The organism is Desertivirga brevis (assembly GCF_017355835.1).
The window spans coordinates 115344-173014 of the sequence record NZ_JAFEWF010000013.1; the positions used below are offsets into that span (position 1 = coordinate 115344).

General features: G+C 39.9%; 48 protein-coding genes and 1 tRNA gene (2 of these 49 cut by a window edge). 20 read left to right on the top strand and 29 right to left on the bottom strand.

The annotated features are described in order from the left end of the window. From J4N25_RS24500 to J4N25_RS24510, 3 genes are all read right to left on the bottom strand, one after another. On the bottom strand, window positions 1-1883 hold the 5' portion of the coding sequence (locus J4N25_RS24500; RefSeq protein ID WP_207424532.1) for a PD-(D/E)XK nuclease family protein. Its footprint begins 997 nt before the window's first position; only the first 1883 of its 2880 coding nucleotides appear in the window; the start codon lies at window positions 1881-1883; its stop codon lies beyond the left edge, outside the window. A 42-nt stretch (window positions 1884-1925) separates the two neighbouring features. Beyond that, on the bottom strand, window positions 1926-5186 hold the full coding sequence (locus J4N25_RS24505; RefSeq protein ID WP_207424533.1) for a UvrD-helicase domain-containing protein: 3261 nt from the start codon (window positions 5184-5186) through the stop codon (window positions 1926-1928). A 125-nt stretch (window positions 5187-5311) separates the two neighbouring features. Continuing rightward, window positions 5312-6322 (bottom strand): dipeptide epimerase, encoded by a 1011-nt coding sequence (locus J4N25_RS24510; RefSeq protein WP_207424534.1) that lies wholly within the window; start codon window positions 6320-6322, stop codon window positions 5312-5314. 104 nt (window positions 6323-6426) lie between these two features. On the opposite strand from J4N25_RS24510, the gene J4N25_RS24515 reads away from it, so the two are divergent. Continuing rightward, window positions 6427-7404, top strand: coding sequence for a hypothetical protein (locus J4N25_RS24515; protein WP_207424535.1), 978 nt, complete (start codon window positions 6427-6429; stop codon window positions 7402-7404). Window positions 7405-7441: 37 nt separating this feature from the next. Here J4N25_RS24515 and J4N25_RS24520 read toward each other — a convergent pair whose 3' ends face one another. Together J4N25_RS24520 and J4N25_RS24525 are read right to left on the bottom strand one after the other, a co-directional pair. Then, window positions 7442-8050 carry a rhomboid family intramembrane serine protease gene (locus tag J4N25_RS24520; RefSeq protein WP_207424536.1) on the bottom strand — a complete coding sequence of 203 codons (609 nt, stop codon included), beginning with the start codon at window positions 8048-8050 and terminating at the stop codon, window positions 7442-7444. A 58-nt stretch (window positions 8051-8108) separates the two neighbouring features. Next, the gene (locus tag J4N25_RS24525) at window positions 8109-8801 is read right to left on the bottom strand and encodes a hypothetical protein (RefSeq protein WP_207424537.1); all 693 of its coding nucleotides are present in this window, start codon (window positions 8799-8801) and stop codon (window positions 8109-8111) included. 74 nt (window positions 8802-8875) lie between these two features. Here J4N25_RS24525 and pepT point away from each other — a divergent pair, with 74 nt between their 5' ends. The 4 genes from pepT to J4N25_RS24545 all read left to right on the top strand — a co-directional run bounded on the left by pepT (window position 8876) and on the right by J4N25_RS24545 (window position 15013). Next, complete coding sequence (gene pepT / locus J4N25_RS24530; RefSeq protein ID WP_207424538.1) at window positions 8876-10147, top strand: peptidase T; 1272 nt, start codon at window positions 8876-8878, stop codon at window positions 10145-10147. 94 nt (window positions 10148-10241) lie between these two features. Continuing rightward, window positions 10242-11339, top strand: coding sequence for a sensor histidine kinase (locus J4N25_RS24535; protein WP_207424539.1), 1098 nt, complete (start codon window positions 10242-10244; stop codon window positions 11337-11339). Further along, entirely contained in the window at window positions 11336-12046 is a 711-nt protein-coding gene (locus J4N25_RS24540; protein WP_207424540.1) for a LytR/AlgR family response regulator transcription factor, read from the top strand. Before J4N25_RS24535 ends, J4N25_RS24540 begins: the two co-directional genes overlap by 4 nt. A gap of 135 nt (window positions 12047-12181) precedes the next feature. After that, window positions 12182-15013: a TonB-dependent receptor gene (locus J4N25_RS24545; protein ID WP_207424541.1), complete on the top strand. Its 2832-nt coding sequence runs from the start codon at window positions 12182-12184 to the stop codon at window positions 15011-15013. A 41-nt stretch (window positions 15014-15054) separates the two neighbouring features. Here the strand turns inward: J4N25_RS24545 and J4N25_RS24550 are convergent, their stop codons facing one another. After that, window positions 15055-16800 (bottom strand): glycoside hydrolase family 3 protein, encoded by a 1746-nt coding sequence (locus J4N25_RS24550; protein WP_207424542.1) that lies wholly within the window; start codon window positions 16798-16800, stop codon window positions 15055-15057. A gap of 149 nt (window positions 16801-16949) precedes the next feature. On the opposite strand from J4N25_RS24550, the gene J4N25_RS24555 reads away from it, so the two are divergent. Then, complete coding sequence (locus tag J4N25_RS24555) at window positions 16950-17558, top strand: porin family protein (RefSeq protein WP_207424543.1); 609 nt, start codon at window positions 16950-16952, stop codon at window positions 17556-17558. Between the two features lie 67 nt (window positions 17559-17625). Here J4N25_RS24555 and J4N25_RS24560 read toward each other — a convergent pair whose 3' ends face one another. Then, entirely contained in the window at window positions 17626-18102 is a 477-nt protein-coding gene (locus tag J4N25_RS24560) for an Lrp/AsnC ligand binding domain-containing protein (protein WP_207424544.1), read from the bottom strand. Window positions 18103-18247: 145 nt separating this feature from the next. Between J4N25_RS24560 and J4N25_RS24565 the strand changes: the two genes are divergently transcribed. Then, a tRNA-Asp gene (locus tag J4N25_RS24565) sits at window positions 18248-18357 on the top strand. A gap of 200 nt (window positions 18358-18557) precedes the next feature. Here the strand turns inward: J4N25_RS24565 and J4N25_RS24570 are convergent. From J4N25_RS24570 to rimP, 5 genes are all read right to left on the bottom strand, one after another. Continuing rightward, window positions 18558-19193: a thiamine phosphate synthase gene (locus tag J4N25_RS24570; protein ID WP_207424545.1), complete on the bottom strand. Its 636-nt coding sequence runs from the start codon at window positions 19191-19193 to the stop codon at window positions 18558-18560. Then, window positions 19190-20860, bottom strand: coding sequence for an alkaline phosphatase PafA (gene pafA, locus J4N25_RS24575; RefSeq protein ID WP_207424546.1), 1671 nt, complete (start codon window positions 20858-20860; stop codon window positions 19190-19192). Before pafA ends, J4N25_RS24570 begins: the two co-directional genes overlap by 4 nt. Window positions 20861-21055: 195 nt before the next feature. Next, entirely contained in the window at window positions 21056-24229 is a 3174-nt protein-coding gene (gene infB / locus J4N25_RS24580) for a translation initiation factor IF-2 (RefSeq protein WP_207424547.1), read from the bottom strand. Between the two features lie 90 nt (window positions 24230-24319). After that, window positions 24320-25555 carry a transcription termination factor NusA gene (nusA, locus tag J4N25_RS24585; protein WP_207424548.1) on the bottom strand — a complete coding sequence of 412 codons (1236 nt, stop codon included), beginning with the start codon at window positions 25553-25555 and terminating at the stop codon, window positions 24320-24322. A 1-nt stretch (window position 25556) separates the two neighbouring features. After that, the gene (gene rimP / locus J4N25_RS24590) at window positions 25557-26021 is read right to left on the bottom strand and encodes a ribosome assembly cofactor RimP (RefSeq protein WP_207424549.1); all 465 of its coding nucleotides are present in this window, start codon (window positions 26019-26021) and stop codon (window positions 25557-25559) included. Window positions 26022-26463: 442 nt separating this feature from the next. Between rimP and J4N25_RS24595 the strand changes: the two genes are divergently transcribed. Continuing rightward, the gene (locus J4N25_RS24595; protein WP_207424550.1) at window positions 26464-26796 is read left to right on the top strand and encodes a phage holin family protein; all 333 of its coding nucleotides are present in this window, start codon (window positions 26464-26466) and stop codon (window positions 26794-26796) included. 17 nt (window positions 26797-26813) lie between these two features. On the opposite strand, the gene J4N25_RS24600 is transcribed toward J4N25_RS24595, so the two are convergent. The 4 genes from J4N25_RS24600 to panC all read right to left on the bottom strand — a co-directional run bounded on the left by J4N25_RS24600 (window position 26814) and on the right by panC (window position 30784). Continuing rightward, window positions 26814-28916, bottom strand: a complete 2103-nt coding sequence (locus J4N25_RS24600) for a M1 family metallopeptidase (protein ID WP_207424551.1) — start codon at window positions 28914-28916, stop codon at window positions 26814-26816. Window positions 28917-29027: 111 nt separating this feature from the next. Next, on the bottom strand, window positions 29028-29519 hold the full coding sequence (gene rfaE2, locus J4N25_RS24605; RefSeq protein WP_207424552.1) for a D-glycero-beta-D-manno-heptose 1-phosphate adenylyltransferase: 492 nt from the start codon (window positions 29517-29519) through the stop codon (window positions 29028-29030). A gap of 13 nt (window positions 29520-29532) precedes the next feature. Continuing rightward, window positions 29533-29883, bottom strand: a complete 351-nt coding sequence (gene panD, locus J4N25_RS24610) for an aspartate 1-decarboxylase (RefSeq protein ID WP_207424553.1) — start codon at window positions 29881-29883, stop codon at window positions 29533-29535. Between the two features lie 61 nt (window positions 29884-29944). Continuing rightward, window positions 29945-30784, bottom strand: a complete 840-nt coding sequence (panC, locus tag J4N25_RS24615; RefSeq protein WP_207424554.1) for a pantoate--beta-alanine ligase — start codon at window positions 30782-30784, stop codon at window positions 29945-29947. 144 nt (window positions 30785-30928) lie between these two features. On the opposite strand from panC, the gene J4N25_RS24620 reads away from it, so the two are divergent. Continuing rightward, complete coding sequence (locus tag J4N25_RS24620) at window positions 30929-31753, top strand: glycogen/starch synthase (protein ID WP_207424555.1); 825 nt, start codon at window positions 30929-30931, stop codon at window positions 31751-31753. A gap of 263 nt (window positions 31754-32016) precedes the next feature. Here the strand turns inward: J4N25_RS24620 and J4N25_RS24625 are convergent, their stop codons facing one another. Together J4N25_RS24625 and J4N25_RS24630 are read right to left on the bottom strand one after the other, a co-directional pair. Next, a complete protein-coding gene (locus tag J4N25_RS24625) occupies window positions 32017-33054 on the bottom strand; it encodes a Kelch repeat-containing protein (protein WP_207424556.1) in 1038 nt (345 codons plus the stop codon). Window positions 33055-33056: 2 nt separating this feature from the next. Beyond that, window positions 33057-34406: a DUF4270 family protein gene (locus J4N25_RS24630; RefSeq protein ID WP_207424557.1), complete on the bottom strand. Its 1350-nt coding sequence runs from the start codon at window positions 34404-34406 to the stop codon at window positions 33057-33059. A gap of 315 nt (window positions 34407-34721) precedes the next feature. On the opposite strand from J4N25_RS24630, the gene J4N25_RS24635 reads away from it, so the two are divergent. The 3 genes from J4N25_RS24635 (at window position 34722) to J4N25_RS24645 (ending at window position 39321) form a co-directional block, all read left to right on the top strand. Continuing rightward, window positions 34722-36152: a DUF4270 family protein gene (locus J4N25_RS24635; RefSeq protein ID WP_207424558.1), complete on the top strand. Its 1431-nt coding sequence runs from the start codon at window positions 34722-34724 to the stop codon at window positions 36150-36152. A 46-nt stretch (window positions 36153-36198) separates the two neighbouring features. Further along, a complete protein-coding gene (gene glmS / locus J4N25_RS24640; protein WP_207424559.1) occupies window positions 36199-38040 on the top strand; it encodes a glutamine--fructose-6-phosphate transaminase (isomerizing) in 1842 nt (613 codons plus the stop codon). Window positions 38041-38382: 342 nt separating this feature from the next. Beyond that, a complete protein-coding gene (locus tag J4N25_RS24645; protein ID WP_207424560.1) occupies window positions 38383-39321 on the top strand; it encodes a hydrogen peroxide-inducible genes activator in 939 nt (312 codons plus the stop codon). Between the two features lie 239 nt (window positions 39322-39560). Here J4N25_RS24645 and J4N25_RS24650 read toward each other — a convergent pair whose 3' ends face one another. Together J4N25_RS24650 and J4N25_RS24655 are read right to left on the bottom strand one after the other, a co-directional pair. Then, window positions 39561-40169: a superoxide dismutase gene (locus J4N25_RS24650; RefSeq protein ID WP_207424561.1), complete on the bottom strand. Its 609-nt coding sequence runs from the start codon at window positions 40167-40169 to the stop codon at window positions 39561-39563. A 75-nt stretch (window positions 40170-40244) separates the two neighbouring features. Next, window positions 40245-40721: a nucleoside deaminase gene (locus J4N25_RS24655; protein WP_207424562.1), complete on the bottom strand. Its 477-nt coding sequence runs from the start codon at window positions 40719-40721 to the stop codon at window positions 40245-40247. Window positions 40722-40783: 62 nt separating this feature from the next. On the opposite strand from J4N25_RS24655, the gene J4N25_RS24660 reads away from it, so the two are divergent. The 5 genes from J4N25_RS24660 (at window position 40784) to J4N25_RS24680 (ending at window position 43948) form a co-directional block, all read left to right on the top strand. Further along, window positions 40784-41659, top strand: coding sequence for a YicC/YloC family endoribonuclease (locus J4N25_RS24660; RefSeq protein WP_242696018.1), 876 nt, complete (start codon window positions 40784-40786; stop codon window positions 41657-41659). 61 nt (window positions 41660-41720) lie between these two features. Further along, the gene (gene gmk, locus J4N25_RS24665) at window positions 41721-42290 is read left to right on the top strand and encodes a guanylate kinase (protein WP_207424563.1); all 570 of its coding nucleotides are present in this window, start codon (window positions 41721-41723) and stop codon (window positions 42288-42290) included. 85 nt (window positions 42291-42375) lie between these two features. Continuing rightward, complete coding sequence (gene nadD, locus J4N25_RS24670) at window positions 42376-42948, top strand: nicotinate (nicotinamide) nucleotide adenylyltransferase (protein WP_207424564.1); 573 nt, start codon at window positions 42376-42378, stop codon at window positions 42946-42948. Window positions 42949-43027: 79 nt separating this feature from the next. Further along, window positions 43028-43630: a MiaE family protein gene (locus tag J4N25_RS24675; RefSeq protein WP_369410883.1), complete on the top strand. Its 603-nt coding sequence runs from the start codon at window positions 43028-43030 to the stop codon at window positions 43628-43630. Between the two features lie 78 nt (window positions 43631-43708). Continuing rightward, a complete protein-coding gene (locus J4N25_RS24680; protein ID WP_207424565.1) occupies window positions 43709-43948 on the top strand; it encodes a hypothetical protein in 240 nt (79 codons plus the stop codon). On the opposite strand, the gene J4N25_RS24685 is transcribed toward J4N25_RS24680, so the two are convergent. The 8 genes from J4N25_RS24685 to J4N25_RS24720 form a co-directional block, all read right to left on the bottom strand. Next, window positions 43949-45544: an FAD-dependent monooxygenase gene (locus tag J4N25_RS24685; protein ID WP_207424566.1), complete on the bottom strand. Its 1596-nt coding sequence runs from the start codon at window positions 45542-45544 to the stop codon at window positions 43949-43951. 28 nt (window positions 45545-45572) lie between these two features. Then, the gene (locus J4N25_RS24690; RefSeq protein ID WP_207424567.1) at window positions 45573-46370 is read right to left on the bottom strand and encodes a TerC family protein; all 798 of its coding nucleotides are present in this window, start codon (window positions 46368-46370) and stop codon (window positions 45573-45575) included. Window positions 46371-46474: 104 nt separating this feature from the next. Continuing rightward, window positions 46475-47737, bottom strand: coding sequence for a hypothetical protein (locus J4N25_RS24695; RefSeq protein ID WP_207424568.1), 1263 nt, complete (start codon window positions 47735-47737; stop codon window positions 46475-46477). After that, on the bottom strand, window positions 47718-48281 hold the full coding sequence (locus J4N25_RS24700; RefSeq protein ID WP_207424569.1) for a hypothetical protein: 564 nt from the start codon (window positions 48279-48281) through the stop codon (window positions 47718-47720). Before J4N25_RS24700 ends, J4N25_RS24695 begins: the two co-directional genes overlap by 20 nt. A gap of 7 nt (window positions 48282-48288) precedes the next feature. Then, complete coding sequence (locus J4N25_RS24705) at window positions 48289-48852, bottom strand: RNA polymerase sigma factor (protein ID WP_242696019.1); 564 nt, start codon at window positions 48850-48852, stop codon at window positions 48289-48291. 378 nt (window positions 48853-49230) lie between these two features. After that, a complete protein-coding gene (locus J4N25_RS24710; protein WP_242696020.1) occupies window positions 49231-49764 on the bottom strand; it encodes an AAA family ATPase in 534 nt (177 codons plus the stop codon). Continuing rightward, a complete protein-coding gene (pnuC, locus tag J4N25_RS24715) occupies window positions 49746-50354 on the bottom strand; it encodes a nicotinamide riboside transporter PnuC (protein ID WP_207424572.1) in 609 nt (202 codons plus the stop codon). Before pnuC ends, J4N25_RS24710 begins: the two co-directional genes overlap by 19 nt. Window positions 50355-50474: 120 nt before the next feature. Next, complete coding sequence (locus J4N25_RS24720) at window positions 50475-50990, bottom strand: hypothetical protein (protein ID WP_207424573.1); 516 nt, start codon at window positions 50988-50990, stop codon at window positions 50475-50477. 118 nt (window positions 50991-51108) lie between these two features. On the opposite strand from J4N25_RS24720, the gene J4N25_RS24725 reads away from it, so the two are divergent. The 3 genes from J4N25_RS24725 (at window position 51109) to J4N25_RS24735 (ending at window position 56067) form a co-directional block, all read left to right on the top strand. Continuing rightward, window positions 51109-52059, top strand: a complete 951-nt coding sequence (locus tag J4N25_RS24725) for an energy transducer TonB (RefSeq protein ID WP_207424574.1) — start codon at window positions 51109-51111, stop codon at window positions 52057-52059. Between the two features lie 306 nt (window positions 52060-52365). Then, window positions 52366-55182, top strand: coding sequence for a carbamoyl-phosphate synthase large subunit (gene carB / locus J4N25_RS24730; protein ID WP_207424575.1), 2817 nt, complete (start codon window positions 52366-52368; stop codon window positions 55180-55182). A gap of 153 nt (window positions 55183-55335) precedes the next feature. Continuing rightward, the gene (locus tag J4N25_RS24735) at window positions 55336-56067 is read left to right on the top strand and encodes an acyl-CoA desaturase (protein WP_207424576.1); all 732 of its coding nucleotides are present in this window, start codon (window positions 55336-55338) and stop codon (window positions 56065-56067) included. A 74-nt stretch (window positions 56068-56141) separates the two neighbouring features. On the opposite strand, the gene J4N25_RS24740 is transcribed toward J4N25_RS24735, so the two are convergent. Then, window positions 56142-57671 carry the end of an error-prone DNA polymerase gene (locus J4N25_RS24740; protein ID WP_207424577.1) on the bottom strand. It continues 1695 nt past the right edge of the window, so 1530 of the gene's 3225 nt are visible here — the last part of the coding sequence; the start codon falls outside the window, past its right edge; its stop codon occupies window positions 56142-56144.

A 57671-nucleotide genomic window follows, 5' to 3' on the forward strand; every position in this document is an offset into this window, starting at 1 on the left:
TTCTGGAGGTAGTATTCGAAAGTAAAACCGCTCTCAAATTCAAGTTGCCGTAAAAACCGGCTTGACTCGCCACTGTTACTTTCGTCAATAAGACTGTTGTACACCAGGCTGATGTTACCCGGCCTTTGCAATAAGCGATAAAATAAGTAGGCGGCAATAGCATCCTGGTTTTCAAGAACAGGAAGGCCATGAACCCTGCGTATAGTATCCGGAATAAAAGATGGTGAGGTACTTAGCTTCGGCAGCGTTCCCTCGTTAACTCCTAAAATAATAACGTTCTCGAAGTCAAGACAGCGGCTTTCAAGTAATCCCATTACCTGAATACCGCGCAAGGGCTCTCCCTCTAAGGGTACAGAAAGCCCTTGCAAGGCTTTTCTGATTAGAGACAGTGCGAAGCTTAATGGCAAATTCTCCTGATAGGTACTTAAGCCATCATATAATAGATTGAGTTCTTTACTCACAGCCATCAACAAATTTGCCTCAAGCTGTTGCAATTGGCCTTGCTTCTGCCTTTGCTCCAACACCGCTGTTAACAGAACATAAAGAGCATCGATAGTTTGAAGTCCAGCGTGCTTAACAGTAAAAAAATTGGGGGCCAACAATGAAGAGAAATGCAGCTCGGTCAATGGCACTTCTACCCATTGATTTTCCAACATCCTTTTTTGAAGAATTTCCTTTTCCCGCTCCTGAACACCAGTCAGCGGATGCGACAAGAATGCAAGGACGTCTTTATAATAAATAGAATCTTTTCGTTCGCGATGCACCTGCTCCTGGATACTTAGCCATAAGTCAATCAATCCAAAAACGGTAGACTGCGCTAAGGGGAAACCCATTGTAACGTTAACCTTAGCTGTATCAGCGGGGATAGTTTGCAAGACCGGAAGCAATAAGCTCTCATCAGCAATAATTATAGCTGTTTTTTCAGGATCGTTGGCTTCTGCCAGATATTCCTTAATATTCTCAAACTGACTTATCGCCTTAGCTTGAGCTGCGTGTCCATGTACTTGAATTACCTGAACCCTCTTTCCTTCTCTCTTAATGAAGGATGGAGATTCGCCAAGGGCATTGACAAGACCGGTAACAGCAAGATTTCGCCGGATGAAAAGGCCTGCTTCTTGCAATTGATCGTCGAGGTAGTATGAATCCGCATCAAAGTAAAAAACGGCTTTCTCTATCTCCTGCCAGTGCTTGAACAACTTAGCTTCAGCACGATTCAACGCGTTAAAACCAATGAATACAACCTGCCTGAATTGGTTTACGAATTCTGAACTTTCATTCTCAGCTAGGCTTCTATATAAAGCAGGAATGGTAGAATATCCGGCATTCTTCAACTCCTCGTGGAAGGCATTATATAAAGAGGGCATCCTTCTCCACAGATCAATAAACTTCTGTTGGAAACTCTGTTGCTTCTCCTTTGAAAACGACGACCAAAACCGCTCCAGGAATTGATACTGCTCAGGATTGAAGTGAGGAAACTGTTGCTGAATAACAGCAATATCTTCCAACTCACAGAATAGTTCTTGCGCATTGACCAGGTCGTAATCTATTTGTGAAAAATCACCTAAAATAATTTCCGCCATCGAATAGAACTTATCAGGACTAATTTCCTCTTTACCCTCTTCTCTTAGTATCCTGTTATATTCACGATGCAGCACAAAAAATTGCGTAAATTGATCCGCGACGATGAGATTTGAAGATTTGGCAAAAAACTCTCCTACAGTAAAAAATGCGGGGCTCCATAAGGATTTACCGTATAACTCTCCCAGGTGCTTCTTTAAAAACAAACCGGGACGTTTATTATTAAAAACGATAGCAATGTCCTGCAGGTCGCCGTTAAAACGAGTTAAAAGATCTGCTGCTACTTCCTGTAAAAATGATTTCATTTCCATAACTGCTTACTCCACTGGCATAAGCATCTCCTTTGTCTAAACTTCTTTTAGTTCCTTTAAGTATCCGTAATACAAATAGGCATTAATATTCGTATATCCCATTTCGGATAACAACTCTTTATAGGCCTCTACCTGTTTATAGTGCTGGGGCTTTGGCTCTTCAGTAAACTTGAAATCGATAAGAACTACCTCATTTGCTCCCACTAAAACTTTATCTGGCCTATAACTCGCACCCTTTCCACTTATAATTGTCTGCTCATTAAGACTTTGATAGGGCTTTTCAAGTAAGGCTTTCAGATCCGGTTGGAGTAGTACGCTCTCCGCCAAAGTTCTGATCTCCGGTTCGTCAGCTTTCCGAAAAATCCCTTCCTTCTGCATATCTCTTATGATTACAGGAAGGTCCTCTACTACTGTTACCCTCGATAAAATTTCGTGAAGGATCAGACCTCTTCTCCGCGCTGTATTGCCGCTTAAAAGATCAAGTTGTTCAAAAACCTTGTCGTTTGATAAAGCCTCCTCTAATCTGTCGGAGGTTGGATAAGATGAAAAATGCCAATCGGTACGATTAATTGCCGTATGTCTGTCTCCCGACTTTTTAACCTGTGATTCAACAGGTCCTTCAATTAATAAATTCTGCTCATCAAATTCTCCACCCAGTTCTGATGAATGTAGTTTTAGGGGATGAAAAATAAGGTCACCAATTAAACTAAACTGGTCGTCCTTACCGGAAACTTGCCCCGGAGCAGTGATATAAAGATGCTTACGTGTACGGGTAGTAGCAACATAAAGCATATTTATAGCATCCATGTAATTGAAAAGCAGTTCCTCAAAGTAGGCCTTACTAAAGGCAGATTGTCCTAAACTCTTCTTATAATGAACAGGGACGCTGCTTAACATAGAATAGGGTGTATGACCAGCGTCTACCCAAAAAATACTGTTAGTCATCCCATCCAGGTTCCAACAGCAGAAAGGTAGCATTACAACATCAAATGCCAAACCTTTAGACTTATGTATAGTCATCACTTGTACCGCATCGCTTTGCTCAGATGAAGGCAGAGCTTTACGTTCTCCTTCTTCTTCCCACCAGGTTAGAAAAGACGAGATGCCTTTTTCCCCTTGCTTTGCAAAGCTACTCACCATATCACGGAAGGCCAGAAGATAAGGTAAATGAACCTGAGAGTGATTAAGACCGTAAGCTTCAATCAGCTTCTCGACAAGCTCAAAAAGTGGAAGTTGTTGCCAAGAAAGCCAATGATCACAAAGCATTGACGGAAGGAAGCCCTTTAAATTCGGTAACTCCGTTTTATTGATCTTTAACCAAACTTCCGTTGGTACAACCTTGCCAGCTTCAAGGTTATATAAATGAACACAGTTGGCTTTATATAAGGTGCTATCATCCTTTTTTGCAATCATAGCATAAAAAGTATTGATGATTAGCTTCACAGCCGAGTTATTGGCAACCAGTAGCGCTTCACCAGAGATCACAGGGATGTTTAGCGCCATCAAGTGTTCTACCACACTTCTGGCTTCCGTATTACTTCTAACAAGTACACATATTTCTCCAGCCTTATAGCGCGGTTGGTCACTTAACAACCAATCAGATAAAGTTTCCGAAAGCTTGGCCAATGCTGGCTCCTTGCTATCTGATGCCCGTGTCCTGTTATCTCTTACCTCTAAAAAATCTATTTGAATGGTACCTCCCTGTGGTGTTGAGGGAGCCTTCTGCTGATAACTTTGCTCATAGGCACTCTGGATAATCGAGTTATGTCCTTCTGCCACCCACCATGTTTCAAACAGCGCGGTTCCCCCATCTTCTATAACCTTATTGTTAATGTGAGATTGAAGAAGCTGTGGTGCGTGCTTGAACATGAAATTATTAAAATCTATGATATTAGCGGCACTACGATAGTTTTCTTTCAAAATATCATCAACAACCCTTAGCTCTCCTATATGCCTCTTTGCATGACTATGCAGAATCCTCCAATCGCCATTACGCCAACGATAAATGGATTGCTTAACGTCTCCAACAATTAAATGGTCTGTTAGCTTGCCATTTGCTTCTGCAATTGCATTTTTCAGCAAGGGGAGGAAATTAGTCCACTGAAATGAACTCGTGTCCTGAAATTCATCAAAAAGGAAATGCCTGAAGCGATTGCCTACCTTCTCCCAGATAAATGAAGGGTTATCAACTTGTTCTGCAGTAATTCCCTTCAATAAATTCTGGGCATCGCTAATCAACAATGATGAGTTCTCTTCACGATACTCTTTCATCAGGCCAGCCATTTCTTGCATCAGCCGTAAATAGTATAAGTTGGCATCCAGGGCTTTTGCCATCTGATATCTCGGCAATTCCTCATGGTAAAACTGATAGAGCTTGCTCAGCAGAGGATTCAGGCTGGAGTAAAGAAGACTAATATTTCCATCCATTCCTCCTTTTTGCCATTCCTCAGGTTCGTTAAGCATCTTTTCAAGGCTGCTTATTTTAGCAAAATCTCCATCAGCTATCTTTGTAAGATTATTCAGAGGAGATCTTGATTTTCCCTTCAGCTGGTCTATCAATACTCCCGATGTGCGAAATATTTGTACTGCTTCTTTTGCAAGGTCGGTCACGGCACTCTCAAAAAAATTAATAAGGGTTTTCGTTAACTCCTGCAGATCCTTAAATAAAACATCAGGTTCTAAGTTTCGGATAGCATTTTCAAAAGGCTGGTAACGCTCCTTAAATATCTCATCTGCTAGGCCGAGTAAAGTTTCCCGATAGTTCCAACTTTTATTATCTCTGATCCGTTCAAGTGCTAAATTTATGATCCATTGCAACAACTCTGGCTTTCGTTCCAGCTGTTCGTTCAACTTCACTGCCAATTCCCGCTTCACTTTATCCAGGTTCATTTCCAGGCGGTACCCAGCATCCAAACCTAATTCAAAAGAAAAACTTCGTATAACCTTTTGAACAAAACCATCAATGGTATTTACAGAAAATCGACTGTAATCGTGAAGAATACGACGATATATGCCGTATGCTTTTAGCTTAAGCTCTTCAATCGCCAAATCGGGATGAGCCTTAAGAATAATACTTCTGTAGGTTTCTACACCCGGATCACCTGTGGCAAGGCCTCTTAATGTATCAAGGATCCGACTCTTCATCTCTTCGGTCGCCTTATTGGTAAAAGTTACAGCAAGAATCTCTCTATACTTTGTTTCCGAAGAGAATAACAGTGTAAGGTAGTGAGCTGTAAGACTAAAAGTTTTTCCAGAACCGGCAGAAGCCTGAAGTATTTTTATAGGTTTAACTTGCATTTAACTATCAGCAATCTCGCCTTCTTAAATTGCGGATTAAAACAAATTTACTAATAAAAATAGCAAGACTCCCTTTTTTTCTCCACAAACGAAAAGTGCAAGACCTATAGGAGGAGGACCAAGTCCTACATGACAAGGCCAAGGCCGGGAGTATCTGACAGAATCCAACGGCCATTCTGGAAAGCGGGCGTATTAAAGGGATTATTCGATGTAAGAAAGGGCCCGTCAAGGTCTGCCCAATCACAGAGAGGAGCTAAAGCGGCCCCGGCCAGGGTAGGGATACTTGTCTCACTCATACAGCCGATTAAAATTTTCATATCCAGCTCTCGAGCGCGCCTAATCATCTTAAACGCCTCATGCATTCCGGCACTTTTCATCAATTTCACATTGATTCCATGGTAAGCACCCTTAATTCTCTCGAGATCCCCTAGGCGCTGAAAAGATTCATCCGCAAGAATAGGGAGCGGACTTCGCTCTGTTATCCAGGCATTTTCTTCAAGTTTGCCTTTCTCCATTGGCTGCTCAACAACCCTCACCCCCTGTTCTTTCAACCAGTGCAACATGTCTAGTGCTTTAAACTTATCCTTCCAACCCTGATTTGCATCGGCAAAAAGAGGTTTGTTCGAGATGCTGCGAATTGTTCTCACTAATTCCTGATCATCATCTGATCCTAATTTCACTTTTAACACATGCGCCGCCTCTGCTTCCTCTACCTTTTTCACAACCATTTCCGGGGTATCTATACCAATGGTAATAGTCGTTACGGGCATACGATCGGGATTAGAATTAAACATTGAATAACAGGGGATACATCGTATTTTCCCTTCAAGGTCATGAAGGGCGATGTCAATGGCAGCCTTTATAGCAGGGTTTCCGGGATTAAGAGCATCCAAATACTCTACTACTTCATCAAAATCAATAGGTATCTTAAATCTCCGAAGGTCGACTTTGTTCAGAAAGGCAGTCGCAGTTCCGGGACTTTCACCCATATAAGGGACCATTGAAGCTTCACCATACCCCACCTGGCCATCATGCTCTACTTTAAGAAGAATAAGAGGCGTAGATGATCTCGAATATCCGGAGATACCAAAGGGATACCTTAATTTCAGTTCAAAGGGCTCAAAGGAAAGTTTCATGAAAAAGAATTTGCGACCGATTTCTAAATATACTCATATCATACAAGTGTTAATTGTTTTTGTTGCTGAAGCTAAATGAACCCTGGCTTTGTACCTTTGTTGTGATGAGCAAAGCTATATTCCGCCCTTTTGATCGCTATACATTTGGTGAAGATATCTGTTTTTTAACTGGTGTTCCTGCAGTTCTCCAGCAAACTGTTTTCCCTCAATGGTTATTGAAACAGTTCGATCTCGAAGATAAGCCTTTCAAAATGATGGATGAGCGAATCGCTACCTATGGAGATATAAAAGTTCCGGTTTCCGCCGCAGCAATAAGCGCAATCCATGATCTGGATGAGGAAATTGAAAAGGCATTCAACGAAGGGTTCGAAACCGTAAGATCTCTGCCTGAACTGAAATTATTTCAATGGATAACCAAACAAGTTTATGGAATTATCCACTGGGAGGTTAGGGCAGGCATACGCCAACAAAGAGCTATTGGCGAAGACTTCAATTTTTCTCAGTCCATTGCTCATAAGTTTGGCAATCTCCATATCATGCTTCAATCATTAACACGCGAAGTTGAATTCGAAGGAGTGCTGCCGTGGAGTATAAAAGTGTTTCCTGTAAATAACAGCCCGGAGACTTTTGGGTACCGGGATGAGATGAACACCCTTGTATTCTCGCTTCGGATGAAAGATTTTGGAGTAATAGCCTGTTTACAGGATAATGGAGAAAGCTTAAATTATCACCGGGAAGTGCTTGAGAAAGTTGAAGGCAAAACTCTTCATCCCATACAATTGGAAGAGCTGAGTGCCCGGTTCTTTTATTCCGCTTACCTCTTCAATCGCTTACCCGAATATACCATCTTACCCACAGAAGAAGCTATCTACATTGAATCCATGCCGCTTCGTATAAGCAGTAGAGCAGTTTATGATAACTGGCAGGTAAAAACATACGGACAGGTGTTGGAGGCCTTTTGGAAAACATGGGGCTTTTCCTTATTCGAGATCATCAAAAATCCGGAACAGCCCATGAGTTTTTTAGAGAACGAAAATGGGGAGTTTATCAATGCAGAAGAGATTCAATTGCCGGTTCAGTAAAGCATAATGTTTTACTGCTATAGCTGTTAACAGAAAATCAATTTAACAACTGGCTGAAAAAACTGCTTAATACACCAGGGTTAAAAATAATGGTAATGATAATACCGGCAAGGGCTCCAAAGAAGTGGGCGTCATGATTGATGTTGCCTGACTGCTTAGATGCGTAAGCACTGTAAATAAGATAAAGAATACCAAAAACTACCGAGTTAATTGGAATTGGAATGAACATTAGATAAAAGGAAGCCTCCGGAAAGAATAAGATATAACTAAACACAACCGCTGAGATTGCACCAGATGCTCCAAGACTATTATACCAAAAATGGTCTTTATGTTTTACTATCGTGCTCATATCACTAAGGGCCAAACTAGCTATATAGAGAATAGCAAACTTCACCGACCCTATTTGCCTTTCGAGAGTAAAAGCAAACATATAATAGGAGAACATATTAAAAAACAAATGGCCCCAATCTTTATGGATCAAGCCACTGGTAAAAATCGAATAAACTCGCTCTCCTCTACTAACACTATAAGGATGGAGCATAAATTTCCCATACACCTGAGGATTAGAAAAAGCGTATAAGCTTGTTACAATGGTTAGCAGAAATATAATTCCCGCTACGGGTGTATCGTTAAATAATGACTCCATTTATTTTTCAGCGTTCAAGAACGAAACATATTCTTTTTGCTGATGTTTGATTTAAATATTAGTATAAACCTTCAGGGCCGAAACAGAATCTAAGACCAACGGAAAAGACACCGTACATGTCAGGAATATTACTGAAGGCTCCACCTTTAGATGCATCATTGTATCCATCCAAGCCTTCTCCCGTTGTTATATTAAACTGATAACCAGCATTAAAAATATAACGTGTATATCCCCATCTATCCAAAATATTGAAGTTCATACCCGCGCTAACAGGAACAACAACGCCTGTACTTTTATCCTTTCCAGGAAATTCGTAAGTATAGGTTGGCGGTTGAAAACGAACAACATCCTTCACGTTATTTTTTATCATACCTACTCCCAATCCCATATAGAGACCACGAATAGCATAAAGAAAATTATTGCTTTCAAAGTCCACAACCTGCCCAAGCTGCACTTGTCCACCTAAGGTAAACGTAGAATAGCTATTTTTAAAATATCTTAGATGTGGGTCTTTTTCTCGATCGCCTCCAGCTAAGCTTCCGTTCTGATACTCAAAACCCAACGTAGTAAACGGAGTTAAGTGATAATTAAGATTTGCCGCCAGTGTTTGTGCAGGACGCTTTTTTTGAAGGTCTGCAAATGCCATATTTGAGCCAACATTAACGCCTGCGGATAGACGATAGTAGTTATATTGGCCGAAGCTTTTAACAAAAAAGAAACACGTTATTAGAACAAGTAGGTACCTTCTCAAAGCAATACATTTAAAAGTCGAGGTAAAATAAGCTAAAAAATATAAAATTTCAAATACTTAAATATTAAATCACTATGAAACAAAGCCGTTTAATAGAAAATTTAAAATCTTATCAATATATCAGCGTAAGCAAATTTCTTAATTATGTTACCATTGATACACAATCTGATCCTCATTCCACTAGCTTTCCTTCTACCGAGAAACAGAAAAATTTAGGAAGAAAACTTGTAGAAGATCTGCTCTCCATTGGAATTGAAGACGCATACCTTGACGAATATGGATACGTTTATGCTACAATTCCTTCAAATTCCGAAAAGGCAGTACCCGTAATTTGCTTCTGCTCCCATATGGACACTTCCCCAGATGCAAGTGGAGAGAATGTCAAGCCTATCATCCATAAAAATTATGCAGGAGAAGATCTGCTGCTTCCGGATGACCCTACCCAGGTGATTCGTCTTAAAGATCATCCCAAGCTAAGGTCTCAAATAGGAAATGATATTATAACGGCAAGCGGTACTACTTTATTAGGTGCCGATAATAAAGCTGGACTGGCAGAAATAGTCGATGCTGCAAACTTCTTTATTACTCACCCCGAAGTAAAGCATGGCGAAATAAAAATTTTATTCACCCCTGATGAAGAAGTTGGACGAGGAGTGGAACACGTAGACCTTAAGAAGCTGAATGCTGATTTTGGATATACTGTAGACGGTGAGGCTAGGGGGACTATTGAGAATGAAACATTTTCAGCCAATTCTGCAATAATTCGTATCAAGGGAGTAAGCGCCCACCCTGGGTTCGCAAAGGGATCAATGGAAAGCGCTATCAAAATAGCCTCAGAAATTGTAGCAGCGTTGCCAAAGGATCGATATTCACCTGAATGTACATCCGGTAAAGAAGGATTTATACATCCCGTGTCTATCAGCGGAACCGTTGAAGAAGCCACTATTGAATTTATTCTGAGAGACTTTGCCGATGAAGAGTTAACAAGCCATGCAAGGTTACTGGAAGCAATTGCCAACGAAGTTATGGAAGGCTATCCAAATTCTTCCTTTACCCTCGAAGTTAAAGAGCAATACCGGAACATGAAAATTGTACTCGACCAATATCCCCAGGTTATTGAATATGCAAGAGAAGCTATTGAAAGAGCAGGAATGGAGCCTAAGCTTCAAAGCATTCGTGGAGGAACCGATGGCTCAAGACTTTCATTCATGGGCCTTCCATGTCCTAATATTTTCGCTGGGGAGCATGCATTTCATAGCAAACACGAATGGATTTCGGTTCAAGATATGCAAAAAGCAGTTGATACAATCATACACCTGGCAGTGCTGTGGGAAGAGAAGAGCTAGTTATAAAGTCGCATTTTATTTGTCGTTCGTCTTCAATTTCAGCTTATTGGGCTCTATTTAAAATTTGAGTTAAACCAGCTGTTATTTTTGTAGGATGGCTATTAAAAACCAGCAGTTCAACAAATATCTTACGCCTTTGGGGCATATCCTTTTCTGGATGCTGTTACTATTCCTGCCTCATATGGTAAGGATCTCCAGTACAGGCGTAAGATTTTCAGATTCAGTACAGAACAGGCTAATCATAGGCAATCTCTTCCTGATTGCATTCTTTTACATCAATGTCTATATCTTCTATCCTTTAATATATAAAAGAAAAGGATTGATTCTTTATGTTGTTGTTCTAGCTGTTACAGTGTTCCTTTTTGTCAGGACATCTTTCATGATCGAGCGTACATATTTCCGGGTGAAACCCACGGAGATAGAGAACCTCACAAATAAAAAACCTGCACCTCCAAACCAGGAAAAAGCCAGGAAGAGACGTCATAAGGAAGGATACTTCTATTTTCTACTATTCCCCTATATATTCATCATTGGGGTTAGCATTAGCTACCGGATCATTCGGGATTCGTCAAGGGCAGAAAAAAGCCTGAAAGAAAAAGAAAATGAAAATCTAAAGACTGAACTTTCCTTTCTTAGGTCGCAAGTTAGTCCCCACTTCATGTTCAATGTCCTAAACACCCTAGTGGCAATGGCGAGGAAGAAATCGGACCTGATGGAACCCTCGCTAATAAAACTATCCCACATGATGCGATACATGCTTTATGAAAGCAATGACGAAAAGATATCGCTCGATAAAGAAGTAGAGTATTTAAGGAATTATATTGATCTGCAACTTTTAAGATTTGGAGACGACCTCCTTCTGGAACTCGATATCGCTGATTCTTACGATGATTACGAGATCGAACCTATGCTGCTTATATCATTTATTGAAAATGCATTTAAACATGGAATAGGAATGGTCGATGATCCATTTATAAAGATCAAACTGGCAGTAAATCAAGCCACGAACTGGCTCGAGTTTAAAGTTGAAAACTCTGTTTCTCCACAAGACAGTGCCAGAGACAAAGCGTCGGGCATCGGTCTAAATAATATGCGCAGAAGGTTGGAGCTTCTGTATAAAGACCGTTACAAGCTGGAAACAGTTTTAAACGGAACTACCTTTGTTTCAAAACTAAACATCCAATTGAAATGATCCGATGCCTGGTAGTTGACGACGAAAAGTTTGCTGCAGAACTAATGGAAGATAATATCTCGCAGGTTCCATTTCTGCAGCTGGAAGCAACTTGCAGGAACGCTATGGATGCAATGAAAGTTCTCAGTGAAAAAACTATAGATCTTATCTTCCTTGACGTTCAAATGCCTGGGTTAACCGGTCTTCAATTGTTAAAAAGCCTTAATAATCCACCTATGGTGATTCTGGTGACGGCTTACGAGAAATATGCGTTGGATGGATTTAACCTTGATGTATTGGATTACCTGGTGAAGCCATTTGCTTTCGAGCGATTTATGAAAGCGGCGAACAAGGCTTTGGAATTGTATAATTTAAAAAATCCACAGCAATTAAGTCCTGCAAGCCCTGCACCAGACAGCCTTTTTGTTAACGCTGATTACTCGCTTGTGAGGATCAACTTGCAAGATATTTTATACATCGAGGGCCTGAAAGATTACATTAAAATTTATCTTACGGATTCAGACAAGCCTGTTATTACCAGGCTTAGCATGCGATTCATGGAAGAGAAATTACCCGCAGAAAGGTTTATGCGAGTCCATAAGTCGTTCATTATCTCACTTAACAAACTTTCTGCCTTTAAAAAGAACAGAGTAGTTATTCAAGACACCGAAGTGCCGGTTAGCGATAACTACAAAGAAGCTTTGCTGCAATACATGGGTCAGCAATAGATATAGACGTGTTTAAGGCTTTCGTCTCTTTATTCTTAGCCTAAGTATCATTTAGTTTATCGTTAGGCCTGAAGGTACTTTATTTGCAGCGTTATAAACTCGAAAATTCAATCAAAATCTGAAATAAAACCACACATGAAAAAAATAATACTAATACTATTCTTACTGATTTCGACACACCTGTTCGCTCAAACAGGACGACAAATTAGCGGAATTGTAAGAGATTCTACAGGAACAAGTGTAATCGCAGGATCGGTAAAACTGGTCTCTGCAAAAGATACTTTATCTACTGTAACTGATGTAAATGGAAACTTCACCTTTCGAAATGTTAAATCATCTCAATTTCTAATTACTGTAGCTGCGTTGGGATATCAAACGTTGAATAAAAGGTTCCTTTATAAAGACGAGGCTAGTCCGTTAAAGCTCGATCCTATCGTTATTCGTTCTGAAAGCAAGCTTCTTAATGCAGTTGTCGTTTCAGGGACAAAAGGAGTTGTTGTAAAGCAGGATACGGTAGAATATCGTGCTAGCGATTATCCGGTCAGGGAAAATTCAGTAGCAGAAGACATCATTAAAAAACTTCCCGGAGTAGAAGTTGATAAGGATGGAAATGTTACTACCCAGGGAAAAAGCGTAACCCGCATTAGGGTTAATGGACGGGATTATTTCGAGGGAGATTTAAAAACGGCCACACAAAACCTTCCAGCGGAAATAATTGAGAAAATTCAAATTGTTGACGATTACGGTGACCAAGCCAGAATAACCGGAATAAGAGAAGGCGAGGCCGATAAGATCATAAACATCCAAATTCGCCCTGATAAAAACAAAGGGATGATCCTTAATGGTAATGCAGGGATAGGTAACAAAGGAAGATATCAATTTCTGGGAAACGGGCAATTCTTAAATAATGACCTTCAGATAGCCACGATCCTCAACTTTAACAACACAAACGCTAACGTATTTCAATTCTTGGGTGGAGGTACTCGTGGATTTGGAGGAGGCGGACGCCGTGGCGGAAATTTCGGAGGAGGAGGTGGCTTTGGTGGCTTTAACCAAAATGGTATCACCAATACTATGGGTGGTGGTTTAAACTATCGGGACGAATGGAGCAAGAAGATAAGTGTTTATGGAAGTTACAGGTTTACCTACAGAAATAACGATATTATCAGCCAGACAGACACCTGGAACAATTTCGGAATAGATCCGAATACAAACACTGAACGGGTTCTTAATGCATTCAGAAATTCAAATACCGAGACTAAGACCCTCTTCAACAACTTCAACTTCAATTTTGAATATAAAATTGACAGTCTTAATTATCTACTATTATCCCCTTCCTTTAGTATTTCTTCCAATGATGCGGCTACCAACTATTTAGAAAATCAATTTGGTACAGGATTTACGACGGTTAACAGGGATAATACGTCCTCTACAGATGCAACCTCCCCGTTCTTTGGTGGCAATATTATTTACAACCATAGATTTAAGAAGCCAGGGAGGAATATATCAATTGCTGGATCCTTAGGGAGATCAGACAATACAAGTTATCAGGAGGCAAGGGACGAATTCGACTATTTAGATCGTCAGGACAGTCTTTCAACCCGTCGGGTAGATATCAATAACCAAAGTATTAACACAAATATTAATCTTACCTATAGCGAATCAATAGGGAAGTACGCCAGACTTGACTTTGGGTATAATTTCACTAGAGCATCTTACGATAATAGCCGTAATACAGATACGTTGAACCTGGCCACAGGTGATTTTGACTATTCTCAAAACTTAAGTAATCTTTTCGATTACTCATTTACTACTCAACGATATAGCTTAAATTATCGTTTTGACAGACAGAGGCTGTACAACTTTACTATTGGTGTTACAGCTCAGCCAACTTTGCTGGAAGGACAATCCAGAACAGCAGGCGTTAATGCAAACCCTCATAGAACCGGTTTCAATGTATTCCCGACAGCACGGTTCGCTTACTTTTTCGCCAGATCAAAGTCTTTAAACATCAACTACTCGGGTCGTAGCACCGAACCAAGCTTTAGTCAAATTCAGCCTGGACGTGATATTTCAGATGCACAGCGTCCTGTAATAGGTAATCCTGATTTAAAATCAGCTTTTACTCAAAGCCTTAATGTCAACTATAATAATAATAATGCTGTTTCCGGAGTATTTTTAAACCTCGGTCTGGATGGTAATATTATCAATAACCGCATAACAAGAAATGTAGTTGTTAACCGGGAAAACAATGTTCAGGAGACGTATTTTTTAAACGCGGATGGATATTTTTCCACTAATGCAAATTACAGTGTTGGGAAGCCTTTCTTTGAAAGAAAACTCCGGTTATCTCTATTCGGAAATGTCAACTACAGTAATGATATAACCTTCCAGGATAACAGGAAAAACACTGGAAAAAACTGGGGAATTACGCAAGGTGCAAGAGTACAGATCAATCCGAACCAAAATATTGAGATCTACCCGGCAGTTCGTTATAGCACTAACTGGGTAAATTATAGCCTCACTCCAGATCGTAAAACATCTGCGCAGAGCTGGAATCTGGACTTGAATGGCCGGGTGTACTTTTTTAAGACCTTCATTATCGGCTTCGATTTAACTCAATCCCTTAATAGCGGTTATGGAAATATAGCAGCAAATCCCCTGATCATCAACACCTATCTAGAAAAGCAGTTCTTTAACAGACGTGGCACATTCAGAATTCAGGGTTTTGATGTAATGAAAGAAGCCACCAATGTTTCCAGAACTCAGACTGATAACTATATAAGCAATAGCTTAAATAACCGACTGACCCGCTACGTAATGGCAACGTTCAGCTATAGGTTGTCTAAGTTTCCCGGAAGCAGTCAGCAAGGCGATAATTTTCAACGTAACAGAGAAGGAGGTCAGTTTCCTGGAGGCGGTGGTTTCCCTGGAGGAGGCGGCTTCCCTGGGCGCGGAGGTAACTAGAAATAATAAAGGCTGTTCGCTAACGAACAGCCTTTATTATTTTACTCCACTTGCCCTGATACAGCAGGAGGAATGGGGAAGTATTGAATTCCATCTCCCGTTTTAAGTGTCGGACTTACCGTTACCGGTAGCCTTCCCGAGGCCGGCATCTTGCCCGTTACCACTTTCGCTACCGCCCTCTGCATCTCATCGTTATTCTGATAATTAACAATTAAAGTTGAGGCCCTTTCTACGGCAGGCAGACCACTTATAGTGTAAGGATTGGCAAAAAGACAAACCATAGGATTAAGCGAAACGACATCACTTATAAATCTCTTTAACGTATTATTATAATCTAGTGAGCTTGAGGGCCTCTTTCTGTAATCGTGTATTGCCAGAATGATCTGCTTGTAGTTTTTTAGTTCCTTTTTCACCCTGTCAACGTCCACCTGAGAAGCAATTTTCGAAAGGATATAATTGTTTGAATTAGGAAAACTTGCAGCAACCTCTCGTTGGAACACCGTTAAATCAGTTACTCCAACGCTCACAATGGCTGTATTCTCAGATGGCGTGATAATTTTCAACAGACTGTCGCCTTTCAGCACAGTCACAGAAGCATCTGCTAGCTTCTGATTGAGGGCTAAAGCTTCAGGCCTATTTAAAAAGTTGACAATAGCTGAGCTATCTGCATCCGCTTCCTGATAAACTTTTGCCCAATACTTAGCTGCTAATATCTTTTTCACACTCTCGATAACCTGAGATTTTTCAAGGCGCTTAGCTTTTATAGCTTCCCTGACCAGCCCGATAGCCCGCTCTGTATTCTCCGAAAGCTCAATAACATCATTGCCAGCAATAACAGCCCTTACATCCGCTTCACCGTTAGGGAAATACTTTGTAACTCCCTTCATTTCCATTGCATCAGAAATAGCCAGACCTTTAAAGCCGAGGTCCTCTTTTAAAAGACCGGTTACTATTGGCCTGGACAATGTGGAAGGCAAATTTACGGTACTGTCCAAAGCCGGAATATTCATATGAGCAATCATCACGCCCGAAGCTCCTTTTGCAATCAAGTCCCTGAAAGGGTATAACTCAAGGGAATCAAGTCTTTCCCTTGTGAAATTTAACTTTGGAAGATCTCCATGAGAATCTACGTCTGTATCTCCATGCCCAGGGAAATGCTTAATACTTACCAATATACCTTCGTCCTGCAATCCCTTCATGTAAGCCGCAGCTTTAAGAGCTACATTGTATTTATTGTCGCCGAACGAACGATAGTTAATTACAGGATTACGTGGATTGTTATTTATATCCGAAACAGGGGCGAAGTTGAGGTGCATCCCTAACCGTTTAAAATCGCGGGCAATTTCCCTTCCCATTGCGTAAATAAGGCTATTGTCCTGAATAGCACCTAGAGTCATTTGATAAGGGTAAGAAATAGTGCTATCCAGACGCATGCCCAAACCCCATTCTGCATCCATCGCAACTAACAATGGCACTTCTGATATAGACTGGTAGGCTTTAGTAAGATTGGCCTGCCTTCCTGGCCCTCCCTGAAAAAAAACAAGGCCCCCTACTTTATTAGTCTTTATTAACCTGGCAACCGAATCTTCATATGCCTTACCAAGATTAGTGTGGGCCCTTAAAAAAAACATCTGTCCGATTCTTTCCTTTCTTTTCATTTTCTTGAAAACGGAATCGACCCAGTGCTGCTGCTGCTCATCTGGCTCCATAAAAGGCTTCAGTGACTGTGCGAAAAGATCGACAGACGAACATAAAGCAAGGACAAAAACAAAAGATCTCAAAAGCATAATTCACCTATTCTGTACAAAAAAGCATACAAGATTAAAAAAAAAGCAATCAAATAATTACAAAATTTGTTATAACCTTGTTTTTTATTACGAAGAAATAATTGGCATTATTATTTCTATGATGAGTTAACACAAAAACACTTAGAATTATGAAATATCTATTTACCATTGCTGCTGCAGCTTTATTGACTGTAGGAGCTAAGGCACAATCAGTGTCTGTAAGAGCAGGAGCGAACTTCTCGAACATCATTAAAACTGGTGACAGTAATTTTTCTACAGATTTTAAACCTGGATTCCATGCAGGACTTGGTATCGACATTCCAATTGTGCCCGCGTTTTCTTTCGCCCCAGAGATCCTTTATTCACAAAAAGGATATAAGGTTGATTATTCCAGCGCACTTGTAGGAGAAACAAAGTATTCAGTAACTACAAATTTTATTGACGTGCCTATTTTAGCGAAATTCAAATCTGGCGGCTTTAACCTTCATTTAGGGCCTCAGGTTTCTTTCCTAACTTCTACTACCGAAAGCTGGGATAGTGGTAGTCAGCAATACCGCGAAACAATTAAGGAGGACAATTCCAACCTTAAGAAAAGTATAATAAGCGGAGTTGTAGGCCTAGGCATAGATGTAAGTCCAAAGGTATCCTTTATTGGACGGTATGCCCTTGATTTCCAGAAAAACAATGAAAACGGCGATTCAGAAACGCCTGAATATAAAAATCAGGTTATCCAGGTAGGATTAGGAATCCGATTATAAAAAAGATAGAAGAGCCGGCTAAAAACCGGCCTTTCTAATTTATGGAAAGGCTGAATTAGTTTAAACCTTAGGTGTCTAAACTGATCTGGCGCTTAATACTTTCCTCAAGGGAAATGAAAGTTTCCGTTCTCTGGATACCCTCAACAGATTGAATGTGGTCATTTAGCACAATCCTCAAATGATTCGTATCTCTGCAAATAATCTTCGCAAACATACTCCACGCTCCTGTAGTATAATGTAATTCTACAATTTCCTTTATGTTTCTAAGTTGCTCAACAGCATCTTTATACGTTGAACCTTTTTCAAGATAGATTCCTAAATAGGCACAAATATCATAACCAATCTTCTGAGGATCAATCAATAGATTTGAGCCCTTGATTATTCCAAGATCCTGCATTTTCTTCATCCGAACATGGATGGTACCTCCGGATACAATCAGTCTTTTGGCGATTTCTGTATATGGGATTGTTGCATCCTCCATAAGCAGAGAAAGGATCTGCATATCGAGATTATCAATTTCTAAATTTGCGCCTTTTTTTTCCATATGATTTTTGAAGAACATTAATTATTAAACGAAGTAAATAAAAAGTTCACAAAAATTAAAATAATTCCTTAGAATATTTGCAAGAAATCTGCTTTTTGTTTTAAATTTGTATCAAGCAAATAAGCAATAGCGGTTGCTTAAACACTGTAGGGTGGTGAAATTGGCAGACACACCTCCTTGTCTCGGTGGCGGAGATCTTGGGAAAACCGGTAACGGCTTAACCACTCCTTGAAGGTTCGACTCCTTCCCCTACAGCTCCTTTCGTTTAATTTAGGTTTATAATTGGTTAGTTTGAGCAGGTGCCCATCACCTGCTTTTTTTATTTGCAAATATGAGAGGGACTCTCGGAAAATCGCCTGTAGCTAAAAACAAAACAGCCGGCTCTGTAATGAACAAAAACCGGCTGGAAAATATGATCCTACTATCGCGCTAATACAAATACTTTACTCTGATATTTAATAAAGCTGTTTGTAGATCTCCTTCAAAGCCCTTGCAGGGTCTTCGCTTAAATTAACTGCTGCAGAAACCGCTACACCGTAAACTCCTGCTTCGAGCAAGGAGCCTACATCAGAAATAGAAACTCCTCCAACGGCTATAAGAGGAATATCTATTCCTTCATCATTCATCACCTTTACGACTTCCTTATATCCATCTAATCCCAGGAGAGGATAATCATTGGGTTTAGTATGTGTAATCCTAAGCGGACCACAACCAATATAATCTACTACTCCCGAGGCCCAAATTCTTCTGATGTCAGCTATTGTATTGGCGGAAGCGCCTAAGGTTTTTTCTTCGCCAATTTCACGGCGTAGCGCAACAAAGTCGGCACTCATATCCTCAATATGTACCCCTTGTAAATCTGCCGAGTGGAGAAGATGAACATGATCGGTTACAATCAACGTCGCACCCCAATCATCACAAATACCTGAAATAATATTGATCTCGTTGAGTAACTCTTCATCGCTTTTACTTAAGCATCTGTATTGTATCCAATTTGCACCAGCTGCACAGGCAGTTTGAACCTGTGTAACATGGCTTTTATCATTCAGGTCCTGCGTTAAATAATGGAATCTCGATATATACTTTCTCATGGTAGCATTACTTCCTCAATTGAATTTCCAATATTTCCATTAGGCTCCTGAATCCTAAGTAAGGCGGCAATAGTCGGCGCGATGTCGGTCATGAAATACTGATGGGAAGACCGCCCTTGTTTTATTCCCCAACCCATAAATACAAGAGGGATATGGGTATCGTAAGGATTCCAGCTACCATGTGTAGTACCTGTACCACTTGTACCTGCTCCCTGATACCAACCTGGATTTAATATAAGCTGAATTTCGCCGCTCCTTTTTTCATTATAACCATTAATGATCCTGGTCTTTATCGGCTCGGGCACAGCAGCATTACCAATATTTTTGAGATCAACTACATAGGAGATTCCATCCTGGTTCTTGTAGTACCTGATAAGGTCCTTCTTAATATCATCGATATTAAGGTTATTCTTGTCGATCACATCATAATTAAGATTGATCTGATAGTTGAAAATGCTCCTAACAATTTTACCTGCTTTGTACTTTTTCTCAAGAATAGTATTGATCTCGTTAATATCCGTTTTCACACCACTCATCCCTGGCCAAAAACCAGCAGGAACCTTGTTATCACGAAGGAACATTGGATTATGAGCCACGCCATGGTCTGCAGACAAGAAGAGGGTATACTGCCCTTTACCTACCGCTTGATCAAGGTAAGTTAAGAATGCTGCAATATCTTGATCAAGACGCAGGTATGCATCTTCTATTTCGACTGAATTTGGTCCGAACTGGTGACCTAGATAGTCAGTAGACGAAATACTCACTGCAAGGAAATCTGTTGCCGAACCCTTTCCCATTCCCTCATTTTGAACAATTGCCTTCGCAAAATCCAGGGTAAGGGTATTAGCAAAAGGAGTGCTTCTTATCGCCGAGTAATCTGCAGTCTTGTTTGCAGCAATGTCATGAGGAAATACAGGAGCTTGCTCCTTCTTATATTTACCTTCATAAGCAGGAGAGTTATCAGGAGAACTTTGTGTGTAAGACTCGACCGGATAAAGCGTATTCCAGCTTTGTGTAAGATACTTATCGATCGTGCGCTGACTATTATAACTCTTAACCCAGGAAGGTAGATCATTCATGTAATAGGTACTGGAAATCCAATTTCCAGTAAGGTCATCAAACCAATAAGCTGCATTTGCCGTGTGACCAGCAGGCAAAATCCCACCACGGTCTTTCAATGCCACACCTATCACCTTCGACCGGAAATTAGTTGCTAGCTTTAATTCATCTGTAACAGTCGTAACTAACAGATTTCTTGGTGACATTTCCCCTGCTCTTGAACTGGTTCCTACAGATTTTACAGAAGAATCCTCCGTGCAGTAGGTTTGTTTCCCAGTCACCTGATTAAACCAATCATTTCCAGCAATACCATGAATAGACGGAACTGAACCCGTATAAATAGTCGAATGGCCGATCGCTGTAACAGAAGGGACATAGGGGATATAAGTATTCTCGCAGGAGAAACCCTCTCGGAGTAGACGTTTAAAACCATTATTGTTATACCTCTCGTAATAGCGATAGAGGAAATCCCAGCGCATTTGGTCTACAACCAAACCAACAACAAGCTTAGGCCGAGGAACAGTTGCAGACTCCTTTGACCGCTGCGCCCGGACATTAACAGTGAGAACACTTACAAAAAGTAAAAGCAGAAGATTTTTGAATTTCATTTCTTAAGAATAATAAGCAAAAGTGTGTATTCAAGATTAAATGAACGTTAAGACACCGCTGAAATAAAGGTGTGTCTCAACATATCTTACAAATAATAGATGTTTTGTGTATGCTTCGATGAGCAATAAAAAACAATGCCTATAAAAAAAGGCGAGCCATATGGTTCGCCTTTTAAATATTTCTGGTTGATTATATTATAATTTACGCTTCACCTCTACATTTTCGTAGGCTTCTACAATATCTCCAACTCTGATATCATTAAAGTTGTTGATATTCAAACCACATTCGTAGCCTGTTGCAACTTCTTTAACATCATCTTTGAAGCGTTTAAGGGAAGCAAGCTCGCCTGTGTAAACAACAACTCCATCTCTCACGATACGGATCTTACTGTTACGGTTAATCTTGCCGTCAAGTACCATACATCCTGCAATAGTTCCCACTTTACTGATCTTGAAGGTTTCACGGATCTCAACGTTAGCGATGATCTTCTCTTCAAATTCAGGAGCAAGCATACCTTCCATTGCAGCTTTTACTTCATTGATAGCATCGTAGATGATCGAGTACAAGCGGATGTCGATTTCCTCTTGCTCGGCAAGCTTACGGGCACCTCCTGAAGGACGAACCTGGAATCCTATGATGATCGCATCTGAAGCACTTGCTAACAGTACGTCGGATTCAGAAATCTGACCTACCGATTTGTGGATGATATTAACCTGAATCTCTTCAGTTGACAGCTTTAATAATGAGTCAGAAAGAGCCTCGATAGAACCGTCCACGTCACCTTTAACGATGATGTTAAGCTCCTTGAAGTTACCGATAGCTAAACGACGGCCGATCTCATCAAGCGTGATATGTTTCTGAGTACGCAGACCTTGTTCGCGTTGTAATTGCAGACGCTTGTTGGCAATCTCACGTGCTTCTGGTTCGCTTTCCATTGCATTGAACTTATCTCCTGCTGTAGGTGCTCCAGACATACCAAGAACCTGAACTGGCGTAGAAGGACCTGCCTTGTCTACCTTCTGCCCGCGTTCGTTAGTAAGAGCCTTAACACGACCGCTATAACTTCCTGCAAGAATAGGATCTCCTACCCTGAGCGTTCCAGCCTGAATTAATACCGTTGTCACGATACCACGTCCTTTATCTAATGCAGCTTCCAAAACTGTACCTACAGCGCGCTTATTTGCATTAGCTTTCAGGTCTAATAACTCTGCTTCAAGTAATACTTTCTCTAACAGTAAGTCTACATTCAAACCTGTCTTAGCTGAAATTTCCTGAGACTGATACTTACCACCCCAATCTTCAACAAGGATATTCATACCAGCTAATTGCTCACGGATCTTATCTGTGTTAGCGCCTGGCTTATCAATTTTAGTAAATGCAAATACTAAAGGTACACCTGCAGCTTGAGCATGGTTGATAGCCTCACGAGTTTGAGGCATCACGCTATCGTCTGCAGCGATAACAATAATTGCAATATCAGTTACTTTAGCTCCACGGGCACGCATCGCCGTAAACGCCTCGTGACCCGGAGTATCAAGGAAAGTAATTCTCTTACCATTCTCCAACTTCACCTCGTAAGCTCCAATGTGCTGAGTAATACCACCAGCTTCACCTGCTATAACGTTAGTCTTACGAACAAAGTCAAGTAATGAAGTTTTACCGTGGTCAACGTGACCCATTACAGTCACAATCGGCGCACGAGGTAATAAGTCTTCCTCGTTATCTTCTTCCTCAAGGATAGTTTCCTCATCCTCAGGTTTAACAAAGTCTACAGCATAACCAAATTCGTCTGCTACGATTGTTAAGGTTTCAGCATCCAAACGCTGGTTGATAGATACGAACATTCCGAGGCTCATACAGGTTGAAATAACCTGGGTAACCGGAACATCCATCATACTGGCAAGCTCGTTCGCCGTAACAAACTCTGTTACTTTCAGAACTTTTGCCTGCATTTCTTGCTCTAATGCTGCCTCTTCTGCTGATTGAGCTATATCGTCACGTTTTTGGCGGCGAAGTTTTGCTCTTTGGGCAAATTTACCAGATTTACCAGCTCCACTTAAACGAGCAAGTGTTGCTTTAATCTGATCTTGTATTTCCTTATCTGAAGGCTCTTCTTTTTGAAGAGATGCTGGTCTGTTTTTAAAATCAGGCCTACCTGGATGATTTCCTCTTGGTGGCTGGTTCTGAGCACCGCCTCCAACGAAGTTAGGACGGTTCTGACCTGCTCCCTGCGGAGGACGGTTCTGACCTCCCTGGGTATTTCCTTGTCCCTGACCTTGCTGACCTTGACCTTGCTGCTGTTGCCCTGCAGGTCTCACTCCTTCGTTGCTGTCTTTACGCTTGCGCTTACGCTTGTGATCCTGTCCAGCTACATTTGAAGATGATGCTACAGGCTGATCTTTCTTGCGAGGAAACTGACTTGACAAGTCAATTTTACCAATCACATTCGGACCAGTAAGGCGCTGCGCTTTAGCTCTGATAACTTCATCGTCTGAAGATTCATCCGGCGTAGCAGCAGGTGCCACTGGGGCCTCTGCTTTCACCTCAGCAACTGGCTCTTCTACAACAGGTGCAGGAGCTGGCTCAGGCTTAACTGGTTCTGGCTTCACTTCAGGCTTTGGAGCTTCAACTACTGGCTCAGCTTTAGGAGGTTCGGGAACCTCAACAGGTTTTTCAACAACTTCAGGAGCTTTCTCCGGAGTTGGTTCTACTGGAGGTTCCACTTTTATTTCTGGTTCTTTTACAGGCTCAGGAGCAACTGCCTCAATCTTCGGCTGTTCAACAGCAGGGGGCTGAGGTGACTCTACATTAGGAGCATCTGCTTTAGGCGCTTCTACCTTAGGAGTTTCCACCTTAGGCGCTTCAACTTTAGGTGCTTCCGCTTCTTTCGGAGCCTCATTGCGACCTCTCCTGTTAAGAGAATCAAGATCTATTTTTCCAACTACTTTAACTCCAGGAACACTTGGTTCCTCCTGAACGGGCTGCTTCGGAGCCTCAGGTTCTTCCTCTTGTACAACAGCCTTTGGCTTTTCAACAGGAGGAGCGCTAAAAGTACTTGCGTTCTTTATTAAAATCTCTTTTTGTTCAAAATCAGAGCGACGAGGTTCTTGCCTTTCAGGTGCAGGAGCTGGGGCAGGTGCATCATCACGACGTATTTTTCCAATTACAATTTGCCGTGCTTCCTCACGGACTATCTTATCCCCCTGATACTCTTTTAAAAGAGCATTATACATTTCTTCGGTAAGCTTCGTAGTAGGTTTAGCTTCAACTTTGAAGCCTTTCTTGTTTAATGATTCTACCGCGGTGCCAATACCGATATTCAGCTCTTTTGCAGCTTTTAGTAAATTTATATTTTTACCTTCTGACATTTAAAATTTATTACCTCTCGCTAATATTTAAACAAAAGTACGTTTTTTATATCGTTTATTAATAGCGAAACCTGAACAGTCTTTAATTACTTATTCAAATTCTGCTCTTAATATATCCATAACCTCTCTAACCGTGCTCTCTTCTAAATCTGTACGTCTAACAAGCTCATCAGTAGAAAGTTCCAGTACTGATTTTGCTGTGTCTAAACCTATACGTTTAAACTCATCAATAATCCAGCCATCAATTTCATCTGAGAATTCTTCAAGATCCACATCCTCATCATCCTCCTCAGTTTCACGATACACATCTATTTCATAACCAGTTAGTTTACCAGCTAATTTAATATTGTGACCGCCTCTACCAATTGCTAATGATACCTGATCTGGTTTTAGATAAACAGCAGCACGTTTTTCAACATCATCCAGCTTTATTGTAGTGATTTTAGCCGGACTTAATGCACGTTGTATATATAGAGAACTATTATTTGTATAGTTTATTACGTCGATATTCTCATTCTTTAATTCACGTACTATTCCATGAATACGAGAACCTTTCATACCAACACAAGCTCCAACAGGATCTATACGATCGTCGTATGATTCTACAGCTACTTTAGCACGTTCTCCCGGTTCACGAACAATTTTCTTGATGGTGATCAAACCGTCAAAAATCTCAGGAACCTCAAGTTCGAACAGGCGTTGCAGGAATTCAGGAGCTGTACGTGAAATGATGATCTTAGGATTAGCGTTCATCATATCCACTTTCAATACTACTGCTCTTACAGAATCACCTTTCTTAAAATAATCCGCCGGAATTTGTTCTGTTTTAGGTAAGATCAACTCGTTACCTTCGTCGTCTAAAACAAGTGTTTCTTTTTTCCACACCTGATAAACCTCACCAGTAACAATTTCACCAACCCTGTCTTTATATTTTTTAAAGATCTCATCCTTCTCGAGTTCCAAAATCTTAGAAACCAAAGTTTGGCGTGCAGCGAGAATAGCACGTCGGCCAAAACTTTCTAAGGTAATTTGCTCGATAAAATCGTCTCCAACTTCTAAATCAGGATCAATTTGACGCGCTTCAGCAAGTTCGATTTCCAAATCATCATCCTCCGAGAATCCGTCCTCCATAACCCTTCTGGTTCTCCAGATCTCTAAGTCACCATTATCAGGGTTAACAATAACGTCACAATTTTCATCAGTACCGTATTTTTTACGAATCATACTGCGAAACACCTCTTCCAACACACTAATTACCGTAGGACGGTCGATGTTTTTAAAATCTTTGAATTCCTGAAAGGAATCAATCAAATTAATACTGCTCATTTTATTTAAATGAAATTAACACCTTTGTTTCTGCTATCTGATCAAAAGAAATAAAGCTTTCTACCAGCTCAGCTTTCTTACCTTTTTCTTTAATTTTCTCTTCAATTGTTATACCTTCATCACTTACGCTTAGCAATTTCCCTTCGCGTTTTACACCTTCTGAAAGTTTAATCTGTAAATTTCTGCCAACATTTTTATCATACTGCCTTTTCAACTTCAAAGGAGTATCAATACCTGGCGAAGAAACCTCAAGATTATAGGCATGTTCGATGGTATTTTCTTCTTCGAGATGAAAACCAACGTGTCTGCTTATTGCAACACAATCAGAAATATCCAGTCCGTTATCTCCATCAACCAGAATAATTAACGTCCCGGTTCCATGCATCTTTACATCTACCAGAAAAAGATCCGGCCTGTCGGCTATCTTTTGTTCAACTAATTCACTTATCTTTTGCTCAATAGTCATAATCTGTTGCAAAATAAAAGAGGGGACAAATTGCCCCCTCTTTTCAGAATAAATGCAAAGATAAATATTTTTTGGAAAGATGGAAATAGTATATTGCTGTTATTTAGAAATGACTTCTGAATTTACCTAAACGCCCAGAGCTTGCTCCAGTCTATACTCAGTCTATAGTGAGTCCATAATGAGTCTATACAATAATAGAAATCTATGGACTTGTTATTGAATTACTATTAGGTCATTTTGCTCTGGGGAAAGGCCTGATATAGGATGTGGTAGCTAAATCTAACACAAGATGTTCAATCTAATAGGTTCCTACTACTACTCAATGACAATCGATGGGTCCTTTCCATGGTAAACCTTTCAATTTCCGACGATACAATTTAAGTTCTTCGGTAAGTATTTTAGAACTAATATTGTATCGAATTGTAGTTCTTATTTTTACCAAATGAAGTTTATAATTGAAATATTACTTATTGGCGTTGCTGTATCAATCGCAGCATTTTTTATTCCGGGAGTGCAGGTAAATGGATTCGGTTCGGCGATCATCGCAGGAATATTAATAGGGTTAGCTAATGCGACCATTGGCACAATACTTCGACTTCTGACATTCCCAATCAACCTGATGACACTGGGATTAATGTCGTTTATCATCACTGTGTTGATGGTATTACTGGTAGATCACTATATGGCAGGCTTTAATACATCAGGCTTTATTGCCGCTCTTATCTTTGCAGTAGTGCTATCTGTCGTTAAAATGATTATTGGCATTTTTAAATAGCCCTTTAGCTCTTGCTGCTATTTTACAGCACCAGCAAGAGCTTTTTGTACGCTTGGAGCTTTATCAGAAAAGGCTTTCTGGAACGTTTCCTGATTATCCTGGCTGGCAAAAGTTTTTGATAATGCCGTAATAGCAGCAGCTCGAACATAAGAACGAGCGTCTGAAATTGCCATATTCTTTACTATCTCGTAAACTTGTGCTTTCTCCTCATCTTTCAATTGATCAACAGCATTCACAGCAGCTAAACGTATATGCCAGCTTTTATCGGCTAATGCTTTGATCAAAACTTCCCTTGCCTGCTTTTCTTGAGGTAATTTCTGAGAAAGAGCTTGAAGCGCTTCTAAACGGTCGAGAAATAATGGAGCATTAGAATACTGGAAAACATATTGCGGCACACTTTTCTTCTCGATCTTCTCTCCCAATAAGGACTTCTCAGCATCAACATTGACCAGGGAAGGTTGCGATTCTACATCGAATACAAAACTTTGATTTTGTCTTTCCAGTAAAATAGCTTTTCTCTCTATTTTCCCTTCTACATACACATCTACCGCGAAAGGTAAACGATACAGGGGATACTTATTCAAATCCTGTTGCTGACTAATGTTTACTGTCACCTGTTTAGTATTTGTATCATAGGAGTTTTCTATGGCCAAAACGGGATGTCCCGGAGAAAGGAACCATTGGTTAAAGAACCAGTTTAAATCCTGACCTGTTACCTCCTCAAAGATCAAACGAAGATCATGCACCTCAGCTGTTTTAAATGAGTACCGCTTGAGAAAAATATTCAGGGCCTTAAAAAAGGCTTCATCCCCAACTACTTTCCTAAGCATATGCAAAATGCGACCACCTTTCTGATAGCTTACTTCATCAAACATTTGCTCCTTATCTGCATAGTCAAAGCGGATAAGGGTTCTATCTTTATGGTCACTATTCAGATAGGTTTGCTGATCTTTCCAGCCATATAAATCGGCATAATCCCGGCCATATTTGTACTCATTCCATAAATACTCGCCATAGGTAGCAAAAGATTCATTCAGGGGAAGGTTTGCCCAGGATTCGGCAGTAACTAAATCACCAAACCAATGGTGAAAAAGCTCATGGGAGATGATGCTCTCATAGTTCTCATCCTGGTACTGGGCATCTGTCATGTTCATTCCTTCAAAAAAGACAGTTGCCGAAGTATTTTCCATGGCTCCATCGGTAAAGTCGTGGACAACTATTTGAGAATACTTCTCCCAGGGATACTCAACCCCTAACTTCTTAGAAAAGAAAGTCATCATTTCAGGAGTTTTTCCAAAGACTAGTTTGGCATACTTGGCAAAAGGCGGATCTACATAATAATTAACCTCTTTATCTTGCCATTTATCCTTGATCACAGAAAAATTACCTCCTGCCACCATGGTTAAATAAGTTGAATGAGGTTGCTCTTGTCGCCAGGAATCGGTTCTTGTACCGTCGCCATTATCTGTAGAGAAATCAAGATCCCCGTTTGACAAGGTCACCATTTGTTTTGGGACCGTTAAATTGATCTCCTGCGTCATTTTCTCCTGGGGACCATTTATCGTAGGGAACCATGCAGAATTCGACTCGGTTTCTCCCTGTGTCCAAAACTGACGGGGCTTGTCGTTTTCCTTACCTGTCGGGTTTATAAAATGAAATCCGCGGTCACCGGCAGCTGCAATACCTTGCCCTTTTGAGGGCATTGCAGTGTAATCAATATATAGCGTGAATTTTTGTTCCGAGCTATAGGTTTTGTTAAGGTCTATCTTGAGTGACTTACCGTCGTAAGAATACTTGAGTGGCAGCAAATCATCTTTATTGACCAAGGATACCTGGTGGATTCGAAATCCACGACTGTCAAGCACAACCTGATTAATAGGATAAAAATAAGGCTTAGCAGTAATCCATGCCTTACCTATAACGAAACTACTATCAAAATCAAACTTAAGATCAAGTTTGGTATGGAGGATATCTGTAATTTTTGGATAACTTCCCCTATAAATATTAGAGCCTGGCGCATTTCCTTTAACCGTTATAGGATCAAGAACTACTCTTTTGGCAGAACAGGCTGTTATTAAAAGTATAAGAAAGCTAAAAGAGTAGAATCGGTATAATTTCATTGTATAGTTCAATCCTTTTGCATTGCCATGATTGTCGCCGCAAATGTTACATAATAAGATTATAATAACTACAGGATTGAAAAAAAGATTTCCAAGAATACCATTAAAGAACTAAGAGTTCTTGATTCTCTGTTCAATAGCCGTGGTTGAGTATCCCTCAATAAACTCAATAGTCTTAACTTCTCCACCGTTTGCAAGCACTACATCGGCGCCTACGATCCTATCTAAAGTGTAATCAGCTCCTTTCACTAATACATCCGGCTTTACTGCCGAGATCAGATCGAAAGGTGTAGGTTCGTCGAACAATACAACTGCATCAACAAAAAATAAAGCAGCCAGCAAAGTTGCTCTGGATTTTTCATCTGTAATAGGTCTGTTAGGCCCTTTTAAGTTTGATGTGGATTGATCAGAATTAAGACCGATCACCAGCCTTTCTCCTAAATCGGCTGCTTTTGACAGGTAATCAACATGACCTAAATGTAAAAGATCAAAACAGCCATTGGTGAACACGATCTTTTGACCTTGCAACCGCCACATGTTTAAATATTTCTGTAATTGATCAGGGCTTACCACCTTTCGCTCGACGGTTCGTAATTTAGTCATGTTTTAAATAGGATTATTTTATAAGTAGATTGTTATCGTCGGGAAATACCAGGATGGGTTCGTATTTTCTGGCCTCATCCATAGGCAGGGAACCATAGGACATAATGATAATAATATCACCAACAGCTGCGAGGCGGGCACAAGAACCGTTCAAACAAACAACACCAGAGCCTCTTTCCCCTCTTATAACGTATGTTTCGAAGCGTGCCCCATTGTTATTATTCACAATCTGCACTTTTTCATTAGGAATAATATTCGCTGCTTCGATTAAGTCTTCGTCTATGGTTATACTCCCTACATAATTCAACTCCGCCTGCGTAACCTTCACCCGGTGTATCTTAGACTTCAAAACCTGAATAATCATGTGTGCAAAATTATGAAAACTTTATTTGCTTACCTAAAATGCATTTAACAGTAAAGAGAGATTACTTAATTATGATATTGTCTATCAGCCTTGTACGCCCTACTTTTGCTGCCACCAATGCTACCAGGCCAGCCTCGTCTTTTGATTCTGCAGGCATAAGTGTTTCGGCGTTGCATATCTCAAAATACTCTAATTCAACCCCTTCCGAATTTTGCAGAAAACTCTCTGCATCCTGCTGAAGCTGACTAATAGGTTTTATGGCAAAATTTTCCCTGGTGCTGTTAAGCGTTTTTGATAGCGCTAAAGCCTCAACCCTTTCTGATGGTGAAAGATGGATATTTCTTGAGCTCATTGCCAGGCCATCTTCTTCTCGCAAAATTGGACACATCACTATCTCAACTGGCATACTGTATAGCTCTACCATCTTCATGATCACCTTTACCTGTTGAAAATCCTTTTGTCCAAAAAAGGCCTTATTAGGTTGAACAACATCAAAAAGCTTCTTGACAATTTGTGTTACCCCCTGGTAATGCCCGGGCCTGAACCTGCCTTCCAGAATGCGTTCTAAATAGCCCAGATCAATGCTCCACTGCTCATCTCCTGAATACATCTCCTGAACAGCGGGAAGAAAAAGAACATCGCAGTTTACCTGTTCCAGCATGGCAATATCCGCATCGATAGGACGGGGGTATTTGGCAAGATCTTCCGGATCGTTAAATTGAGTTGGGTTTACAAAAATACTGCAGACTACACAATCAGTATTTCGGGCTGCAATTTCAATAAGAGATAAATGCCCTTGATGAAGTGCCCCCATTGTTGGTACAAATCCAATGATTTTTCCCTTTTCTTTTAGAGTGTCCAGATACCCTGATAACTCATGCTTTGATGTAAAAACTTTCAACGGTGCGCTGATTCTGTATTTGGGGCAAAGGTGTGCATTAATGAAAAAATATCAAAGGGATTTGCATAAATCGTTGATATATCATAAGATAATGCTTATATTTGCAGTCCCAAATTCTATTTTTTCAAAACTTTATAATTGGAGATGGCAAAAACGAAGTTACTGTTTATTACCCACGAGATGTCGCCTTTCCTCGAGTTAAGTAAAATTTCTGAAATCACACGGCAGCTACCTCAAGCGATGCAAGATAAAGGATTTGAAATCAGAATCCTAATGCCTCGTTTTGGAAATATTAACGAGCGCCGTAATCGCCTTCATGAGGTAATCCGACTTTCAGGAATGAACATTATCATTGACGATAATGATAACCCGTTGATCATCAAAGTTGCATCTATACCTTCAGCGAGAATGCAGGTATATTTCTTAGACAATGAAGAATACTTTCAGCGGAAGCATGTTTTCAGAGACGGTAATAACAACTTCTTTGCGGACAACGACGAGAGAGCGATTTTCTTCTGTAAGGGAGCGTTGGAAACGGTTAAGAAATTAGGATGGTCTCCTGAAGTAGTACATTGCCACGGAAGAATGACTTCTCTGGTGCCTGTATATCTTAAAACTACCTATAAAGACGACCCAACTTTTAAAAATGCTAAAGTGGTTTATTCAGTTTACAACGATGAATTTTCTGAAACACTTAATGCAGATTTCTCCCGTAAAGCTATTATGGGTGGAATGACTTCAGAACACACTGAAGTATTTAAAGATGCTGACAGCAATGCTTTACACAAAGGAGCCATCACTTATTCTGATGCGGTAGTGTTTGGCGACACAGAAGCGAGTGATGAAGTTGTAAAGTTTGTTAAAGAAAGCCAGAAGCCTACATTAGCTTATGAGGACACTTCTGACTACGAAAATTATTACAATCTTTACGAAGAGATCTCTACTGAAGACCTGGTATCTCTTGCGTAATTCTAATTAAGGAACGACATCCTGAAAAAGGGGAAGATTTTTTGAAGTCTTCCCCTTTTTTTATCTTCGAAAGCCTAATTGTTTATTGAGATTCAGTTTGTTTTAAAAGTCTCAATGAGATCGTCTCGTTAAATTTCCCGCATGTCAAGACGTGGGTACTTCATCCTCCAATTCTAAGTTTTGCTCACGGAGATTTTATTTTTTTTAACACAAAGGCTGGCCACTTTTCGGCCAACCTCTAGAATTAAAACAACAATACATAATTAATCGTTATCAGAGGCATTTGGATCAAACCTCCAAAGATCATCAAAGCGGGAGGTACCAGAACGTCCTGTAGCGAGATATCCCAGATTCTTAATAGAAAAACCTGCTGTAGCTTCCCGTGCGCTTCCTTCGAAGGAATCAACTTGTTCCCAGATGTCAACCACAGGATTATACTGCCAGGTATTATTCAAGACAGAACTGTATGTACCTGTGGTAATATAACCACGTCCTCCTATAGCAAAAGCTGCGGGAGAGGTACGCTGTAAATTATAATTATAATCGTCATTACCCTTTATTGCATCAGTTTCTTCATCATCGCCATCAGGGTATAAAGAATGTTTTTGATTCCAGGTGTTAGATAATGGATTGTAGGCAAAAAAGGAAGCAACATATGATCCGTTATTAGATCCACCTCCGACATAAGCCACATTGTCAATAACGAATACAAATGGATAGACACGTTTCGATTTAATACTGGCTACTTGTACCCAGCTGTTAGTGGAAGGATTATACTGGTAAAAATCCTGTTGGTCGTTATCCCCATCGTTGCCACAGCCAACATAGCCGTAATTACCAATTCCAAAAGCAACAGCTCCATAACGTCCCTTTGATACCGGAAAGTTAGCAACTTGTTTCCATGAATTATTGATTGGGTTATACTCCCAGAAATCCGTTAATAGATTCGTTCCATCAGTTCCCAGTCCAACATACCCCTTACCTCCCACTGAAAATGCCACGGCCTTACTGCGGGCCTTTCCAGGAAAGGAAGCAATGGTGTACCAGTTGTCCTGATCGACATTGTACTTCCAAAAATCGTTCAAACGGCTTTCTGTGGAGGTACTACTGGTAAATCCCGTTCCTACATATGCTGTATCGTTGATTACAAAGGCGGCAGCATCACTTCTGGATACACCCTCAAAATCTGCTTCGCGACTCCAGTCTCCAGCCAGAACATCGCTTTCATCTTCATTCTGGCATCCGACAGCGATGGTAAGAGTTAATAAAAAAATAAGTTTTGTTAATAGTTTATTCATCATTTTTAGTTTTTCGTGTATGTTATTTTTAGTTTAATATTAGCTTTTGGATTGGCCATCGAACCGATGACAGCTCGCTCAAGGGTTTGATGGATAGTAGAAACAGGAAGGCTTAATAAGAAAGAGGTATTCTGATACTTCTTGGCGTAATTACTCACATACTCCGTTACAGGGAAAATGTAACTTGATACTTGGTCAATGTCCCCAGCTTGGAAAAGAGAAGCTGACGAAGTATTTGTGTAGGAGTCCGTGTAAACCTGCTGAGGTTTATTATTCTTATTGGCCAAGAGCAATACCAATTGCTGGGGCAGTTTGAACGGCTTATCGGCACCATAAGGACTTTGAATAATTAATTCAGCTTTATTTATAACAATGGTAGGATCGGCTGTCAGGTAGCTCAGTCCGGGAAATTCAAGTTTAGTGACCAACCCTATGCCACCCTGCACATAAGTTTTGTTGTCACTTTCCACCGCACTAACTATATTAAGTTTATCAGACAACGTAGCGATCTTTAAGCTTCTGCGGTCTGATACAATTCGGTTAAACTGAGAGGTTTTATCAGAGAGAGAAAATGAAATAACTGACTTTTCCTTCAGTCCGTTTGCCCCAGCATAACTGTAATATAGGTTAAGTAATACTGTGTCTTTAAAACCAATCACTGCATTTCCTGCATCAGCAGCCTTTATGGTAATGCCCTTAAAATAGTTTTCAAACTCCGCCGCTGTTGAAACTTCAGTAGCGCCATTTTTCACCAAGGAGAACAACTCAGCCCCTAACGATTCCGGTATTTTTAAAAACAATGTGTCTTTAGATTTAGGCTTAGGGCTTAATTGAAAAGTAATTAGAGGGCTGGGATTACTGTTGAAATAACTTCGATTATAATAAGTAGATCCTGATGAAAAGACATTCTTCTCTTCGGGGTCAATATATCCAGGTACCGGCCTGTAAGCTATTTTTTCAGTTAGTTGATATATTGATAGCTCTTGACTTACTGTCGTATCTCCATAATAGTATCCGGAATAAGTCAACGTCATCCGAACAGAGTCGAGCTGAGCATCCTCAGGAACAGTTGTGCTACCTGGGATCGAAAGCTTAAAGAAAGTGGAAGCTTTTACAAACCCTAGTTCTGGATCCTGAATGTTACCGACAAGTAATAATCCACTACCTGCAGTAGGAAGGGAATCTAATAACAAGGTTGATGAAGTTACAGTAAATGTATCAGATACCGTCACTCCTAAAGTTCCAGCGTTATTTCCAATACTTATTGCACTTTCCTTCTTGCATGAGATAAGAGACAAAAAAGTGCAAAGAAAGAGTAATGACTTGAAGCCAGGAAGAGTAAATCTTATGAGCATAGCTTTGATTTATGTGTGCTGTTTGCACAAATATGTACACCTACAACGTTTCAGAAATTAACCTTAACTTTGTTTAACAAAACACTTGCTCCGGGGACGTTCTGCTTAACATTTATTAACAAAAACCTTTTATTTCAACATAGATTTTCTTTACATTTTTTTACAATAGGGTACTTAAAGCATATGCAAATGCAACAATAGAATTAGATTTAAGCCGTTGATTACACAAACTGAACATTCGAAACTCAGGACTTATAGAAAACTTATTTTCTATATCTTAGCGCAATTATTTTATAAGAAAAGACATCAAGTAAAATGCCTCAAACAAAATATTATATATATTCGATCCTAGCCGCCTTCACAATCATCTTTGCTAGTTGCCAGAAATCCGATCTTATAGGAATAGATACCGGAAGTGAAAATGGCAAATCTGAAATAACAACTTCTGCGGTTGACATTGCAACCGTTCCTGAAGATAGCGTTATTACTACCGGACTTTCGCAACACCCTTTTGGCTTTTTGAAAGATCCCGTGCTGGGAGAAACTGAAGCCAAACTTGCACTGGCGTTTAACCTTCCATCTTCAGGCTTTTCTTTTGGTAAAGATGCGACGATTGATTCTGTTGTGTTGGTGCTTAAATATGGCAACGAGCTATACGGCGACTCTATTTCAAATTATACTATTCGCGTTGCCGAGTTGGCTGAAGTTTTCCCAAGAAGCGCAAGCAACTCCACTACTTATTATTCAACCAAAACCTGGCAGAGCACTGGTTTGCTAGGCACCAAAGAACTTAAAGCGTTTAGCTACGGTGATACTATTCGGGTTCAACAAATAGTTGACGGAGCTAGAGATACTACGAAAAAGTTTGCGCCACACGCAAGAATTCAGCTTGGTGCTGCATCTGTATTTACAAAGCTAAAAAGCGCATTGGCTATTGACTCAGTTACAAATTTTGGCTTTCAAAAGAATTTTAAAGGACTTTACTTAACGTTAGACCCAGGTGTTATAACAAATAAAGGAGCACTGACATTTTTTGATCTTGCCTCAGCAAATAATTTTAGTGGCTTAGAGGTTTACTACAAAAACAGGACTTCGGCAGGAGCTTTAGACACCAATATGGCAGTATTTTCGACAAGCTCGGGTTTGGCTGCATCGAATGTTATTCACAATCACCCTGCGTCTGTTAAGGCTAACGAAGGAAATGTAAATGTTTCTGAAGTATATGTGCAACCGTTGGGAGGCTATCGTGCTAAGATTAAGTTTACTGAACTTGAAGCTTTAAAAGCATTAGTAGCAAAAACCGCAGGTGAAAATAAAACGATTACGATTAACAGGGCTGAGCTGATCATACCTGAGGTGGGAGCAGCAACTCCAGGTACGGGTACTTACTTAGCACCTGCTCCTAGATTAACGCTGTACCGCACAGACATTGCAGGAGTACGCCAACCCATTCCGGATAATGCAGTACAAATGGATCCGAGATTTCTTCCTGAGCCTCTTTTTGATGGTTTTTACGGCCGCAGGAAACCCCGCGAATACAGATTCGTAGTTACTTCTTATGTTCAGGACCTGCTTACTGGAAGACTTAAAGAATTTGATACATTTATATCTCCAATAAGAGCAAACTTTACAGGCCAAGCGAACATTAATGCGGCTGCAAATACTGCCAGACGGGCAGTACTGCCGGGTAAGCTCAACCCTAACTCAAAGGTTAGACTAAGCATAGTTTATACCCAACCTGATTAATTATCTTTCATTAAATACATATTGTAGTTTACCAAAAAAATAATCTATGTGTGGAATAGTAGGCTATATTGGACATCGCGATGCCTGGGATGTCATTATAAAAGGGCTTAAGAGATTAGAATATAGAGGTTACGATAGTGCGGGGATAGCTCTAATAAATAAGGAAAACGGAATCAGAACATATAAAAAGGCTGGTAAAGTTTCAGACCTTGAAGCATTTGCTCAGGGCGTTGACCGGTCAGGAAGTATAGGAATGGGACATACCCGCTGGGCTACCCATGGTGCTCCATCTGATCGTAATTCACATCCACACAGTTCTGGTGACAGAAGGCTTTCTATTATCCACAATGGTATTATTGAAAACTACGCAGTCTTAAAGGAAGCGCTTCAGACTAAAGGACACGAGTTTCGTAGCGATACGGATACCGAAGTGCTCATTCATTTAATTGAAGAAATTCAAAAATCAGACGGTCTTGATCTGTTCGAGGCAGTACGGGTAGCTTTAAACGAGGTTGTTGGCGCTTATGCTATTGTAGTAATGAGCGTGGATGAACCGGATGTTTTAGTTGCAGCCAGAAAAGGAAGTCCGATGGTAATTGGAGTAGGGCAGGACGAATATTTCATCGCTTCTGATGCTTCTCCGATCGTCGAATATACTAAGAACGTTATCTATCTAAAAGATAGCCAAATTGCTTATGTAAAGACTGATGAATTGGTTATTAAGAGTATTGATAACCGCGTTCAAACTCCTTACATTCAGGAACTCGAGCTTAAACTCGAAATGCTTGAAAAAGGTGGGTTTGATCACTTCATGCTAAAGGAGATCTATGAACAACCTCGTTCAATCAAAGATTGTATGAGGGGTCGCATTTACCCTAATGAGGGAAAGATCCAATTAGGGGGTTTGGCTGAATATACTGAGAAACTGAAAAATGTAGACCGCATCATTGTCATTGCTTGCGGCACTTCATGGCACGCTGGCTTAGTAGGAGAATACCTGATCGAAGAATATGCGCGAGTACCGGTAGAAGTGGAGTATGCGTCGGAATTCAGGTACAGAAACCCTATTATCACTGAAAAAGATCTTGTAATCGCTATTTCACAATCTGGCGAAACTGCCGACACCATGGCTGCCATTGAGCTTGCCAAAGAAAAAGGTGCAACTATTTTCGGTATTTGTAATGTTGTTGGATCTTCGATTCCTCGTATCACTCACGCTGGTGTTTATACCCACGCGGGACCAGAGATCGGTGTTGCCTCTACCAAAGCATTTACGGCACAGGTAACTGTTTTAACCCTGATTGCTCTGTTTATTGCCGAAAAACGTGGAACAATTAAGCAAAGCCAGACAGTTCAAATGCTAACTGAGCTTGAAGACATTCCTGACTTAGTCGAAAAATGCCTGGAAGCGAACGATCATATCTTGAATATTGCTAAGAAGTTCGTCGATTCAAGAAATTGTTTATTCCTTGGCCGTGGAAGCGGTTTCCCCGTGGCACTTGAAGGTGCTCTTAAACTAAAAGAGATCTCTTACATCCATGCAGAGGGTTATCCTGCAGCCGAAATGAAACACGGACCAATTGCCTTGATCGATGAGGAAATGCCAGTAGTGGTTATCGCTGCTAAAAATTCTTCCTACGAAAAGGTGATCAGTAATATTCAGGAAGTTAAGGCGAGAAAAGGAGTTGTTATTGCTATTGTGACTGAAGGTGATAAGGAAGTGAAGAAGATGGCTGATTATACCATTGAAATCCCTGATGCTAACGAAGCTTTCTTGCCATTGATCGCTACAATACCACTTCAGCTACTTTCTTATCATATCGCTGTATTAAGAGGATGTAATGTGGATCAACCACGGAACTTGGCGAAATCGGTAACGGTAGAATAAAGGATCACGAATTTGCACTAATTGCACTAATTTTGGTGAATTAAAGAGTACTTCCAAAAAAATTTAGTTATATGAATCAAAGGAGGCGTTTTACAACAGCCTCCTTTTTTTATATATAGATATTAACGTGTTCGTGTAATTGTGTTTATTATTTTTATTTCCTCTACCACATTAGCATCAGTGCTCTAAGCTTCCCTAACGCTGGCAGAATAATTACTTGTATTTTCATTTGAACCTCCTGTTTTTAACTTTACTGTCTATAAATATTGTTAGTTCAAACTTCTACAAAAAGATTAAATAAAAGAAATTGATATTATTTATCTTTGAATAGATTTACACTATATGACACTTGTTCAGCTAGAATATATAGTAGCAGTTGATACCTACAGGAGTTTTGTAACGGCTGCAGAAAAATGCTTTGTTACTCAGCCTACTTTAAGCATGCAGATACAGAAACTCGAAGAGAATTTAGGAGTAAAGCTATTTGACAGGAGTAAGCAGCCTGTTATTCCAACGGATATTGGTCAGCATGTAATCGAACAAGCCAGACTAATCCTTGCAGAGAGCGCCAAGTTGCAGGAATTGATTGCCGCTCATAAAAATGAACTTGCCGGGGAATTAAAAATTGGAGTGATTCCAACTATTGCACCCTATCTACTTCCAAAAGTTATTATGAACTTTACTTCTAAGTACCCAAAAGTTCAATTATCTATATGGGAATATACAACAGAACAGATCATTCAGAATCTGAAGATAGGTTTATTGGACTGTGGTGTTTTATCAACTCCCCTGGAAGACAAAAGCCTCCAGGAGATACCACTATTCTATGAAGACTTCGTGATCTACTCCTCAGACAATAGCAGTGTGGCAAACAAACAGAACATTAGTGTAGATGATATAAATATCGAAGAAACCTGGCTGTTGAATGAAGGTCATTGTATGCGAAATCAGGTTTTAAATATTTGTAAAAAGAAAACTGCTGTTAATGGAATAAGATCCTTCGAATATAATACCGGTAGTGTAGAGACATTGAAAAGAATGGTTGATCTAAATGCCGGCATTACCATCTTACCAGAGCTGAGCCTTTCAGATTTTTCATCCGAGCAGATGAAGAAGGTTCGACGGTTCGATAAACCTGTCCCCGCGAGGGAGATCAGCCTCGTTACACATAGAAATTTTCTTAAAAGAGGTTTGATCAACTCCCTAAAAAAAGAAATCCTGGAAATTACACCCCAGGATATGTTGAATAGCGGCAATAAAGCGCTAATGGAAACCTTTTAAATTATCTGAACACTTTTCGAATTAGCCAAATAATCAAGGCGATTACAACAACAACGATAACGACACCAGTATAAACACCTGTCTTGAATATATCGCCTACTAATTCGCAACTCGACAGTAACATGGTTACCATCATTGCTATAGAGAAAAATAACCTTTTTGTCATAGGAATAAAATAAAAAAGTAGTGTACTATTAAATACACTACTTCATGACAAAATGTTTTTTTCCTACTAATTACTATTTTGCCTGCGCGTAACGCTCTGCTACTGCGCTCCAGTTAACTACATTCCAAAATGCAGCGATATAGTCTGGGCGACGGTTTTGATAATTTAAGTAGTAAGCATGCTCCCATACATCCAAACCTAAAATTGGAGTTCCTTTTACATCAGCAACATCCATTAATGGGTTATCCTGGTTAGGAGTAGAAGATACTTGTAATTTACCATCAGCAGCAACGCTTAACCAAGCCCATCCAGAACCAAAACGAGTTGCAGCAGCTTCGCTGAATTTCTTTTTAAAGTCTTCGAAAGAACCGAAAGCCTCATTAATAGCCTCCGCTAATTCGCCTGTAGGTTCGCCACCTGCGTTCGGCCCAATTACAGTCCAGAATAATGAGTGATTGAAGTGACCACCACCATTGTTACGAACAGCCGGAGCATATGAAGAAATATTTGCCTGAAGCTCTTCCAAACTTTTGTTTTCAGCCTCAGAACCAGCAACTGCATTGTTTAAGTTAGTAACATAAGCATTGTGGTGCTTGCCATGATGTATTTCCATTGTTGCCTTGTCGATATGCGGTTCGAGGGCATCAGAAGCGTATGGTAACGCTGGTAGTTCAAAAGCCATATTTATTATTTTTAAAGGTTAAACATATTACAGCACAAAGATAACTTATGCTTAAAAAAATTGTTCAGAGAGATGTCAGGTTTTGTTTCTTTTGCTCAAAAAGAAATCCTTGATCAATGTTGCACACTCATTTTCCTTAATTCCGCCAATAACTTCTGTTTTGGGATGAGTAATGCGCTGATTGATACGCTTGAAACCTAATTTAAGATCATGAGCTCCATAAACGATCCTGCTGATTTGTGTCCAGTAGGAAGCTCCTGCGCACATTACACACGGCTCCACTGTTACGTATAGTGTACAATCCTTTAAGTACTTGCCTCCTAAAAAATTGGCCGCAGCAGTAAATGCCTGCATTTCTGCATGAGCGGTTACGTCGTTCAACTTCTCAGTAAGATTGTATCCTCTTCCTATTATCCGGCCACCAGAAACTATAACTGCTCCAATTGGAACTTCATCTTCGGAAAGCGCCTTCCTGGCTTCCTTTAATGCTTCGTTCATGAAGAACTCATCCGGCGTTACTATGGGTTCATCTGTAAAACTAACGTACTTCATGTATATCAGGGTATAGATGCTAGTTAGAAGACAAGTATAGGGAATAAATTCTATCTTTGCTTATGATTAAATCCATGACAGGTTACGGTATTGCTGCTAAGGATTTTGCCAATGCTAAATACACCGTAGAGATTAAGTCACTTAATAGCAAATTTCTCGAACTTGCTCTTAAGCTACCTAAATCCTTTTCAGACAAAGAACTTATCCTGCGCAATGAATGCAGTAAGCATATTGAACGGGGAAAAGTAACTATCACATTTACTATTGAATATCCTGAGACTGAGAAAAAAGCAGCTCAGATTGATTCAGCCTTGCTCAAACTTTACTACACTCAGCTAAAAAATGCAGCAACTGAATTAGGAGATAGTAGCTCAAACCTATTACAACTTGCGCTTGGTTTCCCTGAGGTAATTCAGTTTAGTGAAGACCTTGTTTCGGAAGAAGAATGGCTGCAATTGCAGGGAACGTTCTCGGATGCACTTGAGAGTTTTCAGCGGTTCAGAAAAGATGAGGGAGGTATCCTTGAAAAAGATCTGATCCTGCGAATTAATAACATTCTAAGCTCACTAAAGCAGGTTGAAGAACTTGAACCTCGCCGTATTCCAGTTATCCGCGAAAGGATCAATCAGCTTTTGAATGAATTTGTTGGCAAGGAAAATATAGATGAAAACCGGTTTGAGCAAGAGTTGATCTTTTACATCGATAAACTTGACATCACCGAAGAAAAGGTTCGCTTGAAAAGCCACTGCGATTACTTTCTAAAAGCATTAAAATCACCTGATGCTAATGGCAAAAAGCTAGGCTTTATTTCACAGGAGATCGGTCGGGAAATAAACACTATGGGCTCAAAAGCTAATGATGCCGGAATTCAGCAAGTAGTGGTTGGCATGAAAGAAGAGCTGGAAAAGATCAAAGAACAACTTTTAAACGTACTATAAAAGAAAGTATAAAGTCAAGATAAACAGCTAGAACTCTGACTTAAAGCTTCAATAAATTAAAATGACTCAGGGCAAACTCGTAATATTTTCAGCTCCTTCTGGTGCAGGTAAAACTACTATTGTTCATTACCTTTTATCAAAAATCCCCCAACTTGAATTTTCTATTTCCGCTACTACCCGTGAGTCACGTGGAACAGAAGAAAACTTAAAGGATTATTACTTTATATCTAAAGAAGAGTTCCTGCATAAAGTAGCCAAGCATGAGTTTGTTGAATTTGAAGAAGTTTACTCAGGAACTTTTTACGGAACACTAAAATCTGAAATTCAACGTATCTGGGACGCTGAAAAACATGTAGTTTTTGACATCGATGTAGAAGGCGGCCTGCGACTGAAGAAAAAATATGAGGATAATGCTCTTGCTATTTTCGTTCAGCCTCCGTCATTGGAAGTACTTATACAAAGACTGGGATCTAGAGGCACCGACAGTCCGGAAAAGCTAAAAGAAAGAATTGATAAAGCGGGAAAGGAACTTCAATATGCAGAACGTTTTGATATTATTCTTCCTAATAATGATCTGCAAACAGCATGTGAAGAAGCAGAAAGGATTGTGAGAAAGTTTCTTTTTGGATAAACACGTAATAAAGGAAGCTTACAAACCAGCATGAAACAATTGAAGGGTTCTTTGTTATAGAATCTTTGAAAGGGATGAAAAAGGCATGAAAGTAGGTTTATTTTTTGGGTCATTTAATCCAATACATGTGGGTCATTTAATAATAGCTAATTACATGGCTAATTATTCTGACCTTCAAAGTGTGTGGCTTGTTGTCTCTCCACATAATCCTTTAAAGAATAAAAGCAGTCTGGCTAATATGTACGACAGACTTGAAATGGCGAGACTTGCAACAGAGGATAACGATAAGATCAAGGTAAGCGATATCGAGTTCAAGCTTCCACAACCATCCTACACTATAGACACCCTGACTCATCTGCAGGAACGGTATCCCGAGCATCAATACACCCTGATCATGGGCGCTGATAATTTAACATCCCTCAAGAAATGGAAGAACTACGAAATCCTTCTGAGGGATTATAACATCCTTGTATACCCCCGTCCCGGTTTTGATGCTGCAGAACTGGCTTCGCATCCATCAATTTCTATAACTGATACACCTGTTATGGAGATATCATCCACTTTCATCAGAAAAGCTATAAAAGAAGGTAAAAGCGTACAATATATGATCCCCGATAAGGTATTCAGTTTTATCGACAGCAAAAACCTATACGGGTAAACTTTTTTACATTAAGGCTGCTTCTGTTCAAAAATCAATAGTTTATTATTTCGAAATCAATAAGTCTTAACTTTGTATTGTGAGCACCGAGAAAACAATCCTTAAGCTAAAGCTGCCTACCGACCCTCGCTGGGTTAAAAATGTAGTAGAAAGCAATATCGAAGAAATATTAACAGATCACGCCTTTTGCGAGCAGAAGGCGGCCAGCAATGCTATAACCCTGATTGTTCAAAACCCTAACCTGTCTGATCTGGTACAGGAAATGGCCTTGTTAGTTCAGGAAGAGATGGATCACTTTAAGAGGGTGCACGACATTATACTTGAACGGGGTTTTATTTTAGGGAGAGAACGTAAGGATGATTACGTGAACGAGCTAGCAAAGTTTATTATAAAAGGCGGAGGCAGACAGCAACAATTAATAGACAGACTCCTTTTTTCTGCTATGATAGAGGCCCGCAGCTGCGAACGATTCAAAGTACTCTCTGAAAATATTAATGATGAAAAGCTATCAGCCTTTTATCACGAGCTTATGATAAGTGAAGCTACCCACTATACTACTTTTATAAAACTTGCTAAAAAATATGGAGAAGGTATAGATGTGGATAAGCGTTGGGAGGAGTTCCTGAGTTTTGAAGCTGAGGTGATCCAGAACTACGGAAAGAAAGAGACAATCCACGGCTAATTAGAAACGCAGCGTTAGCAAGCCAACGTCAACAGCAAACAAAAGGGTGAAGATCAGGTTGTTTCCAAAAAAACACCTATGATAAAGAACACAAATTTTGCTATAAGTTTTGCTAGCCTATACTTACTGACTTTTCTGATCCTGCTTCATTCAGGCTTTGAACGTACCGTTTGGATTATGTTTTTCTTTTCTCCACTGGTAATTATTTACCTTGCTTATGTGATTATTCGTTATGGCGAGTACAAGGGCCGGGAGTTGAATGATAACGAAGAGTGGGCTTACGGTGATAAGAAGAAAGAAGAGTTGGGAACTTTTTAATTACTTTTTCCATCCCACAGTCTCTTTCAAATATGTATCCAGCAATTCTATAACAACGGCATCATTAATATACCCGATATGCATATCTGGCCTAACAATCAAGGCCTTTTTACTTTTCTCAGTAATCTCGAAATATTTAAACAGATGCTTATTTTTTTCAGAAGGCGGTAAATAATAAAAATTTAATCCTTGGGGATAGGTATCTGTAATCCATTTAGCTAGAAGAAATAAATCGCGGTCATTCAGTTTTCCTATAACCAGAAGGGTAAAGCCTGTTTTAAGGCACCAATTGTGCAGATTTGTTTCTTTTCCCTTTTTCTCATCATACAGGGCTATGTAGGGCAGCCTGTCACCAGCCTTAACCTTTTTACCGCTACCATGGTCAACCGACAATAAATTTCCTTTATAGGTAGTATGCACTTGGGACAACGAGGAGAAAATTTGCTTCTTTACTTCCTCTGCTGACCAGATTGCCGGAATTAATTTAGGCAGCAGCCAGTTTCTAAATATTTTTACCACTGTGCTTTTAGATACACCAAGGGTAAATAATCTGTCGGTCGTTTTTAATACTCGCCTGGCGACAGGCATTCTTTCTTCCTCGTAAGTTCTAAGTATTTTCCGGTCAAAATCTCTATTAACCACGCCGGCTAATTTCCAGGCCAAATTGTATGCATCTTGTATACCTGTATTCATTCCCTGCCCACCAAGTGGAGAATGGACATGAGCAGCATCTCCAATCAGGAAACAATTTCTCGCCTGAAAACGATCAGCAATCTTATGATGAAGCTTGTACAATGAGAACCAGGTAGAATTCTCTTGCTGTGTTGAAAAATCGAGGGTATAGGTCAAATAGGGCTTAATATCTTGAAAACTTACCGATTCCCGTTGCTCTAATGTTCGTGGTAAAACTCCTATAAACCGAACATTGTCGCCCTTCATAGGGTAGCAGGCCACAAAGCCCTCATCTTTTAAAAAGACCCTGATGGAGTCAGGTCCCGACTCTTTATGTATATTAAGATCAGCCAGATAAAACCGGTGTTTATACGTTCCTCCTTTAAAAGCAATACCTAACTCGCTACGTACATTACTTGAGGCTCCGTCTGCTCCAATCAACCAACGTGTACTAACAGATTGCTTCCCGTCTTCCCTGCTTAATTCTACGATCACGCCTTCGTCAGACTGGTTTAATCGCAAAAACTGCGTGTTCCAATAAATGGGACAAGCGTTAGACGTAAGATAATCAATTAATATCCGCTCGGTTTTACTTTGCTCCAGGATAAGAACATAAGGGAATGCAGTGCTAGGTTCAGCAAGCTCTGATAAGTCTACAGTTGACACCTCATCAGAGCTTCGATGCATTGACAGTTCTTTTACTATGTTACCTTGCTCAATCAAGGCTTCATCAAGACCTAATTGCCGGAAAATCTCGAGGGAGCGGGGCTGAATAACCAATGCTCGCGATTCTACTGTAGGCTGTGTCTTTGCATCGATAATAACAGGGTGAACTCCTTGACGCAATAATTGAGCTGCCATCATTAATCCCGAAGGACCAGCACCTACTATTAGTACAGATATCTCAGATGGCAGCTTTGTCATATATTACCCCGGACACAATCTCATCCGGCTACACACCTTCCTTAATCTGGTGCTCTTTGGGTGTATTCTTTAAGTGCAGCGGTTTTTCAGCTGTAGCTTTCATCTTCAAATTTAGCATTTCCACTAACACCGAGAAAGCCATTGCAAAGTAGATATAACCTTTAGGAATATGTTGTTCGAATGCTTCAGCCAGCAGCGATACCCCTATTAATAACAGGAACGACAAAGCAAGCATTTTTACTGTAGGGTGATTATTTACAAAAGTGCTTATGCTACCAGCTGCTACCATCATAATAAATACAGCTATTACCACTGCAGCGATCATAACCCCTACCTCATCAGCCATTCCAACAGCTGTAATTACCGAATCCAGTGAGAATACAATGTCGAGAATTAAGATCTGAATGATTACACCAGAAAAAGAATGCACCCTTCCTCCTTCCTGTGCATGATCCACACCCTCCAATTTTTCGTGTATTTCGCTTGTACTCTTATAAATAAGGAATAATCCGCCAATCAGCAGAATTAGATCACGTCCGGAAATCGCCATTTTTTCAAGGAGGGATGCATTGCCTACACCTATCCACTCTCCAATATTAAATAAGGGAGTAGTAAGCTTCATGATCCAACTTAGTGAAAGCAATAAAAGTATGCGAGTAAACATTGCCAGAGCTAAACCAGTTTGACGTGCTTTTTTCTGCTCGTGAACTGGAAGCTTTCCTGCTAAAATTGAAATGAAAATGATATTGTCTATACCTAATACAATTTCTAATACAGTAAGTGTAATAAGAGATATCCAAATCTCCGGGTTTGCTAAAATCTCCATAATATTTACAATGTATATAAGATGCTATAAAAACAAAAAACCCTCCCGCAGGGGGAAGGTTTTGATCATTAATTTAAAAAGAACGTATGTGGATGCTTAATAGCCTAATTAAAATGTACAGACCCGTACTTTGAATTCACAGTAACCTTTGCATCAGATCCTTTACCAATTTGTCCTTTGTAATTTTTCGTAAAATGCGGTCCGCGGGAGTTGTTCTCTGGCGACTTATTTACAACCACTACATTGTCGTCGCCATAATTAAAACCTCCATAACTTACAGTTACATCGAAATCAAAACTAGCAGCTGGCTCAAATCCTAAAGAAACGTTTGAATAAGCTGCATCAACGTTTAAAGTCTTTATTCTCCTGTCTACTTCAGCTATTTTAAATCCTCCACAATACCTGACATTTAGTTTGCCGTCGCCTGATAGTTTTCCAATCTTAGCTGATGAATAACTTACTGTTGCATTAAGATAATCTGCTGATTCAAGAATTACTCCTCCATAGGCAATATCCAGATTAGCAGCTCTTAATTCTTCGATTATAGCTTTTCCATAAGCAACCTTAATCCTGTTAGCAGAATTTAGGAGCTTATCAGCCCTTAAGTTTCCATATGAGCAGTTAACGTTTACAATTCCACTTAAAACAGGAAGATTGATATTTCCGTATTTATTAGTAACATCAAGAGGATTTTTCGAAGGCATGTAAATTGTATAATTGACCTCAACACCTCTTCTCTCTGTACCTCCATTAAACCGCCTGATACCCCAAAAATCTCCTCCTCTGTTTGCTTTGGTTATATGAGTTACGAAGCCAATTAGATTGTGGTCTTTAGACTCTGAAATTGAGATATTATTTAGCAGTTCTTCAGCTTTTGCATCATTGCTCTCGAATGCCTTCATAGATATTTCCACCTTAATTGCACTACTATTCCAAAGATTAACCTGGACATTGCCAAATTGATTATCTATAGAAAGCCTGTCGTTGCCATTAACCTTATATTCTCTGATGATGCTTTTAGTTCTCTCAGAAAACCGGTTGGGAGATTCGGGTTGAGAAAAATCAGGAGGTTGTGGAACACAGGGCGCTTCCGGAGCTTCTGGTTTTTCTGGAATTTCGGGGATTTCAGGTATTAAAGAAACAATCGAGGATGGCGATTTAAACCGGACCACAGAAAGCTTCTTCCCATTCAACTGTGCTAAACATTGCGACAGGCTTTCAACTACTGTCGAATTTACTTCCTGTTCAAGCGACTCCAGTTGCTTCAATTCATTAAATTCCTTTTGCCCTAAGGTTTCTTTTTGTCCAAACGCAAGGTTTGTAAACAAAACAATAAGAAGCGCTATATTAAATACCTTTGTTTTCATTGTCTTGAGTTCCTCTCAACTGTTTTAATTGTTCGATGATCGACAATTGCTGATTAAGCACTTGTGCCTGCACCTGCAGGTTTTTGATCATCGCTTTAAGTGTTACTTCCTGATTCGGACTTGTCTTCAGGTCTTTCTGAAGCTTTTTATAATTAGTCTGAAGTTTCTCTAGTTCTGCAGAAAACTCCTGATAAAGTTCAGGCTCCTGATTTCTGATCTGTACAAGCTCTTCTCTTTTAAATTCAATTACCGAAACGTAATGAGATTGCTGCTTCGCTAATTCCGGATCTATGCTGGCTATATCGATAGGAGCTTTCATTTGATGCCTGATATAAAGGATACCGAAAGTGCAAAACATCAAAAACATGGCAGCTATGCGTAAGACTATTTTCAGCTTTACTACCTTATCTCTCTTTGGCTGCTTTTTTTCAGCTTGATCCAAACCTTTCTCTATCCTGCTCCATAAATCAGAAGAGGGCTCAAATTCATCAAATTCTTTTCGGTTATCTCTAATAAACTGTTCTAATCTTTCTCTCTTTTCCATAAATTATTTAGATATCCTTTGCTTTAATTTTTGTTAACAAATCTGTCAGTTTCCTTTTAGCTCTTAACAGCTGCGTTCTGGAAGTACTCTCTGTGATCTTTAGAATGAAGGCAATTTCTTCGTGATCATACCCTTCCAATAAGTAGAGCGACAAAACAATTCGATAACCTTCCGGAAGCATGTGAATAGCTTTTTTCACTTCCTCTACCTGAAGCTGAAGCTCTTCTTCATTAAACTCATCTTCGTCAGGGATTTCAGAAAGATCTACTTCTTCTGTTGACAGGAATTCAAATTTCCTTTTTCGAAGCTGTGATATACACTTATTGACTACAATCTGCTTGATCCACATTCCAAAGCTTGATTCCTGACGAAATTCCTTGATTCGTAAAAATGCGTCAATAAACGACTCCTGCAGCATATCGCTTGCTTCATCCGCATCATTAAGGATCCGCATTGCTATGTTATACATTGCTTTAGAATAAAGCTTGTACAATTCAAATTGCGCTTTCCGATTTCCGTCTTTACACTCAACCACCAGGTTGAAATGCGGGTCAATGTATACAGCTTCCAAATTATTTAGCTTCAGGTTAATAGACGCGCACCAATACCTAGTGTTGCACGGGATTAAATTTTTTTTGAAGCAGAGTTCTATTTTATTTTTAGATAGCAGGGGAAATTTATGTGTAGGAGGTATATGAAACAAAAAACCCTCCTGATGGGAGGGCTTTTTTTCGATCATTAATTTAAAAAGAACGTATGTATGCTTATTGAGGTAAGCCAATTGAAAGCTATTAAGCTACAGTTAAATCCAATACAATTACCATTCCTATCAATCCGCCTTACTGCGCCGTTAAATTATTTTTATTTGAAGTCCTTAAAGAAGGGTATCATTTAAGGAAATTTGTTTCACCAACACTACAAAAGTAATAATCCATATTGAATAATAGTGTTAATATTTGTTAAGATATTGATTTATAGCATTAATTGCATTATTGAGTCTTTCCAGATCTGAGCCTGATATAGTAATATAATTGGCTTCCAAACTTTGAAGCTCTCTATGCCATACCTGCATAAAATGTTCCCTTAGATGCGGGAAGTCCCGCAAGGGATCTTCTTGCCAGGGCAGATCTATATCCAAAAGGAGGTAAAGATCATACGTATGTTTTGGTAATTCGTCTAATACCTCTTGTGGAGCCTTACCAAAAGTATAATCACTCCAGATCTTTACGGTAATAAAAGTAGTGTCACATATAAGCAGTTGGTTAGCTTTGGGCAAAAGCTCTTTCTCCAGTTTAAGTTGCCCATGGAACATATTTATTTCATCCTGCCAGCTGCATGGCTCTGTAAGCGCTGCACAATACTCACGCGCGTATTCCGGCACCCAAACAGTATTGTAATGTTCGGCTAATTGAGCTGAAAGAGTCGATTTTCCAGTCGATTCAGGTCCTACAACTGCTATCTTCTTTATTGTGCTAACTTCCATGTTTTCTTCCATTCAAAATAGCCTTTAGCTGCCAGTCCCACAAGTATGAGATATAATAAAGCTGTAAACGCAAGATCTTTATATAACAGCAATGGCACATAGCATAGATCAACAATAATCCATAATATCCAGTTCTGAATCACCTTTCTCGTCATTAGAAATTGAGCCACAAAACTCATTGCTGTACAAAAACCATCGGCATAAGGAACGTCGGTGTCTGTAAACTTATCAAGATACTTACTTAAGGCAATCGTGAAAAAAGTAATTGCAAAAACGGTGTATAGCCACTCTTTTGAAGTAAGACTAACAACAGGCTTATCTTTTTGCTGCTTCTTTCTTAACCAATAAACCCATCCGTAAATAGCTGTTATGAGAAAATATATCTGAAGGTAGGAATCTCCGTAGAGCTTATACTGATAATACAGCATGGAATAGGCGCCACATGCAATAATTGATACCGGCCAGTTTAATATATGCTCTTTAGCTGCGAGATAGATACAGGCAAGAGTTGTAACAATACCTAGCCATTCCAGCCAGGATGTTTCTTCAAACTGTTTTACGACAAGCGAGAATAGCTGGTTTATGTCCATTAGATGCAAAGTTACATAATAAATCCTCCTCAAATAGGCTTACACGGGATGTCTGGAAACGAAAAAGCCTCCCGGATAGGAGGCTTAATTAACCAAACAATAATTATGAAGAAATAGTATTTACTGAACCGGTGAAGAAGAAAAGCCTAAGCTAGCCCTTACGCTAACATCAGTATTTAGCTGATTCCTTAACACGTACTCCATCCTTAAGCGGGCTGAAGAGCTTTTGATGATGTCATCTAAAAAACGTGAATTATCGATATCCAAAACAAGGCTTGAACCGGTAGAAGTACCAATATCGCTCCTTTGTGCAACCAGAACCTCCCCGGAGCCGTCACTTCTGGAAAGATATAATCTTACCGAACTGAAAACTCCAAGGTTTTGGCTTGAAGGGTTGCTTGCTTCAATACGTGCCGAAGCAATTCTAACCTCTTTAATTTGAGAGTTAGTTTTAGTCCCAAACAGTTGGTCGACACTGCTGGCCTGACTAACGGCAGAACGTGCGGTTCCGGTGCTGGTAGATGCAGGAATAATCAAAGTGGCAGTGTAGGGCAACGTAGATCGTACAATTGATTGCAGGGTACTACAGCCAACGATGGCAGCAATAGCAATGAATCCTATTATTATCTTTTTCATGTGTGTGCGTGTGAAAATAGTCTAACAATAACATCAGTTATTAAAAAAGGTTTGGTAATTTGCTCTTAGCAAAACCTTGTCTATGAATTACAGTATGTTTAAACAAACCTTACAATCTATGAAGTTCTCTTTAGTACTAATTGCATTCCTGTTTGCATTTCCGGTTTTCTCGCAGGACACTACGGTTATTTATTATTCAAAGGATAATAAGAAAGTATCAATAAAAGACAGCGCAGAATTTTCGCGGACTATTATTGACTTAAAAAATGGGGAGAAGATCTTTCCTTTTAAGGAATATTATCTAAACAACGTATTGAAACGTGAAGGTATAACCTCAAACAAAAAACAATTAATACTTGAAGGACCAGTTAAAAGCTATTTTCCAAAAGGCCAACTTAAATCAGAAGTAAACTATATCAAAGGCATGGCTACGGGAATTAATAAGTTCTACTACGCAAGCGGAAACGTTAAAAAGATCACAAAGAACATTATCTATCAGGACTCGACGACAAAGATCAAAAAAGCTCAGGAGTTGGTAGTAAGTCTTTTGGATTCGGCAGGAAATGGATTAGTCGTTAACGGCGAGGGAATTTATAAAGATCTTAACGAAGAGAATGAAATATGGGAAGAAGGGCAAATAGCAAATGGACTTAGGCAAGGGAAATGGACTGGAAAAGGCAGGGAGTTATCTTTTGAAGAAGAATATAAGGATGGTATCTTACTAAAGGGAGTCTCTAAAAAGGGCTCTTATGTTTATGAATATTTGTTACTTGAAGAGCAGCCTCTTTATAAAGGAGGAATGGAAAAATTTTATAATGATTTCGCCAGAAACTATAATTCTCCTATAGCAGCAAGAGACGCAAAAGTTAATGGCAGAATCATTCTTGGATTTGTTGTCGAAAGTGACGGATCCCTAACTGATATAAAGATCATTGCAAATCCAGGTTACGGTACAGCTGAAGAAGCCGTGCGCGTACTTAAAAGATTGAAGCCCTGGCAGCCTGGAAAACAACGGGGAGTACCAGTAAGGGTTTCTTATACTATGCCTATTAAAATGAACTTTGGTTAAATTACAGGAACTCTTTTATACCTAACTGACATTTATACTCCATCATTGCTGATATAATGAATAGTAGCACTAACTACCGAAAAAAGGCAACCAGGATCACCAATGAAAGGTATACCGCTATGAAGAACTGTTCATAAAGATTTTTTTCATTAAAATAATGATAAGATTCACTTTACAGTTCTGCAAAAAGCTATTTTTTTATACCTTTGCATCCCGACAATCAAGTCGGGATTTTTCTTCACAGACAAGATTTCCTCTTGATTCTCAAGTCAATCGACTTTTAGAAATAATAATAATTTAGCCCTAATGCCAAGAGACACCTCTATTAAATCAGTCCTGATTATCGGTTCAGGACCAATTATCATCGGTCAGGCCGTTGAGTTCGATTATTCAGGTTCGCAAGCTGCTTTATCGTTAAAAGATGAAGGAATTGAAGTTTCAATTATCAATTCTAACCCAGCAACTATCATGACAGACAACGTGATAGGCGATAATGTTTATTTATGGCCATTAACCTGCGATAGTATCGAGAAGATTTTACAAGAGCGTCACATTGACGCTGTTCTTCCGACAATGGGTGGACAAACTGCGCTTAACCTTTGTAAAGAGGCAGAAGAGCGTGGCATATGGCAAAAATACGGCGTTCGCATCATTGGTGTAGACGTTGCAGCAATTGAAAAGACAGAAAACCGGGAAGAGTTCCGCCAGCTAATGGTAGATATCGGAATTGGTGTTGCCCCTTCAAAAATTGCTAACTCATTTCTTGAAGGAAAAGAAGCTGCGCAAGAAATTGGCTTCCCTCTGGTAATTCGTCCTTCCTATACCTTAGGAGGAACAGGTGGCGGTTTCGTTCACAAAAAAGAAGAATTTGATGCAGCATTAAGCCGTGGTCTTCAAGCATCCCCAACTCACGAAGTTCTTGTAGAAAAAGCCGTTTTAGGATGGAAAGAATACGAGTTAGAACTCCTTCGCGATAACAAAGACAACGTAATCATCATTTGTTCTATCGAGAACTTTGACCCAATGGGTATCCATACCGGAGACTCAATTACCGTGGCTCCTGCTATGACCCTTAGTGACCGTTGTTACCAGGATATGCGTAATCAGGCGATCAAGATGATGCGTGCAATTGGTAATTTCGCCGGTGGTTGTAACGTTCAGTTTTCAGTTGACCCTGTTACTGAAGCGATCATCGCTATCGAGATTAACCCTCGTGTATCACGCTCATCAGCACTTGCATCAAAAGCTACTGGTTATCCAATCGCTAAAATTGCTGCAAAATTGGCAATCGGCTACAATCTTGATGAGATTGAAAATCAAATTACAAAAACTACTTCAGCATACTTTGAACCAACCCTTGATTACGTAATCGTTAAGATCCCTCGCTGGAACTTCGACAAGTTCAAGGGAGCAAATCCTGAATTAGGCCTTCAAATGAAAGCTGTAGGAGAGGTAATGGGTATCGGTCGTACATTCATCGAAGCACTTCAAAAAGCTTGTCAGTCATTGGAGATAGGCCGTGCTGGTTTAGGTGCAGACGGTAGACAGAACCGTAATCTTGAAGAAATCATGTACGGGTTAGAGCATCCAAGCTGGAACCGTATCTTCCTTTTAAAAGATGCATTCAGCTTAGGAGTTCCTTTAGAGTCTATCCGTAAGGCTACTAAGATCGACAAATGGTTCCTTGTTCAAATCCAGGAGCTTGTTCAACTGGAGCAGGAACTTAAGCGCTATACTTTAAATAACATTCCTAAAGACTTCTTCTGCACACTCAAGCAGAAAGGTTTCTCCGATGTACAAATTTCATGGTTGTTAGGCAATGTAACAGAGGATGACGTATATGAGCGTAGAAAAGAACTAGGTATCCGTCGTGTATACAAGATGGTGGATACTTGTGCTGCTGAATTCCCTGCTCAAACACCATACTACTACTCGACATTTGAAGATGAAAACGAATCAGTAGTAAGCGACAGAAAGAAAATCATCGTATTAGGATCAGGTCCTAACCGTATCGGACAAGGTATAGAGTTCGATTACTCTTGTGTTCACGGACTTTTAGCTGCTAAAGAATGTGGTTTTGAGTCGATCATGATCAATTGTAACCCTGAAACAGTGTCTACAGACTTTAACATGGCTGATAAGTTATACTTCGAGCCAGTTTTCTGGGAGCATGTGCGTGAAATCATTGATCTTGAGAAACCAGAAGGCGTTATCGTTCAGTTAGGCGGCCAAACAGCTCTCAAAATGGCTGAAAAGCTTCATGAAAAGGGTATCAAGATCATTGGAACATCTTTCGATAACATGGATATTGCAGAGGACAGAGGCCGTTTCTCTGACCTTTTAAGAGACTTAGATATTCCATATCCACGTTACGGAGTTGCTGAAACAGCTGAAGAGGCTTTAGAAGTTGCTCATCACGTAGGCTATCCGGTTCTTGTTCGTCCAAGCTACGTATTAGGTGGCCAGGGTATGAGTATCGTGATCAATGATGCGGACCTTGAGAACGCTGTAGTAAAACTATTAGGAGATCTACCAGGTAACCGTGTATTGATCGATCACTTCCTTGACAGAGCTGAAGAAGCTGAGTCAGATTCAATCTGTGACGGCGAAGATGTACACATCGTAGGTTTAATGGAACATATTGAGCCTGCTGGTATTCACTCTGGTGATTCAAGTGCAGTACTTCCACCATTCAATTTGTCAGAAAACGTGATCAGACAGATGGAGGAATATACTATCAAACTGGCAAAAGCTCTTAATGTAATTGGATTATTAAATATCCAATTTGCGATTAAAGATGAGAAAGTATATGTTATCGAGGCGAACCCTCGTGCATCACGTACTGTTCCTTTCATCGCAAAAGCTTATGATGTTCCATACATCAATATCGCTGCGAAGATTATGTTAGGTGTTAACAAGCTGAAAGACTTCACAATCGTTAGAAAACTTGAAGGGTATGCAATTAAAGAACCTGTATTCTCTTTCGATAAATTCCCTGAAGTGAACAAGCAGTTAGGTCCTGAAATGAAGTCGACCGGAGAGGCTATCAGATTTATTAAAGATCTGCACGATCCATACTTCGTTAAACTGTATAAAGAGAAGTCAATGTACTTATCTAAATAAAACAAGAAGGCGGTTTTCGAACCGCCTTTTTTTTAAAAGTCTAAACTGTTGACGAATTTGACAGTTACTTTTATATAAAAAAGTTGTTTAGAATAAGCAGCCCACAACTAAAGCTGTTTCTAAACGATTATATATATTATTACCCTATTTTTAATGACCATTATTCTTATTTTCTTCCTGGCACACTGGTTCCTTTCATTATTCTTCCAAACGTTCTTTTTACACCGTTACGCATCGCATAAGATGTTTAAAATGAACTTCTTCTGGGAAAGATTTTTCTACATGGGAACGTTTTTAGCTCAGGGTGCCTCTTTTCTAAATCCAAGGGCATACGCCATTATGCACCGCATGCATCATGCTTATAGTGATACAGAAAAGGATCCTCATTCTCCACACTTTATTAAAGATGTTTGGGGATTGATGATTCAAACCAAGAACATTTACTTTGATTATTTGAAGCACAAGACCGAGCCAGAGCCGCAGTTCCGCGACCGTTATCCTACATGGCCAATAATCGATAGGATTGGCGACCTATGGTTCACCCGCTTTTGTTTTATAGGTTTATATATAGCTTTCTATTTCCTTTTTGCACCACATTGGCTGTTCTTTCTTTTACTTCCATTACATTTTTTAATGGGACCGTTACATGGGGCTATTGTTAACTGGTGTGGACACAAATACGGGTACTCTAACTTTGATAATCACGATCATAGCAGGAACACTTTACCAATTGATATCTTAATGCTAGGTGAACTGTTCCAGAATAACCACCATAAGAAACCAAATGATGTAAACTTTGCGCAAAAATGGTGGGAATTTGATCCATCATACCCTGTGATCAAGGTTTTACATTGGATGAGGGTTATTAAGCTCAGAAAGGATTAAATAACATTAAACACTTAAAAGAAGAGGAGTCCAAAAGGCTCCTCTTTTGTTTAACAGCCATCTCTATATTATGGCTACCTAAAGTTCCTTGCCTTCGGGAAATTTTCTTCCTGTGCATTTTCTCTTATTTGTGTTCTCTTATTCACTGTAGGAAATGGACTTCTTTCATCTCCCCGTGATAAAGTTAACACAGGCAATTTATCTGTTTCTTTTTTTGTTAATCCCCTTAAAAGCTTTGAAAGATCAAAACACCTCCTTACCACCACGTGAATTACCTTGCCTTCCTTTTGCACCTTTCCTTCAACCATTAACAATCTCGCACCTAAAACCTCCCTCCGGTACTTCTCGAATAACTTTTGAAACACTACAAGATTGGTAAAGCCTGTTTCATCTTCGATAGTAATAAAACAAACACCCCCTGCTGTTCCTGGTCGCTGACGAACCAGTACCAAACCAGCAACTTTCACCAAGGCGCCATCTCTGGCTTCAGTGATCTCTTTAGCGGATAGAATATGAAGCATGCGGAGCTGGTCACGTACAAAGCTGACAGGATGTGCTTTAAGTGATAAAGCAGTGCTTGCATAATCATGTACTACATGCTCCGCAGTAGTCATTAAGGGAAGTTCTATCTGCGCTTCTGTAGAACTTGCAGAAGGTTGACCTTCGAACAGAGCTACAGGCCGGTCATGTAATGCTGATACTTCCCATAATGCTTGCCTTCTATCAAACCCCAGGGACCGGAAAGCATCTGCATCAGCCAGCTTTTCCAAAGCGGCATGAGATACTCCAGCTTCCCTTAGAGAGGTAATACTTTTATAACCTTTACCTCTTGCAGTAACTAGAGCTTCTATATCATCCTCCCTTATTCCTTTAATCTGCCGAAAACCAAGTCTGATAGCGAAGTATTTTCCAGATTTCTCTTCCATCAGATTATCCCATTCTGAGTGATTAACATCCACCTCTCGTACCTCTACACCGTGCTTACGTGCATCAATTACAATCTGTGCCGGTTGATAAAAACCCATTGGCATCGAGTTAAGAAGCGCTGTTGCAAAAACATCAGGGTAGTGGCATTTAAGATAACAAGAAACATACACCAGCAAGGCAAAACTAGCTGCATGGCTTTCAGGAAAACCATAGCTACCAAAGCCTTCAAGCTGTTTGAAAACCCGCTTTGCGAATTCTTCGCTATAACCATTGGCTTTCATTCCATTTATTAGCTTCTCTTCGAACTTGCTCACTAGCCCTTTCATTTTAAAAGTAGCCATGCTACGGCGAAGTTCGTCAGCCTCAGCAGGAGTAAAGCTTGCCGCTACTATAGCAATCTGCATTGCTTGTTCCTGAAATAGGGGAACTCCTAATGTTTTTCCCAATATACCTTCCAGTCCTTTAGGGATGTCAGCCTCTTCCTCCTTATTCCTTCTTCTCAAATAAGGGTGAACCATATCTCCCTGTATTGGACCTGGTCGAACAATAGCTACTTCAATTACCAGGTCATAAAAACATCTAGGTTTGAGCCTGGGCAACATAGTTTGTTGTGCCCTGCTTTCAATTTGAAAAACGCCGATAGTATCTGCATCACAGATCATATCATAAACTTTGGG

Coding starts and splice junctions, on each gene's coding strand:
- J4N25_RS24695 (WP_207424568.1), bottom strand. CDS start 47,737: ATGAAAACAAAGGTATTTAATATAGCGCTTCTTATTGTTTTGTTTACA.
- glmS (WP_207424559.1), top strand. CDS start 36,199: ATGTGTGGAATAGTAGGCTATATTGGACATCGCGATGCCTGGGATGTC.
- infB (WP_207424547.1), bottom strand. CDS start 24,229: ATGTCAGAAGGTAAAAATATAAATTTACTAAAAGCTGCAAAAGAGCTG.
- J4N25_RS24515 (WP_207424535.1), top strand. CDS start 6,427: ATGAGCAAAGCTATATTCCGCCCTTTTGATCGCTATACATTTGGTGAA.
- gmk (WP_207424563.1), top strand. CDS start 41,721: ATGACTCAGGGCAAACTCGTAATATTTTCAGCTCCTTCTGGTGCAGGT.
- J4N25_RS24735 (WP_207424576.1), top strand. CDS start 55,336: ATGACCATTATTCTTATTTTCTTCCTGGCACACTGGTTCCTTTCATTA.
- pafA (WP_207424546.1), bottom strand. CDS start 20,860: ATGAAATTCAAAAATCTTCTGCTTTTACTTTTTGTAAGTGTTCTCACT.
- J4N25_RS24645 (WP_207424560.1), top strand. CDS start 38,383: ATGACACTTGTTCAGCTAGAATATATAGTAGCAGTTGATACCTACAGG.
- J4N25_RS24535 (WP_207424539.1), top strand. CDS start 10,242: ATGGCTATTAAAAACCAGCAGTTCAACAAATATCTTACGCCTTTGGGG.
- pnuC (WP_207424572.1), bottom strand. CDS start 50,354: ATGGACATAAACCAGCTATTCTCGCTTGTCGTAAAACAGTTTGAAGAA.
- rimP (WP_207424549.1), bottom strand. CDS start 26,021: ATGACTATTGAGCAAAAGATAAGTGAATTAGTTGAACAAAAGATAGCC.
- J4N25_RS24625 (WP_207424556.1), bottom strand. CDS start 33,054: ATGATGAATAAACTATTAACAAAACTTATTTTTTTATTAACTCTTACC.
- carB (WP_207424575.1), top strand. CDS start 52,366: ATGCCAAGAGACACCTCTATTAAATCAGTCCTGATTATCGGTTCAGGA.
- pepT (WP_207424538.1), top strand. CDS start 8,876: ATGAAACAAAGCCGTTTAATAGAAAATTTAAAATCTTATCAATATATC.
- J4N25_RS24680 (WP_207424565.1), top strand. CDS start 43,709: ATGATAAAGAACACAAATTTTGCTATAAGTTTTGCTAGCCTATACTTA.
- J4N25_RS24600 (WP_207424551.1), bottom strand. CDS start 28,916: ATGAAATTATACCGATTCTACTCTTTTAGCTTTCTTATACTTTTAATA.
- J4N25_RS24540 (WP_207424540.1), top strand. CDS start 11,336: ATGATCCGATGCCTGGTAGTTGACGACGAAAAGTTTGCTGCAGAACTA.
- J4N25_RS24710 (WP_242696020.1), bottom strand. CDS start 49,764: ATGGAAGTTAGCACAATAAAGAAGATAGCAGTTGTAGGACCTGAATCG.
- J4N25_RS24545 (WP_207424541.1), top strand. CDS start 12,182: ATGAAAAAAATAATACTAATACTATTCTTACTGATTTCGACACACCTG.
- rfaE2 (WP_207424552.1), bottom strand. CDS start 29,519: ATGACTAAATTACGAACCGTCGAGCGAAAGGTGGTAAGCCCTGATCAA.
- J4N25_RS24510 (WP_207424534.1), bottom strand. CDS start 6,322: ATGAAACTTTCCTTTGAGCCCTTTGAACTGAAATTAAGGTATCCCTTT.
- J4N25_RS24550 (WP_207424542.1), bottom strand. CDS start 16,800: ATGCTTTTGAGATCTTTTGTTTTTGTCCTTGCTTTATGTTCGTCTGTC.
- J4N25_RS24630 (WP_207424557.1), bottom strand. CDS start 34,406: ATGCTCATAAGATTTACTCTTCCTGGCTTCAAGTCATTACTCTTTCTT.
- J4N25_RS24595 (WP_207424550.1), top strand. CDS start 26,464: ATGAAGTTTATAATTGAAATATTACTTATTGGCGTTGCTGTATCAATC.
- J4N25_RS24655 (WP_207424562.1), bottom strand. CDS start 40,721: ATGAAGTACGTTAGTTTTACAGATGAACCCATAGTAACGCCGGATGAG.
- J4N25_RS24725 (WP_207424574.1), top strand. CDS start 51,109: ATGAAGTTCTCTTTAGTACTAATTGCATTCCTGTTTGCATTTCCGGTT.
- J4N25_RS24560 (WP_207424544.1), bottom strand. CDS start 18,102: ATGGAAAAAAAAGGCGCAAATTTAGAAATTGATAATCTCGATATGCAG.
- J4N25_RS24620 (WP_207424555.1), top strand. CDS start 30,929: ATGGCAAAAACGAAGTTACTGTTTATTACCCACGAGATGTCGCCTTTC.
- J4N25_RS24720 (WP_207424573.1), bottom strand. CDS start 50,990: ATGAAAAAGATAATAATAGGATTCATTGCTATTGCTGCCATCGTTGGC.
- nusA (WP_207424548.1), bottom strand. CDS start 25,555: ATGAGCAGTATTAATTTGATTGATTCCTTTCAGGAATTCAAAGATTTT.
- panD (WP_207424553.1), bottom strand. CDS start 29,883: ATGATTATTCAGGTTTTGAAGTCTAAGATACACCGGGTGAAGGTTACG.
- J4N25_RS24635 (WP_207424558.1), top strand. CDS start 34,722: ATGCCTCAAACAAAATATTATATATATTCGATCCTAGCCGCCTTCACA.
- J4N25_RS24520 (WP_207424536.1), bottom strand. CDS start 8,050: ATGGAGTCATTATTTAACGATACACCCGTAGCGGGAATTATATTTCTG.
- J4N25_RS24660 (WP_242696018.1), top strand. CDS start 40,784: ATGATTAAATCCATGACAGGTTACGGTATTGCTGCTAAGGATTTTGCC.
- J4N25_RS24690 (WP_207424567.1), bottom strand. CDS start 46,370: ATGGAGATTTTAGCAAACCCGGAGATTTGGATATCTCTTATTACACTT.
- J4N25_RS24685 (WP_207424566.1), bottom strand. CDS start 45,544: ATGACAAAGCTGCCATCTGAGATATCTGTACTAATAGTAGGTGCTGGT.
- J4N25_RS24700 (WP_207424569.1), bottom strand. CDS start 48,281: ATGGAAAAGAGAGAAAGATTAGAACAGTTTATTAGAGATAACCGAAAA.
- J4N25_RS24650 (WP_207424561.1), bottom strand. CDS start 40,169: ATGGCTTTTGAACTACCAGCGTTACCATACGCTTCTGATGCCCTCGAA.
- J4N25_RS24555 (WP_207424543.1), top strand. CDS start 16,950: ATGAAATATCTATTTACCATTGCTGCTGCAGCTTTATTGACTGTAGGA.
- J4N25_RS24570 (WP_207424545.1), bottom strand. CDS start 19,193: ATGAGAAAGTATATATCGAGATTCCATTATTTAACGCAGGACCTGAAT.
- nadD (WP_207424564.1), top strand. CDS start 42,376: ATGAAAGTAGGTTTATTTTTTGGGTCATTTAATCCAATACATGTGGGT.
- J4N25_RS24505 (WP_207424533.1), bottom strand. CDS start 5,186: ATGCAAGTTAAACCTATAAAAATACTTCAGGCTTCTGCCGGTTCTGGA.